Raw genomic sequence first — 57,671 nt, forward strand, 5'->3', positions numbered from 1 at the left:
AGAAAACAAGTATTCGGTATTAGCTACCGTTTCCGGTAGTTGTCCCAAGCTTGAGGGCAGGTTGCCTACGTGTTACTCACCCGTCCGCCGCTAACCATCAGAGAAGCAAGCTTCTCTTCAAGTCCGCTCGACTTGCATGTATTAGGCATGCCGCCAGCGTTCGTCCTGAGCCAGGATCAAACTCTCCAATAAAGTTATTGAAAAGAGCGATAAGCTCATTTTGAATCTGACGAGATTAAAAATCTCATTGTGCTTTCAAAATCATACAGTCCGAAGACGTGTACCAATTTTTCCAGCGTCGATCTTGCAAAGCAAGATCGTTACTCACTCGTTGTTCAGTTTTCAAAGATCAAACTTTTCTCGCTACCGAAACCGGTTCGTTTCAGCAACTCTTATATCATATCATGTCCGAACCAACTTTGCAAGCTCTTTTTTTAAGTTTCTTTCGAAGCTTATTTTCAATTGCTTGCCGCACCGTGTAAACCGTGTTTTCTTGGCCGGAATTAGAATATACCATGTATCACTACCACTTGTAAAGCATTATTTATTAAATTGAATGATTCACTCTTACCCAATGAATTATTCCCACAAAGAGTAGTACAGTCTATCAGCGCCCTCACTCTACAACCTCTGTAATTGTTCCTATTTATCATTAGATAATAAAGACAATTATTAATAGAAAGAAGCCCTCTCAGACCAAACGTCTGAAAGGGCCCATTTACATTCCTTTTATAGAAACAACTAAGGGTTATTATAAGAGTAAACCATTAGATACCTTACCTATACTCAGCTTACTTGCGCTCTACCTTATATCCCTTATCCTCAAGCAACTTCACGATCCCGTGATCCCCTAGATAGTGTGCTGCTCCAACCACGATAAAGTATTCTTCGCCTTTGCCGTTTTTCAGATAACCGTCGATCTTGTCGGCCATACCAATATTGCGGTCCACCAACATCGCTTTGTTGTACTCTTCATCATCGGAGAAGGTGTTTGTCAACTCCAGTAGTTGCTCGTCATTACCTGTTTTCCACATCTCAGCCATCTGATTCACCGAGTTGTCCAGTACATCGAAGTTATCGATTGTGGAACGCAGTGTTTTTTCCTGTAATTCTTTTGAAAAGTTATCGAACATCCCTAGCTGAGACTGATAGGATTCAAGTTCAATGACGGGGATTTTACGCTCAATCGCTTTTTGTATAAAATACAAATCTACACCGGAGGCCGCTTCCAGTCCAGCTGATGACATCTTCAGACTTCCCAGTGTACTTTCCACCACCCAAGGCTTAAACGCGTCCAGCGCGTTAGGCTCTAACCCCTTTTTCTTCAAAATATCCCCAAGCTTGCTGTACGTCTCGCTCGAAATATGATCCTTCAGGGTTGTGCCGTCTTGGTATGAACCCAAGCTCAACACGAGCTTTTGTTGTTCTTCGTCTGCCGCTTTGCTGAGATCTATTTCAACACCAAGATAGTCCGCTTCAGCAAACGCTTCTTCAAACTCTGGACGCAGCGGATAAAAACTTTTGTCTGCCACATGCATCGACCCTACCAGATACACGGTATTCCCGTTGTTCTGTACTTCCCACATAAAGCCGCGTCCACCGTTTTGAGCGGTTTCAACCGTGCCGTCGCCTTTGGATACCAGCAACACGGTTCTTGTAGCCTTATCCCAGCGAACCTCATATCCTGCAGCATCGCCAACAATACGAATCGGCGCGTAAGTGACACCGTTGATGCGAACAAGTTTGCTTTTCAGCGTTATGGTCTTGCCATTGACGATGGCTGTGATACTGTCATCGGTTGCACTCGCCAGTTTAGCATCAAGTGCATCCAGCGTTGTACGGAGTGGAACAAAAGTCGTTCCTTTTTCAACAATCGGTGCACCCGCAGTGTATGTAACAGCTTTATTGTCAACCTTAACAGCTGTGCCTTGCGGAGCAGCCATTGCCGGCACTGCCGATGCAAGCAAACCTGCGGAGATGGTAAGAGATAAGAGGACGCGTTTCCATTGCTTCATATTAATATGTATTCTCCTTCGCCGTATAAATTTTAAACCATGAGCTTGCGGATTAGAAAATCCAGCAACTTCCTATAATACGTCCAAAGATAAGCCTAGTTCCGGAAAATTTTCCAGATACTCATAGAATACAAAGAAGTATAAAAAGAACCCTGGCTAAAGCCAGGGCTACTGTAGGATTTTTTATGTACCTTTTCATGACGGATTCGCTTTTTGATAAGCATGCATTGCCGTTTGAAATTGATCTAGCGCCTCCTGATATTTAAGACGATCTTTGTCATTCGCTGCAAGTTGTTTTCGCATGATTAAATCATCCTGCAATCGTTGTACCAGGTCTTTAATCTGATCATTTGGATTCGATTTGGCTGGTTTGGGCAAAGCCACCGTTCCGGTCTGCACGGTCAGTTCTCCTTTGCTATCCACCTGACCGATTGAAACTTGGCTTAATGTCAGGTCTAGTTTACGCAGTTCTTTTTTGACCCAATCCTCACTCACTCCAGCAGACTTTAAAGTATCAGGCAAAATGTGGCCATCCATAATGATCGTTCGCGGTTCCTTTTCGGATGAAAGACGATACCCAAGCATATCTGCGGTGAGCGGTTGATATTCCTTTTTTAATAACACACTAATATCTCCGCTCTGTTCCATTACCGCGAATTCCACATCAGCCACCCGAAATACGTCCTTTTTACGAAGCTGTTCCAGAAATTCATCAATCGTCAGCCGTTCCTTCTTCAGATTTTTCTGAATTACAGCTCCATTTTCAACAAGAATCGTTGATTTTCCGTCTACAATATCCCTGAATTTTTTACTTTTCATCGTTAAATACTCCGCTCCTGCGGAGACAGAAACCCACACCAACACAGCAAGAAAACCCAAGTACCAGCTTGTGTCTGTATCCAAAGAGATGTAACCTACCAGGTTCCCCAAAGTGATACCGGTTATATATTCAAACAAGGAAAGTTCAGAGATCTGCCGCTTACCTAAAATTTTGGTGATAAGAAACAGCATGGTTACCGCAGCAAGCGTTCTAATAATAACCTCTAACCAATCTGGCACGTTGCATGCTCCTTTCCGAATGAAGTCATATTCCTCAGATGACATAACTTCATTATTAAAGGTTATAATTAACATGCGCGTCAGATTGTATGCATTGGAATGTTCAGTTTCTTGGCAAGCTAATAGACCATCTGCTTTTTTATCTAACTTGTCCAAGATGATATGAAATTTCTTTGGATGTCTCTAAAATTTTTGTCACTCATAACGCTCTTTTCTTCCTCTTTATAGAGTGCATTGGCTGTTCAGTTAGCACATGATTTGATTCCTATTTCACAAGTAGGCTGTATGATTGCTCGCTTTACTACTTATCCTTCTACGTCGAAACCAGAAGATGTTATGAAAATGGTTCATGATGACCAATACCGAAATTTCTTTTTCAGGATGTTCAGGCACGTGGTTACTATCCAAGCTACATGGAGCGCTACTTTGCCGAACGTAACATTGAAGTAATTTTTGAAAAAGAGGCTAAGGCAACCCTAAAAAATGGTGCAGTCGATTTTATAATTTTCAGCTACTACATGTCACTCATCTCCAGCTCAGACCCTGAACATCTGGAACAGACTTCTAGGAATCTGGTTTGGGGTTTGAAAAATCCACACCTCAAAGCGTCAGACTGGGGCTGGAAAATTGATGAACAGATGAAGGAGTCCATTAAAGATGGTGTTGATCTACTCGGCTATACAACCTGGAGTGCCATTGATGAGGAACTGGCTATTGTAAAAAAAGCAGTGCACATCTTCAGCTAACCAAAGAACTAAGGTTTCAATTTGTGGAAAACCATCGCTCCCAGTTTTCTTTGGAGAAGATGTGCAGCATCTTGCAAGTGTCACAGAGCGGATATTACAAGTGGCGGATGGATCGAACCAGCAAGCAGCAGCATCGGAGAGCCGAGGTCATGAAGCGTATCCGGTATCATTTCTACGACCACCAGAAGCGGTGTGGGAGCCCTAAAATTACGTATGCGCTCATCTGGAAGGGTATAGAATCTCTTCACGTACGGTCAGTATATACATGCGTCAAATGAATCTTCGTTCCGTGCATAGCCCCCGGTATCGTGTCCAGACGACGGATTCTAAACATAATCATCCCCTTGCACCGAATACGTTGAACCAGCAATTTCAAACGTCCACACCGAACACTGTATGGGTCACTGACATCACCTACATTCCCTGCCGAGGAGGCCGGTTATATCTCGCTAGTGTTTTGGATTTGTGTACGCGTGAAATTGTAGGCTGGCGCTTGTACAACCATATGGAAACGAGCCTGGTGCTGGATGCATTGAAAGATGCGTACCAGGCCATACGCCCTTCTCCGGGATTGCTCCATCACTCGGATCGTGGCTCGCAGTACACGTCAAAAGAATACGTGGAGCAACTAAAAGCATATGGCATGCAATCCAGCATGAGCCGCCGAGGAAATTGTTACGATAACGCTTGTATCGAGTCCTGGCACAGCATTTTAAAGAAAGAACTCATTTACTGTAACCCTCGATTTAAGAATCCAGAAGAGGCTTATACCGCCATCTACCAGTACATTGAGTTCTATTACAACCGCAAGCGAATGCATGGCGCGCTAGGTTACCTTTCCCCTGCTCGTTTTGCGATGAAATTTACGGACAAATCCGTAGCGTAAGTGTCTACTTTCTTGACATAGGTCCAAGAGGTAAATTTAAACTTGGACTCCAAGAGTTACTTTAGATGGTTTTTTCCAAAATATCGCTATTACGAATCCAAAAGCGATTGTAATAGCCGCTAAATAAAATGGATATGCAATCTCAATATCAAATAAAATCCCACAAATAATTGGGGCTATGACATTGGCTAAGGAGGTAAAGAATGAATTCATCCCACCTACAAACCCTTGGTCTGGTCCAGCTATACTTGCTAAATACGTGGTAACAGCTGGTCGAACCAGATCAAAGAAGATGAACGCCAACATGGTTGATATAAGTACGACGACGTAGCTATTTAAAAACGGGAAGGCTGCCGCGTTAATTGCCGACAATAATAGCACATATCGGATAAGTTTAATTTCACCCAACCAACGTGTTAATCGTTCAAACAAAGTAATCTGAATAATTGCACCAACAATGGCACCACCAGTAATCGCAATTGCAATATCTTTTGGTGTAAAATTCAATTTCACATCGACAAATAATCCGTAAAAAGATTCAAAACTCATTAATCCAAAATTTGAGATGAAAATAACAATAAAAGCCATTAAAAACATTGGCATTAAAATTTTTTGTAAATTCCCCTTACTTTTCACCATCTTGGATTCATATGTTTCTTGTCTTTTAGGCTCACGTAAAATAATCCATGAAAAAATTCCTGCTAAAATCCCCAATACTCCTGCGACATAAAATGGAGTCCGAATACCGAAATCTGCCAAAAACCCTCCAGCACCTGGTCCAATGATTAAACCCGTACTGATTGCTGCCGACATATATCCGTATGCTTTGGGCCTTGTTTCGTCTGTAGTGATATCAGCAATAAATGCAGATACCGCTGGCATAATGAATGCCGCACTAATCCCACCTAAGGCTCTTGAAATGTATAGTACAGTGACATTATCTCCGATGGCGAATAGTAGCTCTGATCCACCGAAAATAAATAGACCGATTATAATCATTACTTTTCTACCAAAGTAATCTGTCGCTTTCCCTGTAAGGGGCGAAGCAATTAATTGGGTTAAAGCAAACATGGCTGTTAATAAACCAACCGTCTTTCCACCAACGTTTAATTCGACCATTAATTTCGGGAAAACAGGAATAACTAATCCAATTCCCATAAAAGCAATAAATAAGCTCCCTAATAAAATGGATAATACTAATTTTGAATTCCTATCCAAAACAATTCCTCCTTTAAAGTACCTATCAAACACTTTAAAGGTTATAGTTAATGTAAGGTCAAGGAGATTATTTTAAAATTTTAACTTTTAATTCAATATCAAAACGTGATGCATTATTCATTTTGAAATTTAACGGATAAAAATACTCATAGATATGAGAAGCAACGTTTAATTTATGTTTTTCTACATAGTTTCTCAATTTATTGTACATCTCCATAAACTCATCTGAATGAATTGCGAATGCAATTACCGCATATTCACCGGCTTCTAATGTAATCCGCTCTATATTACTTGGTAAATACTTATCCTCAATCTTAGTTATAACAGGTATAAAAATGCTATCATATTTAATTTCTTCATAGAACTGATAGGATTCAAATGGAAGAATGCCTCCAAATATAGTTTGCTTATTGAATTGCTCATGGGATTGAACAATATTATTCAGCACTTGACTCCATACGCCTATTTCAGAAGATTCTCTAATGGTTATTTTCAGTAAATTTTGCTTCTCAAATGTTTTGATGTATACCTCTTTACTTGCAGACTCTATATATTGTTGTGTGAAATTTTGCCTCATTATTTGCAAGTTCTTTTGAACTTCGTTAATTTGTCTGATTTTATCCTCAAGTACATCTTCTTGTTTGTTTAGAAATCGAAGTAGTTCCTCCGGTGTATAGGTTTGAACTTCTTCTATTTGATTAAGAGGTACGCCTAAAAATTTAAATGCCTTGATTAAATTAGCGTCTAATATTTGACTTACACTATAGTATCGGTAGTTCGTTTTCGGATCGACTTTCACCGGTTTTAACACACCATTCTGATCGTAAAAATGGAGTGTTCGACTAGGAAGATCCGTTAACTTTGAAAACTCTCCGATGGTTAAATATTTTCGTAACATATATTACAAAACCCCTTTATCTTTGAGTATTAGTTCATTTTTATCAAAATAAAAGCCGCTATATCATAGCGACTTTTATTAGTATGGTAGTATAATAGGTGCTTTTGTAACCTACCAGATTAATTAGATGGCTAACATGTTGAGTAAATTAGTGCATGTTACAATCTGTAGGTGCTTGATTTTATATATTAGAACGTACTTATTCCCATGTAATTTTGTATTCATTAATCTTCTTATCCATATTAAACTCCATGTGTTTGTTCAGGAACAAAGCATTTAATTCTTCTGTCCTTTTTCTTCGATCCTTTTCATAATAGTAAAACGCATCCCGGTAATCATGGTCTCTTAAATTTTTTGCTAAGACCATGGCATCTTCAAGGCTGTATGAAGCTCCTTGACCTACAAAAGGATTAGCTGTATGCACAGCATCCCCAACCAGAACAACGCGCCCTTTTGACCACGTAGGTAAATTCTTCACTTCGTGAATACTTCTTGCGAAAATCTGCTCTGTGTTTTCAACAATTTCAAACAGATTGTTCGTGACTTTCCAATCTTTCATCATTTTATTTAATAACTCTCTGATCGTATGTGTAGAGGCTTTTTCAAAGTCTTTTGTTGGTAGTTTCTCGGGAGCTATTGAGAATGCTTGCCATAAGATATTCATCTTGTTTTTAGGGTGCGCTTTGCCAAAGACAAAGGACAGATTCTCGTCGTAGTACAAATAACCACTTGATTCATCCCATTCGAAATCATCAACATACGATATCCCCTGCAGTCCCCACATACCGCTATAATCCAATTTAGCGTCAGATGCTACGGCTTCTCTCGTTTTAGAAAAAGTTCCATCTGCCCCGACAACAATATCACCTTTGACAGAGGTTCCATCTTCAAAAAATGCTTCAACTGATTTTGAACTTTGATGTACTGAAATCAGCTTTTTATCATACATGATTTCGATTCCTTGACGCTGAGCTTCCTCTAAAAGAACCTTAACAATGTTGGATCTCATGACATTGATCATTGGAGATTTATAATATTTCTCATTGTAATTATAGGTTATCGATTCTATTTCATTTTGACTATTTAATTGATAAATACTTTTGATAATTGCTGAATTTGCAATAACTTTGTCTTTACATCCGATCTCAGCTAAGACATTTACACCGTTTGGAGTAAGTAAAAAACCAGCTCCTTTTTCTAATTCACCGGTTCTACCTTCGTAAACTGTGCTTTTTATTCCTGCCTTTCTCAAGAATAAAGCGGTGGCTATCCCGGCTATACCACTTCCGATAATAATGACATTATTATGATTCATGACGTTGCCTCCTTTTTCATACAGACAGACCGTTCGGTCTAATCATAATACAAAAAAAATTGAATATCAAATTTTTTTCAAAATTTTAAAAATTGTGTTATTTCACCCCCTTTAAGAAAATATCTATGGCTTTTTTGTTATAATTATTCTCTTTTGCTTCAACTTCATCACTATAATGTTTATAGTCGTTACTGATAAATAACAAGGACATAAGAAAATATCCTAACATTTTTGGGTCTTCTTTTGGATTGATTCGTTTCTCAGCTTGACACTTTTTAATAATATTAACAAAAAAATCAAGGTACAACTTGTCTATTTCCTTGATCTTCTCCGTGATCTCGTCTGATTTAAATGCACTACTGTAGAACTCTGCGGTTGTTTTATGATAATAAAGATTCCCTCTGGACTTGGCTATAAACTCTGCAAGAATATATAAAATATCGTCGGAATCAGCTTTAGTTTTTTCAACTTCCTGTTCCCATTCCTTTAACCACTGAGTAGCATCATCCTCCAGGATGTAAACAAAGAGATGTTCTTTATTTTTAAAATGATGATATAAGTTTCCCTTGCTAGATTCTGCAGCTTCAATAATTTGGTTCATTGAGGTTTCAGAAAACCCCTTGGTATGAAATAGCTTCCTGGCAGCTGATATAATACTTTTCTTTTGTTCACTCATTGAAATACTCCTTATCTATATTAAAGAATCTGTGAAAGTACACCGTATATGCTTAGCACATATCCATATGAAGAAGTTGTTTATGTTTCATTAATCTTAACAAAAGACATAGCAAATAGGCAAAACCAAACCAGGTATCTACGTTTACCTGTCTTGAGTTTTGCCAGAATTCTAAATTATTGAACCTATCTTGCTATATAATTCAATTGTGCCTATTCATTGAAGCCCTTTAGGCTCGCACCATTGGTACGAATGACTTCTTTATACCAGTGGAAGGATTTTTTCCTGTAACGCTCCAATGTCCCCGAGCCATCATCGTTACGATCTACATAGATGAAGCCATAACGTTTCTTCATCTCTGCTGTAGACGCACTTACGAGATCAATACAGCCCCAAGATGTATATCCCATTACTTCTACACCATCCTCGAGAGCTTCTCCAACCTGTACCAAGTGGTCATTCATGTATTGAATACGGTAATCATCTTTGACAGTCTTATTACCGTCTTCATCCGTAATCAGCTGATCGAACGCACCTAGACCATTCTCGACAATAAACAATGGTTTTTGATAACGATCCCAATATTTGTTGAGAGTTAAGCGCAAGCCTTGAGGGTCGATCTGCCAACCCCATTCACTCGCTTTCAAATATGGGTTCTCGATACCTGCAAACAGATTCCCTTGAGTCTCCTTACCCTTCTCTGGATCGCCGCTCTTACAAATACTTGAATAATAACTGAATGAGATAAAATCTACGGTATGTTTGAGAATTTCCTCATCCCCATCCTCAAACTTAATATTGATGTTTTTGGCTTTGAAATAACGATTCATGTATTTCGGATAATAGCCACGTGCATGAATATCCGCAAAAAGATCATTTTGCTGCTCTGCTTGCATCGCTGCAACAACATCGTCTGGATTTGGCGTGAGCGGATATGTTGGCATGCTCAGCACCATGCAGCCAATCTTCGCATCTGGCATAATCTCATGGCCCAGTTTAACCGCAAGGGCACTTGCAACAAGTTCATGATGGACAGCTTGATATAAGTCTTGGTCGGAAAGTTCTTCTTTTGGTGTATATATACCACCACTCATGAATGGTTCTTCCACAATAGAGTTGATCTCATTAAACGTCAGCCAGTACTTGACTTTACCTTTATAACGATGAAATAGTACCGTAACATAACGTTCGTAGAACTCAATCATTTTACGATTTACCCATCCATCATACGTTTTGGACAGATGCAACGGCGTCTCGTAGTGCGAAATCGTCACGAGCGGTTCAATACCGTATTTATGGCATTCGTCAAACAGATCATCATAAAATTGCAGACCTTTCTCGTTTGGCTCCAGTTCGTCTCCTTTGGGAAAAATACGAGACCAGGCAATGGATGTGCGGAACACTTTAAAGCCCATTTCAGCAAACAGTTTAACATCCTCTTTATATCGGTTATAAAAGTCGATACCAATCAATTTCAGATTATCCTCGGTGGGACCTTCTGTTCTTGGTGTTGTAACCCCATTTGGCGTTACATCCTGTACTGACAAACCTTTGCCATCGACATTATAAGCTCCCTCAAGCTGGTTAGCTGCTACTGCACCGCCCCACAGGAAGTCCTTCGGAAATGGTGACGCCATATTCATCTATCCTCTCATCATTAAATTAGTGTCACATACTTAAATCTTTACCATTTGACTTAATCACTTTTTTGTACCATTCAAAAGATTTTTTCTTCGAACGCTTCAGTGTTCCTTTACCTTGATTATCTCGATCTACATAGATGAATCCGTATCTTTTTTTCATTTCACCTGTACTTGCACTTACAATATCAATTGGTCCCCAAACGGTGTAGCCAAGCAAGTCTACGCCATCGTACTCTACAGCATCTCGCATTGCACGAATATGCTCACTTAGATATGAAATTCTGTAATCGTCTTCTACATAACCACTCTCATCAGGAACATCTACAGCCCCTAGGCCGTTTTCAACAATGAATAAAGGTTTCTGATAACGGTCATAGATATTATTCATTGTAATTCGTAATCCTAACGGATCAATTTGCCAACCCCAATCACTAGATTGTAAATACGGGTTCGGCAAACTTGGAAATAGGTTTCCTCCTATTGTATCCGTGAGTGTCGGATCAGCACTGACTACGCTGGAGGAATAATACGAGAATCCTATGAAATCAACGGTGTGTTGTTTCAATAACTCTCGATCACCTTCTTTGAATGGTAGAACAATATTTTTTCGTTCCAGTTCTTTAAGGGTGTATGCCGGGTATTCACCCCTAACCTGAACATCAATGAAAAAATAGCTCTGGTTTTCAACCTGTTTTGCTTTCCATACATCTTTTGGATCACATGTTCTGGGATATGGGGCAATGCTAGCTAGCATACATCCCACCATATTTTCAGAGTCTACTTCATGGGCAATTTTTGTAGCTAACGCGCTGGCCACCAACTCATGATGACTGGCTGTAAATTTCACTAATTCCGCATCTTCGTGTTCTTCTATGAACAATCCGGATGATAAAAATGGAGCTTCCAAAACCATATTAATTTCATTAAACGTAATCCAATATTTCACTAAGCCCTTATAACGTTTAAAGATCACCCTACATAATCTTTCATAGAAATCAATCATTTTTCGGTTACGCCAAGAACCATATTCCTTAACAAGGTGCATAGGAACGTCAAAATGGGAAATGGTCACCAGAGGATTAATATTATACTTTTGACACTCTTTAAATACGTCTTCGTAAAACTGGAGTCCAGCTTCATTTGGCTCCAGTTCATCCCCATTAGGGAATATACGGCTCCAAGCAATTGACAACCGATATACGTTAAATCCCATTTCTGCAAACAATGCGATGTCTTCTTTGTAATAGTGATACATGTCGATTGCTGCTTTGCCAGGGTAAAAATAGTTCTCGTCAAAATCAAACATCTTCGTTTTACCCATAAGAACACTGTCACGGATATCACCTGTTGGACATAAATCAACATTTGCTATGCCTCTTCCGTCCACATTGTAAGCTCCTTCAGATTGGTTAGCCGAGATTGCTCCACCCCACAAAAATCCGTCTTTAAAAGCCATTTCTCTCATCTCCTGCTAAGATAAAATTGTTAAATCAAACCTGTAAGCAAAACATCCCCTGCATTTACTTGTTTTCCTTTAGTCTCAATAATCTCAAGATAACTATCTGTATTTGTAACGATCATTGGCGTTTCAACCGAATATCCTTCTCTCTCAATTTCCGCAATATTAAATTCAGCCAATTTCTGTCCTTGTTTAACAACGTCTCCTTCTTGTACGAAGGTCTCGAAATATTTACCTTTCAGACGAACCGTATTAAATCCGATATGAATAAGGACTTCCATTCCTTCATCTGACACTAATCCAAAAGCATGTTTTGTAGGAAACAATGTAACAATCTTCCCATCAAAAGGTGCAAATAGTTCCCCGGTTACAGGCTTAATCGCGATTCCTCTGCCCAGAAGTTCTTGCGAAAACGCCTCGTCCTGAACCTCTTTAATAGGAATGACTTCTCCGTTCATAGGACTTTGCATCGTATGTTTTTTCTCAGATTTCAACTCTGGTTTGGATTCTGCTATAGATGACACTTCTATCGTTTTGTCAGAGCTTGGCTTAGATTTATCATCTTTGAACAAGAAAAGTGTTAGTACAAACGAAGCTACCATAGCAAAAACAACACCAATAATACCAATCATGAGGTTCGTGATTCCTGGGTTATCGGGATCAAACATGGTCATAAATTCAAATATGCCCAGTCCTCCAAATGTAAACTCTCTAAAGTTATAGAAGCCGTAAAAACCGCCAGCAATACCTGAAACAATACAGCTCATGATAAACAATTTTTTTCGCGGTAAGGTAATACCATAAACAATAGGCTCTGTTATACCAAATAAAGCGGATACAGCTGCCGGTATGCCGAGTGCCTTTAAATTTTTATCCTTTGTTTTAAGGATGATGGCAAGAGTAATAGCCATTTGAGAAAACGTGGTGGCAAAAGCCATAGTTAATATGTTGTCAAAACCCAAGCTTGTGATGTTGTTAATATAGACGGGGATAATTCCCCAATGCAGGCCAAATACCATAAGAATCTGCCATAGGGATGCCAGTAGAAATCCAGCTACTAATGGGCTCGCATCTCGAACAGCAAATATTCCCTGTGCTATAAGCTCTGATCCGTAGTTTGCCAAAGGACCTATCAGTAAAAAACCTAAGGTTAAAGAAATAAAGACCGTGAGCATCGGTACAATAAAGAATTTGATTACACTTGGAATAATCTTGTCCAACACACGCTGCACTTTTGATGCAAAATATACGACGATGATGACTGGAAGTACAGTTGATGTATAGTTCATACCAATCAACGGAATACCAAACACATCCAAATAGACAGGAGAGCTTATAATTGAACCGCTAAATAATGTATACAGTGGTTCTTTTGTTGCTGCTAAGGTATTCAACTGAATAGCAGGGTAACACATGGCAAGTCCAATGAGAATTCCAGTAAAAGGCTGTACTTTAAATTTATTAGCAGATGTGTATCCTAAAAACACAGGAAGAAACATAAACAATGCATCTCCCATAGCATTGATGATCATGTATGCTCCGCTATCAGCTGTATAAAGCCCCATCGCGTTAAACAAAATATTAAATCCTTTTAACATACCTGCAGCACACAGAATTCCCAAAATCGGCTGAAATAAGTTGGACACGACATCAATAAAGGCATCAAAGGGTTTCTTCTTTTTGATCTCCTTATCTATTATTGGAGCAGTTGGTTTTTCGCCCACTTTAGTCAGTTGGGTAACTTCCGAATACACCTCGGAAACATGATTGCCGATTACAACCTGATACTGCCCACCAGAACGCATGACGGATACGATGCCATCCATTTGCTTCAATACTTCATCGTTGGGTAAGGAATCGTCCCTTAGTTGAAATCTCAACCGGGTCATGCAATGAGTGAGATCAAGAACATTTTCAGCCCCCCCCACTGTCTTTACAATCTCCTCGGCCAACTGTTGATATTTTCTCATTTTATTTTCCTCCAAATTTAGCTAAAAAGCTTAGTGAAGGGTTTGGCCAACTTAATGTCACCATCCTGCGTTGCAAGAATCCTCACCTCCTTTAATGAAAACTGCTATGAATTTGTTTTGTGCACAACACGTTGGATGTGAACCGTTAGATACAATTTCTCTTCGTTTGTTAAGTTATACTGGTAGTTATTCTTAATATAAGTTTCGATTTTTCCCACACACTGGTAAGAATTCGGGTGTTTCTCTTTGATCACATCTAATAGATCTGTATCACTCTCACTCTCATGCAAGTTTCCACTGATTAATCGCTGAGCAAAAAACTTCAAATGAGTGACAAATCTAAAAAATGCTACGGATTGTTCATCAAACTCCATTTGAAAAAAATATCTAACTATATCACTGATCTCTTGAATGATTTTGGTCACTCTGTAGATGTCTTGAGTTTCTTTGGGAGTCTCAGCGTTGACAATATGCAATGCAAGAAAACCCGCTTCATCTTCAGGAAATTGAATATCGAAAGATTCCTTGATAAATTGAAGCGCCTTCAAACCAATCTGAAATTCGTCTGCATAAAATCGTTTAATATCCCAAAGCAAAGCATTTCTAAGCGATATTCCTTCTTTATATCGACTTATCGTCGAAAAAATATGGTCACTGAGCGATATATATATACTCTCATTGAGTTTTTTACCTAACGTTAACTTGGCATAGTTTATAATTTGGTCCGCCACTTCAAAATAATCGATAGGAATTTCGGACAGAAGTTCCTGGAATTTCACGAAGGCATCTTTATTAGAAAGTGAATAGATTTTATCTATACTTTGCTGATCCAGACTATCGCCAACCTTCTTCTGGTAAGCGATCCCTTTGCCCATTACAATAATTTCTTGACCCATTTTGTCGTGAGTAACTGCCACATTATTGTTCAAAATTTTGAGGATATTCATCTCATTCCCCCCTATTTTCCAAATAAAAAAGACCTGTCTGCACATCAAAAATAAACGCAACTATGGCGTAAATTAATTTTGATGTGCAAGCAGGTCTAGCTTGTAATTAAACAATCACTATCCTTAACTTACACTTCCATTGTAATCGTGACCTTTTGTTTTAGCAAGAGTGTTTTTTATACTATTTTTTTCATTTTATCTACGTTTTATACGTCACTACCTTGTTCAGAATAATACGTCATTTACATATTGCATATATCATAAATCTGTATTAGGATTAAAAATCTAACTAACGTTAGTTAGATTTTTAAAATTTTATAAATAGAAGGAGAGTTACTATGGCTTGGCTTTATCTTATTATTGGAGGACTTTTAGAGGTCGGTTGGGCGTTAGGTCTGTCGTATTCGGATGGATTCACTAAAATAGGCTTGGTTATACCAACCTTAATACTGATGGCACTTAGTTTTTTTTGCTTCTCCAAAGCCTTAAGTGTTTTGCCTGTATCCACAGCTTATACAGTTTTCACAGGGTTCGGAGCATTTGGAACCGCAGCAGTTGGAATGCTGTTCCTTGGAGATGAAGTGAGTGTACTCAAAATTTTCTTTGTCATTACATTGATCACTTGCATTATGGGTTTAAAATTTATATCTAATAAGCCTGAAAGAGAGGAAGTTAATTAATATGAGTTGGTTTTTTTTGGTGATTGCAGGCTTGATGGAAGTGGGAGGAGTAATAAGCTTAAAATTCACAGAGGGCTTCTCAAAACTGAAGCCAACCATCCTCTTTATTATTTTTATGCTTTCCAGTTTCATCTTTCTATCCGTGTCTTTAAAAGAAGTGCCTCTTAGTATCGGTTACGGCATATAGACTGGTATTGGTGCTTCAGGAAGTGTGCTCTTAGGAATGTTTGTTTTCAAAGAGCCTAGAAACATGAGCAAGCTAATCATGGTTGGTGGTATAATTGTAAGTATTGTGGGCTTAAAACTAGTCTGAGGTGGAGAATTTTTTGAATAAAGGTAAAGTAACGAGAAATAAAATAATAACAAGTGCTCTTCATTTATTCGCAACAAAGGGTTATGAACAAACCTCTATGAGGGAAATTGCCATTGAAGTGGACATCAAAGCTCCTTCACTATACGCCTATTGTTCCAGTAAAGAAGAATTGTTTGGAATTGTATGTGACTATGTTACTAATGATTATTTGAATTTTGTACGTGATCAATCAGATGAAATTTCGAGTTTTTCCGTAGACAAGAAGTTATACACGCTAATGAGATCATTGAATGAATATGTCTACGAGAATGATCTTGGACACTTTATCAATAGATATTTTCTTTTCCCTCCAGATCCATTTAGGGGCACATTTGTTCAACTCTACAAACAGACTGAAGAGGAAATAAAAAAAATTATCGGAAAAGCTATAGACAGTGAACCAGAGAGATTTATATCTGCTAACACAGTTATAGCTTCATTTATGTGTGTCATAGATGGAATGATCTTTCAGATGTTAAACTTTTCTCGTGATGAGTATGAAAACAAATTAGAAGAAACTTGGAAAGTATTTTGGAGAGGAATCCAGAAATAATCTTCAATTAATCCATATGAACTAAGTATAATTTTGTGTAAAACATAAAAAGCATAACTGATACCATCAGTTACGCTTTTTATACTTTTAATGCTAACTTTCCTTTTCTAACTAAGGCTATACTCATCATTTTTAAGATCCACTGAACTCTTTAACAGGGTTTCTACTCTTTCTAGGAATATGATAACATCTCCTACAAAGATTGAACCTGATTTGATTCTACGCAAAAACATTAATGTAAGCTCTTTTACTTCTTTTAAGGCAAGATCCTTTTTATTTCTCTTGGAAAACTTAATTATATAATGCAAATCAATATTTAATTTACTTATCTTCACAAAACGATCATTGCCGTTTGCTGTTTTCAAATCCCTCATCATACTTAAGATAATACCTATTGAACAATAAATCTCTGTGAGTTTCTTTGATCTTCTCCTATTCCACTCCTCTCTATAATTCTGTCCTATAGTATCGAATATAATAAAAGTTAAAAATGCTTCTTTAATTTTGGGCAAAAATCCTATGTACATATTATATTGATTTAATGTGTAATCCTGACCCATCATCTTACTTGCTAATCGCATAGGTTTATAAAAAATACTTGAGAAGATACCCGATGTGAAAACATCTAAGATTGAAAAAACATACAATATGCCTGCTAACCAATATAATTCTATTCTAAATCTAAAAAAGATGTACAAAATCAAAAATATTATTACCGCTGAAAAATAAAAACTACCATTTAATATCTCATTGCTTAAATTAGATATCGACCCCATGTACGCTATTAACTCTTCTACGGTTAAGTTATTGTCAGCTAGATACTCCATATACGCTTTGTTTTCATTAAGCTGCGATAGAAATATAGTCTTTTCTTTTAGAAGCTCGTGGAATATTGCTTGAGTGTTATCTGGCAGTTCATTTCCTATCATCTTAAAAGTCTTTGTGATAGTATTACCTATACTTGTTTTAGCATCAATCTCAGGTGAAAAAAAGACGTCTTCACTAAATTTATTCTCAGTAGCATACCTATAAAAAGCACTCGAATCTACTTGATTAATGGCTTGGAACAATAGCCACGTTATTCCTATACACAGTGGAAAGTACAGTACCAGCATACATAACATAATCCCGCTCTTTTTTAAAAACTGATCCCCTAGTTTCGAATTATTCATTAAATTCCCTCACTTTAAAGTTTGAAATGTTTCTGAAAGAACACAGATGGTGAGCTAGATCTCACTCATAAATGTTTACTTCTCTCACAGTCCAGTCTTTACAACAAAAACTTCAACCCCAGATGGACGAATATTCCTATTCTCACAAACACAAAAAACCCTCCTATATCCAGTGCTTGATTCCATTGTAACATGGACTCTTTTTCCACTGTCTACCATAAGGAGGGAATATTGAGTTAAAACAAATTAAAGGTCGAGAATTTAATGAATTATGCTAATCAACAAAAACGACATAATACTATAAAGCTAATTTCGCTCTGCATTTACGGAGGTTCTGTTGAAAAACCTTGATCTATCAAGGGAAAACGACATTTTAAATTAAAGTTACCGACAAAACACCATCAAGTTACCGACATTTTATTTTAAAGTTAACAGTTGTCGTTTGAATTATTAAATCTTGTACGCCTTCATCGCTTTGAACAGCTCTTTAAAGGTTGGACGTTTGCCGTACATCAGTACACCTGTGCGATAGATTTTAGCTGCAAGCCAGCCGAAGACCAGAATGGATACAGCCAGAATAGCTAGAGACGTTAGAATCTCCCAGGTTGGCGCAACGCCTGCCCCAATCCGTACCAGAATCGCCGTTGGTGACGTGAACGGAATGAAGCTTGCAACTTTGAGCAATAAAATATTCGGTGCAGAGATGCTGAAGATTGCAATATAGAATGATACCAGGGACAGCATCGTGATCGGCAGAACTGCCTGCCCCAGCTCTTCCGTACGGCTGACCATAGATCCTACAGCTGCGAACAGCACTGCATATAAGAAGTAGCCCAGAATATAGAAGATTAATCCATATACAATCACTGCAATATTAATGTCGTTCACACTCAAATTGAAATCACTTAGTACCGCGCGGTTGTGTGGCAGTAGAATATTACCCGCAATAACTGCCCCGAAGATTCCGATCTGTAACATACCTACCATGAAGATACCGATAATTTTACCAAACATTTGACTGAGCGGGGATACACTCGTGATCAGAATCTCCATGATGCGCGAGCTTTTCTCTGCTGTGATCTCGGAAGCGATCATATTACCTGTCATCATCGTAGATGTGAACAGCAAGATGATTAACAAGTACACCACGATATAATTAATCGGGCTCATTGATTTTTCCGAAGCAGCTCCAGACTCTCCATCATCCGTGCTTAGATTTTCTGCAGTCAGTTTCACAGGTGTTGTAATTAATGCCTTTTGTTCAGGCGTCAATACGTCCTTGACTACAACATCCAGCTTCACACTTTGCAGAGCAGATTCAATAGCCGTAATAATCTGAGGCGAGATGTCATCTGTGGAGTATAAAACAGGCGTTGGAAACTCCTGTCCTGTTACGGATTCAAGTTTCAAATAACCATCGATCAGACCTGCCTTCGCATCTTCTTTCAGTGCATTTTCATTCTTATCTCCACTCATGATGAAACGATATGCCTGATTGCCCTGAGCCGAGGAGAAGTCTTCCAGTTTCTGTGCCACATCCTGCTGTTCTGTTGTCAGAAGTCCGATGTTTACAGGATTCTTGCCAGAAGCTCCGCCGCCAATTGGTCCGCCATTAAATAAAGTAATGAAATATGGAACATTGAGTCCAATCGTAATTAAAAGTGCAAGTACAATGGTCGTGACCATAAACGACTTCGTTTTCACTTTGTTTTTGAACGTGAAACCTGTAATTGTGCCCATTTTATTCATTCGACTCACCTACCTCACGAATAAAGATTTGGTTAAGCGTTGGTTCCTTAATCTCAAAATGCTCCACGGTGGTCTGTGCCATCGCCGTTTTCAAAATCTCCTGAGCCGCCGTAACCTCGCTGACCTGGATCTGATATCCACGCTCGTTTTGTTCCACTCGTTTCACACCCGGCAGTTGCTCAAGTCCTTCTACCTGTCCAAGAGTACTGAGGTAAACCTGTTCACGCGGATAACGGCTCTTGATCTCTTTGATCTCACCTTGCACTACCGTATTAGAACGATGAAGTATCGTGATCTGACGACACAACTCCTCGACATGTTCCATCCGGTGTGTAGAGAACAGAATGGCTGTACCTTCGTCACGCAATTCTTTAACCGTTGATTTGAGCAGCTCTACGTTAACTGGATCCAATCCACTAAACGCTTCATCCAGAATGAGAATTTGCGGTCTATGTACCACCGCGGCTATAAAGCCCATTTTCTGCTGGTTTCCTTTGGATAATTCCTCAATCTTTTTATCATAATACTCTGGCACTTCGAACCGCTTCAGCCAGTACTTCAGACTCTCATCCGCATCTTTGGCGTTCATTCCACGAAGGCGTGCCAGATAATTAATCTGTTCGCTCACTTTTACCTTCGGATACAATCCGCGTTCTTCGGGCAAATATCCCATAATCTGTTGCAGCTCTGTATTATAAGGCTTGCCGTTGTACAGAATGTTACCGCCATCCGGGTGGATCAGACCCAGCACCATGCGCATCGTTGTGGTTTTACCGGCGCCGTTGGCTCCGAGCAATCCGTAAATCTCGCCCTCTTTTACATTAAGCGTAACTCCGTTGACAGCTGTTTTGTCTGCGTACTGTTTGACGACTTGCTTTAGTTCCAATCGGTTCATTCAGAATCGTCTCCCTTCGGTTATCTCCACTGTACGGGTGCATACCCGGCAATCCAATATTCCAGCACTTCTCCCAGTTCCAAATTGCGAATTTTGAGCACCCGGTGATCGGACAGCTCCAACCTCTCCTGCGCTTCACTCACCCGGGTTGTAATCACACGGATCAGACCATTCTCTTCCTGAAAAGATTCAACTACACCAGGAATATTCTCGGGCCGCAAATCTCCTTCATACCAGATCTCCTTCCACTGCTCAAGCACAAGGTCTTTCTCTGCCATACCCAGGACCTGCCCGCGGTGCATGAGTACGATGTAATCCGCCAGCCGCTTCACTTCATCTGCAATATGCGTGGCAATCAGAATGGTCGTGTCTCCACCTTCCATATAATCGCGGAACTGTTCGACCATTACCTTCCAGGCAAAAGGATCAAGACCGGACGAGGGTTCATCCAGAAGAAGGAGTTTAGGACGAGCAGCAAGTGCTGCGGCAATCTCGAACTTTCTTCGTTCTCCCTTGGACATCTTGGTCAGCTTCACATCACTCGGCACATCCATGTCTGTTATAAGCTGTTTGAACAGCTTCATATCCCACCTTGGGTACCAATGTGATCGAAAATCCGCTGCCTCCTGCGGCGTCATCCGATTCTCTTCAATGCCGCTATTATCTGCCACAAAGCCAATCTGTTGTCTCAGCTCAATCGGAAGTGTCCCCGAATGCTTCTCCTGTCCAAACCATATGATCTCACCACTATCCGGTAGTACAATTTGTTGGAGCATGTTAAGCAATGTGCTTTTGCCAGAGCCGTTATGCCCCAGAATGGCAACAACATATCCTTCCGGAATCGTGAGATCAATCGGCCCAATAACCCTGCGTTTACGCATCTTGGATACGCCATTTAATTGAACGGCTATGGGTTCCACCATACCTCCCCCTCCTTACTTTGAATAATTTGCTCTCAGGGCTTCCCGGAACAAAACTTCCATTTCTTCTTCTGTACACCCCACAGCTTTACCCGACTGCACCGCAGCTTGCATTGCTTCCTCCGCAGCCTTCAGCCTATAGTTCTCTCGTTCTCCTGCCTCAACCTGGGCCACAAATGTTCCTGTCCCCTGCTTCGTGCGAAGCAGACCTTCATTCTCCAGATCCTGATAGACCCGCCTAACCGTAATCACACTGCAATTCAGTGCGCCGGCAAATTCACGAATGGACGGCAAATGTGTCCCCTCCCCCAGTTGACCCGTTATAATTAACGACCTTAATTGATTTTCAATCTGGTGATACAAAGGTTCAGCGCTATTCTCGTTTATTTGAATGGGTATCCTCACATCTTGCACCTCGCCCTCCGGTACACTTCACTCACTTACCTGAACGTGCCGGTTTCATCCTTTATTCTTTTATCATTTTACTTTAGTTGCCTTCTAACTCAGATCTCTCAAAGCAAGCTTCTTCAGCGTCAATCGACTGAACACCCATAACGTTGCCAAACCTGAAATCACCGCTATCCACATGATCGGGGATACCAACCCCCACAATTTACTGTATTGAATAACGTACCAGAATCCATAATTGCCCGAGAGACGGATCAGCACAGATATCACAACGGCGATCGGTAAGAACATAAAGCTGAGCAGCAAATATTTTTTACCACTGAAGAGAAACTCTCCGTAAATATATAATCCCGTAATCAGAAGTCCATATCCTGTGCAGCTCAGCGCAAAGGCTAAATACTGATCCCATGTGAAACCTGCAGTGTGCAGTCTGACAGCATATAATGCTCCGTAGAAAAAGAGTCCATTGTAAGCGAAAGCGATCAAGGATTGCTGCAATCTCGCCCACATCACCGACTCATTCGAAATTGGAAGCCTTCGATAATAGGCGAGCATCTGTGTATAGGAATCTTCCTGTATGTAGCGGAAGGAACGTCTGGAAAAAAGAAATCCCTGAAACGGCAGCATAATTAAAAAGAACGCATCCACTACCGGGTTAATAAAATTACTTTGTTGCTGTCCTATCAACAGCACACCGCTCATACTACCTGTGTAGATCATAAATATGGCAGACCATAACCACTGCAACTTATCCTTTCTATATTCGTTACGGGTTAGCCACCACGCTTGCTTCCATGCATCCATATCTATGCCTGCCTTTCAACTGTCTTGCTTCATCTGGTTTACTGTGCTCTTGTTTTATTCACTGTATCTACTGTGTATATCAATATACACAGTATACAGACCTATCGCTTGTCCCGTCAACCCCTTTTTTTCCTGTTTCAGGAAAGCAGGATAGGAAAAGAATCCATTCTGCGATAAAATAAACACAGCGATTTTAGTGGAGAGGAATGATCACCCTATGGGATGGCTTATAGAGCCCATACTTGTTTTTGGATTTATCCTTGCGATGATCTGGCTCATCATTCGAAGTGAGCCAGATCGGGTTAAGAGCAAAAGTGATAGCAAAAGGCATTCCAGAAAGTCCAAACAGCATCATCATTCATCTGGCTCGGCTACGTCTTCTTCTATGATGACCTCTGACATTTCGACGGACTCGCATACCAGGCACACTCACGACCACCGACTCCATCATGATCACAAACATCACGATTCAGATTCTTCTTCGGGGGCTCATCATCATTCGAGCAGCGATTACGGAAGCAGTGACAGCGGTGGGGATAGTGGCGGAGGTGGAGATAGCGGTGGAGGCGGAGACTAATAGCCTCTGCCCTATCTCAAAAAGAGCTGTACCCCACACTGTGAATCAATCACAGAAGGGCACAGCTCTTTTTCTTTCTCTTTTTCTTTTCCGGTCACCTGATAGCAGAAGAGGCTCTTGTCTTACACGAGGTTGTAGCCTGTTGGCAAGCTGCGATTTCTACGGATGGCGCGAATCTCAGCCAAAGTGAGACGCTGATTGGTGGAGATCAACGACTCTACATCTTCGCCGCGGATCAAGTCATCCAAATCTCTCAGATTGGTGTTCCCGCGATAGACACGGAAGCCTCCCTGGAAGTTTGGCCGTGTAAACACCACAAGTGTTGCATTCGAACTCGTTGAAAAGAAGCGCAGGCTCTCAACCCCGTCCAAAATATTGTCCAGGTTGCGAAGTCCTGTGTTGCCACGATAAATGCGGCTTCTTCCTCTGTAGTTCTCTTCGGAATACACGGTAAGACGTGGATACGTTTGGCTGATGCTGACTGTTTTTTTCATTGTGTTTCCCCCCTCTCAAACTCATTCTATGAATGAATAAGAGAGATGGCATGGACTAATCATCTGCGAGATTCATCCATTTAAACGCCGAGGATAACTTCCCATACCGGACTTGTGTGCCCCCCCGGATAGAGCAGATATAACAACACATATACCACCGTACCTGTCAGTGCGGAGCCAAACCAGATGATAGAGGTGAATTTCCCCCAACGGCGATGTTTTCCAAAATTCTTTTTGAAGCCAAGCACTAGTGTCGAGATACCAAATACGGCGGCAACGGTAGCCAGAATAATATGAAAGATCAAAAAGATGCGGTAAAAGATCTCCATATCCGGGTCTCCGCCCCAAGCCGTATTACCTACAAATACAGTGCGGGACATGTAGATTACAAAAAAGATTAGAGCTGCGATCGCTCCCGCTACCATAGCAGACTGGTGTGCCTCACGTTTGCCACGAATAATTAAAGCCCAGCCAATCGCCACAAGTACCGCACTAAGCACAATGAAAGAAGTACTGATTGTAGGTAGCCAAAAATACATATCCATCGTGTGTTCCCCCTTTTGTCGTCACATTAAACTCACGATTTGGCGGCCGGATTGAGCGGCCCCTGCTCGTTACCACCGCCAGCAGGCGAGAGATCATCATCCTCTTCCTGTCTCTCTTTCCGATACCACTGAGCAAACACATAAGCCAGCATGGAGACAAATATACCCTCCTGGATAAACTTCATGAGAATCCCACCGACCTGCTGATCCTCCTTCGTAGAAGACAGGATATTAAAGAACGCCGGCCCTCCGAATGAACGAAGAATCGCCGAAGAGTCGCCAGATACGCAATACCTCATCGCTTCAGCCCATATAGCGGGGTTGCTATACGTCTGATACAGCGGTTCGGAAGCAAAAATAATTAATCCACATGCAGGCGTTAACAGCACCATGTTCAAAAAGATAAATCCAACCTTTGACAAGCCTGATGCTTGTCTACCCTCTGGCAGAGGGTTAAGTAACGTCCACCACATCAGCATGGATGTGATAAAAAGTACGATATAATACAACCGGTGAACGGTAAAATTCAACATGACATAATCATGCACAACGGGCAGATGATACAAGGAAAACAGTCCGTTGAACAGCACCGCCGCTACAATGGGATGCGCAAGGAAGGAAAGCTGGCGGGTAGGCAGCCAGCGCACAACACCGCGCCATACCCAAGTCGGCAAACCTTTCATCATCAATGGCGGAGCAACAAGGTAGGATAATGCCATGCTCACCATATGGAAGCTGAACATCACATGACCCAGTAGATTGAAAGGACCCGCTTGTGCCAGATATAGAGCGAATAGACCTGCGAGAAACAAGACCTTCTGTCCGGCTGTTGCTGGCTCTGCGCCCTGTACTCTCTCGCTGAACGGACCCACTAATACAAGATAGGCTGCCGCAATAATCAAAAATAAAGCAAGAATAAGCGGACTCCATAAGTCGTCAAAACTGAAATATTGCAACCCGAGCATACGGGAAACCTCCCCGTGACCTGTTTTGGTGAACATTTATTTCACTTACCACGATGTTACACTTTCTTCATGACCGCATCCTGAAACGATCCAGAGATGTGAACCTCCATCATTCACTCGCATAAAAGGGGAAAAGACGGCAGCAATACGCTGCCGCCATCTCTCTTACCACCAGACCCAGAAAAGGGCCATAATAATACATGTAAAGGCTACGAAAAATCCAAAGGCCATAAATAGTATCGGCATCAAGTGGCCTTTGTCCTTCAAGTGCATCCAGTAACCAAGCTGCACAAATACCTGCAAAATGGCCATGACAACCATAATAATAATGGTGAAGGTTGTGTTAACCCCTCCGGCTGCGGCAGCCGCAAAGGCAATCAACGTGAGTATAATGGAGAAAATAAACACGACGACATGCTTCGAAGGCCCTTCCGCACGGTGACGGTGCTTCACCGGCTGTTGATCACTTTGATCCTGAGCGGACATGTGTTACCCCACCTTTCCGAGCAGGTACACGACCGTAAAGATGAACACCCACACAACGTCGATGAAGTGCCAGTACATGGCGGAAACATAGACTTTCGGTGCGGTTACGACCGTTAATCCTTTTTTGAACAGTTGCCCGATAATGATTCCGATCCATACAATACCGAACGCTACGTGGGCTCCGTGGAACCCGACCAGCGTGTAGAATGCCGAACTGAAGGCACTCGTGGTCATGCCAAATTCTTTATGTTTCACGTACTCGTAGAACTCGTAAATCTCCAGACCAAGGAATCCCAGACCTAGAACAACCGTGATCCCCAGCCACAGAGCCAGTGCATTTCGTTTCCCCTTGTGCATCGCCTGGATGGCGAATACACTCGTCAAGCTGCTGACCAAGAGGATGAACGTTGCTGCTGCCACAAGCGGCAGATGGAACAGTTCATTCGCTGTAGGTCCATCATTGGTCTGCCCGCGGAGTGCGAGGAAGGTCGCGAAGAGTGTACCGAACAGTACCGTCTCACCGCCAAGGAACAACCAGAAGCCAATAAGCTTGTTGCGTCCTTCCAGCGTTGCCTTCTCTGGTTCATGCGGCAGTTTGCCGTTTACCGGCTCGGCATGTGAGGTTGTCATGTTCTCGCCCCCTTCTCGTCCTGATCCTCGGGTTCAATGTGCCAGCCGTGATCGTCATATAATGAGCGCAATGCCATCGCGCCAAATGTAATAAGAAGACCGATAATAAGCACAATATAATTATTGAAAATGAGATTCATGAATTCCAATTCGAATTTGTCTTTGCTGAACATCAGTCCAAGTCCGGCGATAAAAATACCTACCGACATAACAAACGGCAACGGTGTAGCGGATGGCATATGAATGGAACCTACCGGCTCCGCAGGAGTCATCTCCTTGTTGCCTGCCATCTTCTCTTTCCAATATGCATCAATACCACGTACCAGCGGCGTTTGTTTGAAGTTGTACTCTGGCGGCGGCGATGGAATCGTCCACTCCAGTGTACGACCGTCTTCCCACGGATCGTTTGGTGCATCAATTGGTTTCTTCGTGGTGATGACGATGTTCACCAGGAAGATAATGACCCCAACGCCCATCAGGAACGCGCCGATGGAGCTGACCAGGTTAAGCAGGTCAAAATCCTGATTCGGCAAGTATGTAACAATCCGGCGCTGCATCCCCATCAGACCGAGGAAATGCTGTACGAAGAAGGTTAGCTGGAATCCGATCATGAATGTCCAGAATGTCCATTTTCCAAGTGATTCACTCAGAATACGGCCAAACATCTTCGGCCACCAATAATGAAGTCCCGCAAATAATCCAAGTACCAGTCCGCCCACGATAACATAGTGGAAGTGAGCTACGACAAAGTAAGTGTCATGGAACTGGAAGTCCGCCGGGGCAGAAGCGAGCATGACACCGGTAACCCCACCCATAACGAAGGTTGGTACAAATCCGACAGCAAAGAGATTTGCCGCCGTAAAGCGAATCTGTCCGCCCCACATCGTAAAGAGCCAGTTGAAGATTTTGATTCCGGTTGGTACGGCAATCAGCATCGTTGAGATCGAGAATAACGCGTTTGCTACGTTACCAAGACCCGTCGTAAACATGTGATGCGCCCATACCATGAAGCCCAGGAAGGCAATCAGAATGGTTGCAAATACCATGGAGCTATATCCAAACAACCGCTTACGCGAGAAGGTCGGAATAACCTCCGAGATAATGCCGAATGCCGGCAAGATCAGGATGTAAACTTCCGGGTGTCCGAAAATCCAGAAGATATGCTGCCAGAGCACGGGGTTACCGCCGCCTGCAACATTGAAGAAATTCGCATCGAGAATGCGGTCAAACGTCAATAACACAAGGCCTACCGTGATGGCAGGAAAAGCAAACAAAATAATTGCTGATGTAATAAACGTGGTCCAGGTAAACATCGGCATCCGCATATAAGACATCCCTGGCGCACGCATGGTGATAATGGTAGCCAGGAAGTTAATGCCCCCGATGAGTGTACCCAGACCGGCGATCTGAAGACCGATCGTATAGAAGTCCACACCGTGTGTTTCGCTATACTGCGAACCGGAGAGAGGTGTATACGCTGTCCAGCCTGCATCCGGCGCGCCTCCCATAATCCAGCTCAGATTGAGCAATAAACCACCGAACAAAAATGTCCAGAATCCCAGGGCGTTAACAAACGGGAATGCTACGTCACGTGCCCCGATCTGCAAAGGGACCACCGCATTCATAATGGCAAAAATAATCGGCATGACGCCAAGGAAAATCATCGTAGTTCCATGCATCGTAATCAATTCATTAAACACTTGCGCCGATACAAAATCGTTCATCGGCTTCATCAGTTGAATCCGGATCAAAATGGCTTCGATACCGCCAATGCCGAAGAAAAGTCCGCCTGCAATCAAGTAAAGAACGGCGATTTTTTTGTGATCGACGGTGGTGATCCAGTCCATCAAGCCCTTGTACCGCTTGACGCTATGCGCATGAGCCAAGGTTGTGTACCCCCTTCTTCATCCTTGCTGTTCTATTCGTAGTCCAATTTGTAATTGGCCAAATATTCGGCAATTCCGTCGATTTCTTCATCCGTCAGTCCCAGACTCTTCGGACTCGGCATCGTATTGCCCGGCTTCACAGCTTGTGGATCATGAAGCCACTCTTTCATGTTATCCAGTACCGGTTTACCTTCTTCCTGACCTTCACGTTGATTCAGCAAAATGCCTGCAACGGATTCCTTGCCGCCAATACCTGTAAGGTTCGGTGCAACAGGTCCGCCCTGATCGCCAACAGCGTGACAAGACAGGCAGTTCGTTTTGAATTTCTCAGCAAGCTGTGTGTCTTCAGGAAGAACAGCTGGCGCTTTCATCGCGTTAACCCAGCGGTCAAAGGACTCCTGGCTAACAGCCTTAACTTTGAATTCCATAAAAGCATGAGATCTACCGCATAACTCGGCACATTTACCACGGTAAACGCCTTCATTTGGAGCAGAAAAGCTGAATTTGTTCAATGTTCCATCCGGGTTTGTGTCCATTTTGCCCGCAAGTGACGGCACCCAGAAGGAATGAAGCACGTCCGCGGTTTTCAATTCGAATGCAATTTTCTTTCCGGTCGGGATGATGAGGTCTTGAGCGGTGGTTATGTCATACTGAGGATAAGTGAATTCCCACCAATACTGATGTGAGGTTACCTGGACCTTAACTGCGTTTTTGTCGTTCGTCAGATCTTCACCATGGGCAAAAATCGTCTGCACTGTTGGTACAGCCAAAATAATGACCAGCAGAAGTGGAATGGCTGTCCATATTACTTCCAGTTTGAAGTTTCCTTCAACCTGCTCAGGCATTTCGGTCTGCCCTGCTCGTCTGCGAAACTTGATCAGGACATAGGCAGCAATCGCAAATACAATGATGAGCACCACGATCATAATCGCAATAGACAGCTTCATCAGATCTAATTGGTCTTGCGCCACAGGACCCTGAGGTTTCATTGCCGACAAGTCTTCCCGCCCGCATGCGGATAGCAGCAAAGAGAACACTGCCAGCAAGGGAAGGATTCGCTTTGCAACCTGCCACTGTTTCATCATTGATCTACCCCACTTTTTTACGTTTTCGTAGATTACGGTTGTCGTTCGGTACAAAGGCAGCACATGTACATTTCAGCACGATAAACATAATCCTCTTCATCATATAGAATGCTTACAAAAATAACGCTTCCAGTACTCCCGTCATTTCCTGCCCAGGGCATGTCTGCGCATTCTTCCAATTCATTCTATATGCTTCAATCACTTATTAAATATAAGTTGAGGGTATGATTTTGTCAATCTTTGGACACATGTTCACAAATTGTTCACTTTATGTATAAAACCGCATCACAACTTGATTTGCAAACGATTTCAATTATAAGTATTACGATTCGTCTCTGAAAAATTTTGCCAAATTTCGGTGATAAACTCAATTTTCTTAGCGATTTTTATCACAATCAAAACATGCGTTATTATGCAAAAGAACCCCCTCTAATATTAGGGAATCATTACCATATGTACTGGAAATGAACGAATCTGCCCTCTACATTGGATAACCTCATTGGCTTGGAGCAGATTCGCCATTTATTCATATCATTCCAGAAGTTAATTCCCGGATTAAAAATTCACGCTTCCTTCTTTTTAATTCTGATTACACTCGCTGTTTTCAAGTTCCATCCGTTAGAATCAACGGCCCATCCTTGGTAATGGCTACAGTATGTTCATACTGCACTCCCCAGCTTTCATCCAGCGTTCGAACTGTCCAGCCATCCTCATCCCACACCACAGCCCCAGAGCTACCCTTCGTGAATATGGGTTCAATGGTTATGACCATGCCTTCGGTAAGCATCATTCCTGTTTTTCGTTTTCCATAAGGCAGTACATTCGGTGGCTCGTGGATATATTGCCCTATGCCATGGCCGATAAGCGGTTTGACGATCCCGTATCGGTACAATCGTGCCGTTCGTTCAATGGCGCTCCCAATGTCTCCAAGGGTATTCCCAGGAACGGCCTGCGCGATCGCTTTATAAAGTGCTTTTTCCGTGCGTTTCATAAGCCGGCGAATGGATCTGCTTGGTTCATCTATAGCATATGTCCAGGCCGAGTCAGCAAGCCAGCCTTCTTTGTTCACTACCATATCAATCGTCACGACATCTCCACTTGCAAGTGCCTGGCTTCCAGGAAACCCGTGACACACCACTTCGTTGACGGAAGCACATATAGCGTAAGGATAGCCTTTATACCCTTTCTGCTCGGGTGTGGCTCCATGATCCGCAAGAAAGGCCTCCACGCGCTCGTTAATCTCCGCTGTTGTGGTGCCTGGAACCATGTACTGCTCAATATGTTGATGGCATTCTTTTAATATCCGTCCCGCTTCCCGCATGTAGCCAATCTCTTCTCTGGTTTTCAATATAGGGTCCACATGCCTTCATCCTTCCTGCTGTAGGTATATTTCCATATATATGCGAGAAATTCAGAACAAAGCCCCTAAAGTACACCAAAATCCAGGATAATATAGATACATGCTAATTGACTCCACAAACGCAAAAAAAACCGTCTGCCGGAGCCAAGGCCCGAGAGACGGTTCTATTCATATTGGAACAGTATAATCAGAAGTTGGTGTTGTTTCAGGATACGGAAGAATCCATCTTGACAAGCTCATGCTCAACGACAGAAGTCAATTCTTCCTCATATCCACCCGTAATCCGGTATTTTCTCACATACTCCTTCACGAATTTTTTTGGATCTTTAGGACGGAAAATCCGAGTCATTTCCCTCAAACTTTCTTTGACCTCATTGTGACCTTTCGTTGCCATTGTAATTCCCTCCCAAAACGTTGAAAGTGAATGCTCCGTTTAGAGAACGCCGAATAAGTCTTAAATGCCATTCATGAAGTTGTGTGCGCGGCTTAAAGCAAGCTTTAGGTCGGGAACCTCGCCGAATAGCAAGTACCTGACACTATAAATACCCGATATGATTCAGGTTGAATCATAATCTTATTGTATCATATTCGGAACCTCGTTACGACTTGACGATTTTTCCTAATATATATAACGGTTTTACTGCCCAAAAAGTTTAATTCCGAATCATATTTTATAAAATGTTTATTCTATACGGATTAATCTATCCAGCATAACCATCAACTATTCGGGGGATATTATCTTGGATCACCAAATTAGTTAACTATATGGAACTAAAAGGAGGACCTGTTATGGAACGCAAAGAACAGGACATGTTACCCCTTTCGCATGAAAAGGTTGAGGTCGACGGCGTTTATATCAATGAAGCCGGGCAGGAAGAGCATCTTCACCGGGGGCAAGAGTTCCCCGCCGATCTCGTACTCGGCAAGACCGAATGGAAGCTGACAGAGTATGCCTTTGATAATCACCACGATGGAAAAACAGATGAACGTCTGGTGCCCAAGGAAGATGATCAAAATAAAAAAGGGAAAATAAACAGTCCTCGAAGACAGATTCAAACTTAATCCATTCATCGGTTCAGTTCTGTCCACCTCCTACATAGCCTATATAAAAAGGACAAAGGAGGCTGGGCCGAATGTCTCCCATGAAATCGTCCAGCGGTCTGGATGAAAATATAGCCGGCATGCTGTGTTATTTATTCACGTTTGTAGGCGGCATCATCTTTCTAGCTGTGGAGAAGCGCAGTCGATTTGTGTTGTTCCACGCTCTTCAATCCGTGACGGTTTTCGGACTGATCATGGTTGGTCATGTGTTGTCGACCTTTCTTCCACTGTTTGGCCCACTTGTAGCTTCACTGTTATCTCTGCTTGGTGTAATCGTATGGCTCCTGACCGTCGTTACAAGTCTGCAAGGAAAATGGCTTAAGCTGCCTTGGGTTGGTGATTTTGCCGAGAAGCAGATGCGGCATCTTTAATATCGTATCGTGCAATACCAAGAAAACACCGAAACAATGTGTGCTGAACCCATTGTTTCGGTGTTTCCTGTGCGTAAATTATGTTAACTGTCCAAAATAAAGGTTAACTTGCACTTCATCGCATTGATATTTTATAACATGAATAATACAAGAAATAAATCATTCATATCCTGAGTCAACATGCTTTATGCCGTAAATCATTCATGTAGTACAGTTTACATAATATAGCATTTGAACCCATATGCACGCACTCCCATAAACGACAAAAACGCTCCTCCGTGCTCACACTAAAGCAACCTGCCTTAGCTTTATTGATCTACTACTTTCGCAACTAGTCTTACATTACTCCTTACCTCATCTTACGCGGTCTTGCTGTTCTCCTGAGCCATCTCATCTGTATGCTGCGCAGCCAACTGGGCAGCAGTTTCTTTACTCCCGAGGCCATTAAACAACAAATTCATAAAGATTGCCGTAAAGCTGCCTGCAATAATGCCATTGCCCAGCATAATCTGAGCCCAGTCCGGCGCACCTGCGAACAACTGCGGTACCACCGTTACCCCCAGCCCCATACCAATAGAACACGCAATGATGAATAGGTTCTCATGACGGTTAAGGTCCACCTGAGTGCCAATGATGCGAATACCTGATGAAATTACCATACCGAACAGGGCCACCATGGCACCGCCAAGCACGGATCCAGGCACAAGCTGAGCCAGTGCGGCAATTTTCGGTACAAAGCCAATAACAATCAGCAAACCGCCTGCAACAACGATGACATCCCGCGTCTTCACACGTGTCATCTGTACAAGTCCTACATTTTGCGAATACGTTGTATATGGGAAGGAATTAAAAATCCCCCCAAGCACAATAGCCAGCCCCTCTGCACGATATCCACGCGCCAAATCTTTGGAAGTCAGATCCTTGTCCAACATTTTGCCCAGAGCCATAAACACGCCCGTAGATTCAGCCACACTGACAATCGCGACGAGAATCATCGTCAGAATAGGAACAATCTCAAAGGTAGGCCTTCCGAAATAAAATGGTTGAACCATATGGAACCAGCTTGCATCAAGAACAGGAGCAAACTTCACCTCTCCCATCAATCCAGCAACCACCGTACCAACGAATAGACCAATCAATACTGAAATGGAGCGTACAAAACCTGTAGTGAAGCGTGTCATTAATATGATGAACATGAATACACCGAAACCTAGCAACAAATGTACACCGCTGCCAAAGTCCTCTGCATTCTGGCCGCCACCCAAATCGGTGAATGCCACCGGAATTAGTGTCAGACCAATAATAGTAACGACCGAACCTGTCACGACGGGTGGAAAGAGCCGAATCAGCTTGCCGAACAAGCCTGAGAAAATGAGCACGAACAAACCGGAAGCAATAATAGCACCATATATAGCAGATACTCCACTGCTCTGTCCGATCATGATCATAGGGGATACCGCTTGGAATGCACAGCCCAGCATAACCGGCAGTCCAACGCCAAAGTATTTATTACCCCAGACTTGAAGCAGTGTGGCTACACCGCAAGCAAGCAGGTCAATTGCAATCAAATAGGTAAGTTGTTCTTGGGTAAATCCAAGTGCGCTACTAACAATAAGCGGTACAATGACAGCTCCAGCGTACATCGCAAGTACGTGCTGCAAGCCGAGTGAGAAGGTTTTGGCCGGATGCCGGTGACGTTGAAAGATACGTTCGCGTGCCATACTAGTTCGTGCCCTCCTCATCTGCAAAGGTTACTTGTCCATTGGACAGTGCTCCAATACGAACTAAAGATTCCACGCGGTATCCTGCCTCTTTCAAAAGGCTTCCTCCCGGCTGGAATGCTTTTTCAATCACGATCCCGATTCCAACGACTTCCGCGCCAACCTGTTCTACAATGCGAGCCAGGCCAAATGCCGCTTCACCATTCGCCAGAAAATCATCAATGATTAACACACGGTCACCGGGGTTCATAAATTTTTTGGCAACAGTAATTTCATTCGTCTCCTGCTTGGTAAAGGAATACACTTTCTCCACCAAAATATCTTCGGTGAGGGTAAGTGACTTCTGCTTACGGGCGAAGATCAGCGGAACATTAAGTTCCAGTGCTGTCATAATGCCCGGCGCAATACCGGATGATTCGATCGTCAGCACACGTGTAATATTCTCCCCTTCAAACCGGCGGATGAACTCTTTGCCAACTTCCTTCATCAACACCGGGTCCATCTGGTGGTTCAGGAATGAGTCTACTTTCAGTACTTGTTCGGACAGGACAATGCCTTCCTGTATTACTTTGTCTTTTAACAATTGCATCGTTTTTCTTCCTCCCAAATGCCCTTTACCGCCTTGCTCAGTCTGCTCCACAATATCTCTATCCCCATGTAAAAAAACAAAAAGCCCGCCTGTTCACACCTGCGGCATTAACCGGAGACGGGAAAGACGGACTTGTTCCTGTATGGACAAGCCGCTTGAACACTACGTACGCCAAGGGGCGAGGCTCAGGAAGCATACCTATATATTTAGGCAGACCTGACCATAACCCCCAACAGGGCGCAAAAGCATCCTTCCCGTAGTCCAATCATTCCGGTGATCGGGTAGAGACATGCAGGCCTATTCCTGCACATATACGAGTAACGGCATATTCAATTTATTTTGGCTTCACGATTCGTATCCCTGTATAATTGCGAACCTGAATGTACAAAGTGTAATCTTACTGACAATGTTAGAAGTATACCGAATTGGCGGCTTGAAATAAAGAGGTATTTTCATGGAATTTGCGGAAACGATGTTTCTTTTGCATAATGGGGGATGATTGATTTTCATTTTTTATGTACAATATGAGAACAAAAGCGTGTCCTGACGGGACTCACCTTGGAGGAAACGCTGTAAATCTAGTCGTTAAAGGAGATTGTTACATGAAAGGCATACTGAAAGAATTTAAGGAGTTTGCTGTTCGCGGCAACGTCATTGATCTGGCGGTCGGTGTAATTATCGGGGCTGCTTTTGGGAAAATCGTTACGTCCCTTGTGAATGATATCATCATGCCCCCGGTTGGAAAACTGCTCGGCGGAATTGACTTCAGCCAAAAAATCATCAACCTTGACCCTGACGTAAAGACAGCTGGCGGACAAGACATCACGACACTGGCTCAGGCCAACGAAGCTGGCGCCACTGTCATTGCTTACGGTCAATTTATCAATGTGTTGATTGATTTTATTATCGTGGCATTCTGTATCTTTATGCTGGTTAAAGGCATTAACTATCTGAAACGCAAAGAGCACACCAAGCCTGAGCCGAAAAAAACAACCAAAGCTTGCAAGTACTGTCTGTCCGAAATTCCGGCTGCAGCTACCCGTTGTTCCCACTGCACATCCCAGCTCGAGGCAGAAGGTAGCAACGCTCCGGCATAAGGGTCTGATCTATTATTGTGTAGAGCAAATTAAATAAAGCAAAAACGCAGGTTTGATTCTTGATACAGCGATGTACATCTAAGCCAATGTACGCTTATGTAATCATTATTTGTCTGCATGTAAAGCATACTCATCGTTGCCGGATGAAACTGATTATAACTTTGCATTGCATACGCATATAAAATACATCAAACCTGCATATGTCCTGGTTCCACCTATTGGTGGGACCTTTTTTTCTTCATCGTGAGTGCAGAATTGCTGGTCATGCGTTCCTTATTTAGAAACGTTTTGGCAGCAGGTGTTCCAGAATCGATTTGAGATCTTTGTCTTCTTTGTAGACCTCTTCTCCGGTATCCAGTTCAGTGACCCGAATGTATTCATAATTGGCGCTGGCATCCGTCGGTTTAAATAACAACTGCGCTTCGTCCTCCAGACGCACATGAAATCCCATGTCTTTAAACATCGTCGTAAGCTGACTCGTGGCCGGCTCCTGACCTTGCCCTACAAAGATAAGTCCCCTAAGGGCTTTACGCTCCTGAGGTTGCGGATAAATCACCTGAAAGTGTACAATGCATTCCATACAATCGTTCCCCTTTCGTTAAAAAGAACCTTTGTGAAATTTTGAACTTTAAATTTTGCTATATAAGGAGATACGTTTCATGACCCCAGAACGTTTCGATATTTATGACGACCAGCAACAATGGATCGGTACAGCACCTCGAAATGAGGTTCATGCCAAAGGATACTGGCATCGTTCCTTCCATTGCTGGATCGTGCGTGACGAAGACAACAAGCGCATGGTTCTGTTTCAGCGGCGGCGGGATATCAAAGATACTTTCCCCGGATATTACGACATCACAGCTGCTGGTCACCTTACAGCCGGTGAACAGCTACAGGATGCGCATCGTGAACTTGAAGAAGAGCTCGGTGTGCATACGTCATTCGATACGCTGACTTATTTGTTTACGGCTACGCAGCAGCTACAGGGTGAAGTGCGCGGTATTCCGTTTCTGGATCGGGAATTCAGCGCTGTCTATGGTCTGTGCCTGAACCAACCTCTGGAGTCCTATGTTCTCCAGGCTAGTGAAGTGGACAGTCTCTATGAGGCACCGCTGGATGACTTGCTTGCCCTGTTCCGCCAAGAGAAGGATGCCGTTCAGGCATCCGGTGTGCGTGCGCAACAACAGACATTTATGCAAGACGGTAAAGCGATATCTACACCGTCAGAGGATGACACGCCTTTATCCACATCCCCACGAACTGGTAAATCACTGTCTGAGTTCGTCCAAGAAATCACAACGACAGCAGCTGATCTTCCGTCCAATCACGGCGATTATAAGCATTCAGCAAATACCTCACGCCTTGTGAGGGAAATACATCTGGCGGATTTTGTGCCGCATGGCACCACCTATTATATCGACGCACTCGAAGCACTGAAACGAGTACACGGGGTCTAACTTCATTTTCTCAAAAATAGCATCACTTCATACCTTTAACGAATATCTGAACCAATACCATAGGTATTCCAGTCACATTACCCTTTAGGTATTCCAGTAACATTCCTTTACTATTAACCGGATGGCAAACCAATGCTGTAACAAGCGTCACTGCATTTTGCTTCTGAATTGTATCGTGGTACCCATGAGCCACCTAAACGTTACGCGATACGTTGAAGATGTTGCTACGGCATATCAGGGAATTATCCAAATACGCATGCTCTAACAGGCAACAAATCAGTAGACAACAAAAGTTAGCCTACTCTATGTAAATTTCATGATGGATACTGAGTAACCTAAAGTGAATGTGCGCGAGCTTGGGCTCAGAAAATTCTAACGATCACAGGGAACGTTATTTGCTCCATTTCGGGGTCTCCTGAAATCTAACGATCACCAGAGACGTTATTTAGACGAAAATGGCTTCATTTGCGCTAAAAAGATGGTTTGGGGACGAAATAGCGTTCCTGAGGATCGTTAGAATCGGAAAGAGGTAGATATCGCCAAAATAAGGCTTGTGGTGATCGTTAGCACTCAAACTATCCCGTTTCACTGACTTCCAAATATTTCCTTTTCAAAAGATGGAGAATAACCATACTAAGATGGTCAATGCTTTTATTAACCACAAAAGGACGAGACGTGAATTCATCATTCACATCTCGCCCTTTATCATTTTGTTTTTGTGGTCACTACTTTAGTTTTCATGGTTACTTTTTAATTTCATATTCCACCTGTTACTACTCCTGATCTGGTGTAGGAGTAGACCAGTACGTCGCTGCAATGTCCGCGTACCGACGTCCGTAGCGACCTTCCAACTCCTCACCCATATCCTGTTCCAGTTCATACAGCACCAGTTCTTGTGCAAAATGATTCAGTAGCAACCCGGTCATCACCGGATGCGCTGTGACCACGGCCTGCGTCGGGCATGACTCCCCACGCATGCCCAGCATACACCAGCGGCGATCTACAACGAGCGAGAACTTACGCCCGGTATCCATGCCATGTGACGCCAACCCTGGCAAAGGAAGCGGCTGATCTACCATGCCTTCCCCACCTTCACAGGACCACAATAAGCGCACACCCCGAGCCTCAGCCTGCTGCAAATCCTCTCGAAGCAGTTCGGCTTCCTCTCGCCACACATCCACCACAATCTCATGCTGTGCTGTGGCAAGTTCACGACTCAGATTCTCCAGAACATTTTTGTCGCCTTCCACATTGTAAAATACAGGCTTCTCCGGTTCGCTCTTCGGCATACTTCGCTCGACGTAATCCAGAGAGGTGTGCATCTGATCCGAGATCATGCGTGTCATCTCTTCCGGTTTCAGCATGCTATACTTCGCGGGTTCTCCCGGACTGCACCGGAGAAATCCTCTTGATTCCAGTCGTTGCAAGGTTGCATATACATTGGAACGGGACACGCCCAGCCGTTTGGCCACCTCATATCCAGAGGCTGATCCCTGACGGGCTAATTCCACCATAATTTTAGATTCCATCTCGGTGAACCCGAGATGACGTAAATGATGCAGCAGTTGGTCCATATTTCTGTCCCCCCATGCTGTCAGCAACCAGCACTGCCTGACGGCAGCACGTCTACTGCATCAAATCTGCTCGGCTCCGCAACGTGGGCACCACTTCGAGCCTTTTGGCAATTCGGATGCACAAATCTGACACTTCACCATTTCACGTGGCACTTCCGTCTGCACATCTACGGTGCTCACAATCGGATTGTTTTCTTTCCAATAACGAATGCGCTCATCCAGCTCCTGCTGACGCTCGCGTTCCCGCAGCATCTCCTCTTCTCTGCGGCGTTCCCACTCTGCATCGAACGCTTCCTTCTCTTCCAGCGTAAACTCGGTGCTGTTATATCCCGGTTCTGTATCCAGATCCGCAATCGATGGGATAACCGTATGATACGGCTCGGTCTCTTCATGTTCTTCCACAACCGGTGTATCAAAAATCGATTGCTCCGCAACCGGGTTTTGTGCAGCTGCCGTCTCATGTTTCGCTGTTTTGGCAAGTCCTGCGGTTCCGGCCGCTCCCGATGCAGCTGCACCCGGTTTGGATTCGCCCAATTTGCGTCCACACTTCGGACAGAAGTTGGCATCCAGTGATGCGACGTGTCCACACTCACACAGGCGTTCGTTTTTCAACTCGGCAATCTTGCTGCGCAGAGCATCGATCTCATCCTGCAGCTCGTCACACAGATTAGACAGATCCACCATTTCTTTTTCAGCAAGCGTCATATCCTGTGCACGATAACCTTCATAGAAGATGCGGCCCATATCGGTAAAATGGACTTCTTGTTCCTGTTGCAAGCCCACAATCTGATTGTTCAATTTGCCAATCTCAACGGCATGCTGGGCACGCTCTGTTGCTTTGTTTGCTCCGTTTTTAATGCGCTGAAGCAGTTTCATCACAATTCCTCCTCTGTCCCGTCAAAACAATATCATGATCATTCTTCATTAGTTAGCAGGTCAGCAATTCGCAACAAGCGAGATGCCCTAGATATATAACTTATACGATATGAAGCCAAAAAGTTGCGAAAAATCGCGCTGCCACCCCATTTTATGCGGATATTGGATAGAAACAGGGGCTTTCGTCAAGACCATACGTTCGGTATAATGGAACTTTGACTCCATATGAATGGAATTCTCACTTTATGCCAATGAAACCATAGTCCCATATCTCATAGAACCATAACATATGGAACACGCAGCATTCGCAACTCACTCTATCTTACCAATTTACAATGCGATTGTGAAAAGGGCAAATTCTTTACTCTTGAACGGGATTATTCAATCCCTGAATGTATACAGAGGTGGATGAAATATGTTAAGTCCGAACTCAACGTTTTACCCCCGTCCGCTCGGGGTGACCCCCGCGTCCTCCTTGCCTCAATCCCCCTCGGCACCGCTGGAAACCAGCCGGCAGCTTGTGGGAGATGATCAGCAGGACGCCTATTATTTCCGTTCGCTTGAAGAAGCCGGCATCAAACTTAACGGCCCGCAAATCTCGGCTGTCCGTCATGGTAAAGGGCCTATTCTCACCCTCGCCGGTGCCGGCTGTGGCAAAACAACTGTACTGGCTGCAAGAGCAGGCTACCTGATGGAAGTCAGCGGTGTACATGCAGGCAGCATTCTGCTCGTGACGTTTACCAACAAGGCCGCTGCCGAGATGAAAGACCGGATTGCTGCCCTGCCTGGCATCAGACCTGCTGCAGCAAAAGCCGTGCAAGCCCGCACCTTTCACTCGTTTGCGCTGACTTTGCTGCGTCATTACGGAGTGCAGGAAGACATTTTTGGTGAACCGCGTGCCCAGCATACGGTGCTAAAAATGCTGCTGCGCCAAAATGGCATGAGCGAGGCGTTTCAGCCGGAGAGTCTGCTGGCGATGCTGTCCGCGTGGAAAATGCAAGGTTTAGACACGGCAGACTTGCCGGAGAAAACGCAGGATGAGCGCGATGCCAAGCGGGTATTGCTCGGATACGAAAGCTGGAAACAGGATCGCGGCAAAATGGACTTTGATGATATCCTGCTGCGCGCGGCTGCGCTGCTTCGGGATCCGGCGGTGTTAAAGCCGCTGCAGCGGCGTTTTCAATACATTATGGTCGACGAATTTCAGGATACAAACCGGCTGCAATACGAGATTGTACAGATGCTCGCTGCGGCTCACCGCAATCTGATGGTTGTTGGAGACGATGACCAGACGATCTATACGTTTAACGGCGCACGCCAGGAATCGATTTTGGAATTCGATAAAGTATACCCGGGTGCACGCATCGTGACGCTGGACATTAATTATCGCAGTGATGCACGTATTCTGGGACTCGGCAGTGAGCTGGTCGCCCGTAATAAACGCAGACGTGACAAACGGCTGCGTGCGGCAGGGCAACGCGGGGATGCCCCCCGGTTCGCTACCCCATCTAACGCCGAGGAGGAAGCTGCCTGGGTCGTGAATCAGATCTGCCAGCAGGTGGAGGAAGGGCAGTATCCTTATCGGGATATCGCTATCCTGCACCGGACAGCCAGTAGCAGCCGGGCGGTATTTGAGCAATTGGTACTGAAGGATGTGCCCTTTGTACAGCACGGGGCCGCTCCGGTGTTCTATGATCAATCCCTGATCAAACCGTTGATGGACCATATGCGGCTGTCTCTGAACCCGCGAACAATGGAGGCTCTGCCAAGTGCACTCGGTCCGCTGTATGTGTCCCGTGATGCAGGACTGGAGTATATCCAGCGCTGTGAGCAGGAACAGGCCAAGAAATATCCGCTGATTCATCTGAGCAAATGGGACAAGCTGAAGCCTTTTCAACAGGAGCAGGTCAAGGAACGCATCAAGCTGATCAAATCTTTGCACAAGCTGAAGCCGATTATCGCGATTCAGGAGATGCGCCGCCAGTTCTACGATAAGTATATGGAGAGCGGCGACCCGACTATTTTTACCCATTATAAGGAAACGATGCTGGAAACACTGGATGAATTCGAAGCAGCTGTCAAAAAGTTCGAAACCGTGGAGGAATTCGTGCAATTCGCAGACGAGTTGTCCCGCAGACACCGCGAGATGGAATCACTGCGCCGGGCGCAGGATAGTGATGCGGTACAGCTCATGACCATTCACCGGGCCAAAGGGCTGGAGTTCCCATGTGTGTACTGGATCGGAGCCAGTGAAGGCATTGTGCCGCATAGCACCGCTCTGCGTCAGGATATTCCGGAAGATCAAAAAGCAGCACTCACCGTGCAACAGACGGATGCTGAATTGGATATGGCTTTGGAGGAAGAACGCAGACTTGCTTATGTGGCCATTACACGTGCCAAACAGCATCTATATGTGACATCACCCGCGAGCCATCACGGCAAACCTGCGGACGTGTCACGCTTCCTGCTGGAAGCCTTCGGCATGGAGGTTCCGGACAAACGTAAAGCACGGGAAGAGAGCCGTACTGGTGGCACATCGTCTTATGGAAATGTTGGACACGCAAGCTACAACAGGAACAACAACGGAAATAGTCAGATCAATGCGAAAGGTAATGTTAACGGTAATGGGCAACATCGAAGCAACAACGGAAACCGGAAAATTTCCGGAAATTCTGGAGACAACCGTAAACATGAAGATGGTAAGAGTGGCACAGATCAACGGACTTCGTCTTATGTTAAGCATGATCGGCAACGAAGTGCGATAAACCACAAGGATCATCGGGAAATGGAGATGCTGGATGAACGGGATGAGGATCGCCTTAGCGAACGACGGGGCAGTGGAATTATTCGAGATCATACAGCTTTTAGTACACCAGGTCTTCATCCAAAAGTTGGCGCTACAACCGCCACTTCGAGTACTTCCCGACATGCTGATTCTGCTCGATCAGGTGCAAGTAAAGCCGAACGGACAGAAACGGTGGCCATCTGGAAATGTAGTTCGGTTACATGCAAAGCATGGTTAAGGCAGAAACCGGCTGTACCTTCCGGCAAAGCCTCGAAAAAGTCCTCCTCGGGAGCTCCCGCCTGTCCACTATGTTCAGGAATGATGGTTGCGGGCACCCGGCAGGTTCCATTGACGAATCGATTTGGAAAATAGAGAGGTCTCTTCTTCGTTTCAGGGCGCTTGCTGCTGTTTATTAACAGTAGAAGCGTCTTTTTTCCAATTCAACTGTAAAATGGTCTTTTTTTCAATATTGAAATGGGGGTTGGATTATGCAGGACGGTAAACAACATCTGTATGTGTCGGTAACTCATAACCTTATTGAACGAACGAGAAACGAATCTACTCCGTTCGAAGTCCTTGTGGATGACGGGCAATTGGCAACATTGCAAGATCTGATGAAAGTGCTTGAGGATGGGGACGACTACTCGTTGCAGCGGGCCCCCGTACCTTACAAATCAGCAGACCACGACGATGGAAATGAACGATTTACGGACGGAGTGACGATGCTGTACACCTTCCTCTACGATCATGGTACAACGGAGACCAGACAGGCTATAGAGGACATGAATGTGCTTCCCAAGTTGCAGAATACGGACTACGATGACCCGGGATATGAAAACTCACCAATGAATAAATGATGGTGGATTAGCTTAATTTGTGTACGGCCCTTGGCATGAGCCATCTAAGATGAAATGCAACCATTCTACAACCAAAGCAATAACCCTCCTTCTGCTCCATTTAGAAGGAGGGTTATTCTGTCAGCGGAATTTTCAGCGAGATTAGTCATGGTTTAACTTTCAGTAATTATTACTTAGTTCGTTATATTCTATTTCTCAACGTCAAAGTCTAGTCCAATCGGACTTCCTGCCCTTTTTCGGCAGACTCGTAGATGGCGCACAGCATACGCGTAGAGGTCACCCCATCCGCAATCGGGCTGATGGGCGGCGTACCGTTCAGGCAGCATTCTACAAAGTGATCGATCTGATTCTGGAATGCACCGTGAATGTCCAGACCGGAATGATCTGTCTGGGGTTCGATGTTCATGATGGTGTCATGTTTCTCGGAGACAATCAGCGTTTTGGGCTCCAGTTCAAATCCGCCGCGCTCACCGTACAGTTTAACAAAGGATTCATCTTCGCGAGCATGGAGGGTAAAACTCACATCTACTGCCAGGGAAGCACCATTTTCAAAACGAATCAGGGCATTTGCCATATCTTCGACATTATTGATCGCAGCACTGTAGTCTGCCGCTTTGTAAAATGAGAGATGTTCCACATTCGCACGATTGCCGAGTTTACGATACGTATTCCCGCTGACGGATACAGGCTTCGGTCTGCCCATCAGATACCAGCACTGATCGATGATATGTACACCCAGGTCAATCAACGGACCGCCTCCGGAACGAGCCTTGTCTGCAAACCAGCCACCCGGATTACCCAGACGCCGCAAAATCGACGCTTTCGCATAATACAGTTCACCAAATTCACCTGCATCTATAAATCTGCGCAACATCTGCATGTTGTTATCGTACCGCCGTACAAAACCCACAACAAAGGTACGTCCGCTCTTTTTCACAGCTTCCTCAATTCGTAGTGCATCTTCCACGTTGGTAGCCACCGGTTTTTCCAACAGTACATGTTTGCCTGCCTCCAGTGCAGCAATCGCAAATTCCGCATGGGTGTTATTCCATGTACAGATACTCACCGCATCCACATGCGGGTCTTCCAGCATCTTACGATAGTTGGTGTACACGGACTGAGCTTCATACTTCTGTGCAGCTGCTTTGGCCCGTTCCTCGTTCAGATCACAGATCGCATAGATGACAGCATCCTCATTTTTGGCGTAACACCTCATATGAAGATCCGAGATCGAACCTGTGCCGATCATACCGATATGCAGCATTTGCTTGGTGCTCATCTTCGTCCTCCCTCCCTTTTCCAAAACTTTGTTAACGTCTAGTCTGCCCTCAGCATGCCTTCATAAATACCCGGTGTTGAATTTTCAATCTCTACTGCGCCCAGCGTTCGTTTGTAGAAGTCCACCGGCCCCGCCGATCCGATAATCGCGTAACCGTACCCATCTGCTCTCATCGCATGCATACAAGCAAGCAACAAGGCAGTCCCAACACCCTTTCCACGGGCATCCGGGCTTACTCCAGTAGGACCAAAAAAATTACGGCAGGTCGCTTCATAGCAGCCAAAACCAATCATCCTCCCCTGCTCCAACGCAATATAACAGGTCACAGGTTGACGCGCAAAAGCGACATCACATTCGTCTACCCAATGCTGGTTAAAATGGGTTCTCACCCAGTTCAGCACCTGCTGCTTCTCCGGAGCAATGGCTCTGCGAATCACAATGGATGCCGCCTTCAGTTTCTCCAACCCGCCGTGTTGCTCCGGCAGACGATACAGCGCGACCAACATATCACTCATCCGTTCGTTTCCTCCTCATCTGGCACGGAATGATCCGTGCATACTTTGAAATTAACCTAATCCTACTGCTGATAACCTGCTTTTTACGCGATAACTCAAATTAGAACTAATCGCACTGCTTACAGCGTTTATATCTCAACTGCAACACTGAGACAGGTTATTCCGTCAGTAAAGATGAGATGCGGTGATCTGTATAAAAGTTTACCGCGACACAACGCAGATGAGAAGGGATGATTACTAATGAAAAACAACATGAAAAAAGTAAGCACAATTATGGCTCTTTCTATGGCACTAAGCGGTGGAGCAGCTTATGCTGCGTCACTAGATAACACCGTTCAGCCTATGCAGGAAACCGTTACTTCTGCCCCGAGCAGTACTACAGGAGTTGTACATGTATCCGTCAATGGTGCAGCGGTTGCTAACGGATATTGGACTCAAGACGATAAGACAGCCATGATCCCGCTTCGAGCGCTAACCGAAGCTCTGGGAATCGAATTGAAATGGCATAAGGAAGACAAGTCCGCAGAGCTGACTCGCGGTGCCTTGTGGACTCAGGTTTTTGCGGATAAAGATCGTTACTCCGTCAACAAAATGCTGCTCACCCTCGGTACAGCTCCTCAAATTAAGGATGGAACACTTTATGTGCCTGCTGTTTTTGCGGAAAAAGTCCTACATGCCCAAGTAAGCACAACTGGAAATCAAGTAGAGATTAAAAGTGAGGAGGATGTCAAAACGGTTACAGAACGTGGCGTGATTACTCGCATTTCAAATCAGGATCAATATCAGTCCATTCAGATTGGCGGTGCAGGGCTGGATGGCATCGTATTGAACCTGAGCAAGGATACGCATCTCATTTCTGCAGAGGGAAAAGAGATTAAACTGGCTGATTTATCGATCGGCATGGTTGTCGAAGCTGAACATTCCTTAATGATGACCAAAAGTCTCCCTCCACAAACACCAACGTATAAAGTAACCGTGCTGGATACGGCGGCTGAAACAGCAGCGCAACCAGAGGAAACTTTGGGAACAGCAGGCACGATCGAAAATGTAAACATGAAGGACGGCACGGTATCCCAGATTGAGGTTAAAGGTATACGCCTGGCTGAGACTGCACCAGATCATGTCGTTTTAAATATCGATAAAGCTACTTCACTCGTAAACCAGGAAGGCGAAGCCGTGAAAGCAGAACAACTCACCAAAGGCGCAAAAGTAATCGGGTTCTATAGCCCAATGATGACTCGCAGCCTGCCTCCGATCGGTACAGCCTGGAAGGTAGTTGTCGAGCTTCCGACAGTTCAGCCCAAAGCTGAGTAAAGGCGGTAGGAAGTTAGATTTAGCCTATAGGTGTAATTAAAGTTAGAGTAAATGGGGAATTACGCAAGAAGGCAGAAACGCTAAAAACCTTTCCCTCCTGTCTTCTGACAGGGCGTGGAAAGGTTTTTGCACAAATGAGTAAGTATCAAAACTTCTAAGGTAAGTATTCTAAGCTAAGTATCTGTTTTCTTTTTTACTGGGTAGAAGAAGTGTGATCAAGCCTCATCCGAAGATTCTATAATTGCTTCAGCCTCAATCTCAACCATTAGCAAAGGATCAATAAGCGCACTGACTTCGACCATCGTAGCTACAGGTTGAATCTGTCCGAAAAATTCACCATGTGCTTTGCCAACCTCTTCCCACTTCGAAATATCCGTGACAAACATACGTGTTCTAACCACATCGGTCAAATCCGCACCAAGCTCTTTCAGTGCTTTTTCGATCGTCTCCAAAATGAATTTGGTCTGCACATACGGGTCACCCGCACCGACAACGACGCCATCCTGCATAGCTGTTGTCCCAGCAACCTCTACCCGGTTACCCACACGAATTGCACGGCAATACCCCACCAGCGGTTCCCAAGGGGAGCCCGTAAATACCTGCTGTCTGCTCATTTTCCTAACCTCGCTTTATGTCGTTTGGTAATTGGATTAAAGATGAATTATATCAGTCCGTCTTCATCTCAATCAACGGTATAAAGCTTAATTTCAATTTAATTATTCAATGCAAAGACCCCTGAACAAATCACTTTCACCTTGAGTAAGGTTGAGTGTTCAGGGGACTTAAAAAAAGTACCAGTTACAGTTTAATATTAGACTCGTCAAAGTAATCTTCCAGCGTCAAACCACTCTTCACAACATCGGGTGCAATATCTGCGCCAACATAGCGGATGTGCCAAGGCTCATACACGTAACCCGTCTTGCCTTCTTGACCTTTCGGATAACGAATAATAAAGCCATATTCTGCAGCATGTTCATCCAGCCATTTGCCTTCTTTGGACGAACCGAATACCTCCTCCAGCACATTGCCCACGCTTGGACTGGATACGTCTATGGCAAGCCCGGTCTGGTGTTCACTCCGGCCTGGAACGGCACTTACACGGGAAGCATACTCTTCCCCTTTGGTTTTCACATTATTGTTGTAGATAGATACCTGACGCTTGTAAGACCGGTATCCAGACACGGCACGAAGCTCAATCCCGTCTGTTTTGGCACCAGCAAACAGTTTCTCCAGCGCTTCCGCAGCTTCTTTGCGCATATGCCGCTTCTCATGTGGCCCCTCGAAGGAGAACGGCACGTCAGGCTCGACCAGATCACTCGGCTCATAGCCTTCCGGCAGACTGCGCTGTTTGTTGACAATGACTGTCATTGCCTCCGCATTAGTCACGACCGATTGGGGATCAATCGTTGTCTGCAGAGCGCTGATGCTGCGTTTCTCCATGAGCGGATCTTCCGTTGTGGCACCACCACTTCCATTGTCTGCAGAACCCTGTCCTTCTCCTGTAGATGCAGTGTCTGAGCCGTTATCTGTTCCTTCATCGCTACCCGAATTCGTTGTGTTATCTCCTTCAGCATTACCCTTGCCATCTGAGCCTGATTCATCGGTCAAATGCACGGTTGTGCCATCGGCTCCCTGCTCCGTATTCGGTGTTCCGTTTGCGTTCTGATTATCGTTCGAGCCGGAACCGTTCTGGCATGCAGCCAGCAAGGCTCCACATATCATAAGTGAGGACAGCAGAACTACGATTCGGCGCTGTCTTCCTGTTCCTGATTTCATCATAAAACTCCTATCACCTTAGTAGAATGAATATCTTTTTTTACGTTTTCTCATGGTTACGCTAGGGCGTGTCTGAAAACGCTGAAGTAAGCAGATTTTGCCGAATTTTCGTTCCAAGCTAGGAAGTTTCCCGCAGGCGTGCCGGGGCACGTCAAGGGGAAGTGACGTAGCAGGGGCAAAAAAGGTTTAAAAGATGCACTTCAGTAGGTTTCAAGACACGCCCTAATGTTCCCTGCGACAGTATACCTTAAATGCACGATAAGCTCCACCTGTAAAGAGTTCCTTCTCCAAGTCTCTACGCAGAAATATACCCTATATACAGCTTGTAGCCTTGATTTCTGTACATTTAATACAACATCCCAAACTTAGATAGCTTCAGATGGAAACTGGAAAAGAAAGCTAAACCCCACAAAAAAAGCAGGGGCGATCTGGTGATCTCCCCCCGCTGTGTTATGCATCATTTGGTTGCCGGGCTGTCCTTGTGCTTCTGGACAGCCTGCCACATCCGCGCCGCCACGCGCTCGCGGATCAGATCCAGACCGGCTGCTGCAGGCACTCCCGGCAGCAGCGCGGTCAGCTCGGGCAGCGCAGGCGGTTTGCCCGGCTGCGCGAGCCGCACCTCCACGGCGCCGAAGCCAGGCCCCGGCTGGTGCATGGCGCCGTCCGCGGCGGCCTCGGCGATCCATTCGCCGACGGCCGCGCCGCCTTCGCCAGCCCGCGCCTGCGGGCGGCCCGCCGTTTCCGCTGCGCGGCCCGGGCCGCTGGGATCATGGGCAAGTTCCTCTGCCCATGATCCCAGCACGCCGGCGAGCAGCGCTTCGCGCGGCAGGCCGGCGTGCGCCAGCTGCAGCAGCGGCTCGGCCGCGAGGCGCGCAGCAACGGCGTGCTCCGCCGCCGCGGCATGCGCGCAGCTTGCGCGGCCGCAGGTGCACGCCGCTGCAGGCGCTGCGCCGAGCACGGCCTCGCCTGGCGTGCCAGCAGGCGCCGCCGCGGGCAACAGCCCGGCGAGCTCCTCTGGCGCCGGGCCGCCGCGCAGCAGGGCGTACAGCGCCAGCGGGCGCTTGCGCAGCTGCGCCAGCACGGCCTCGCGCTGCGCCTCGCTTAGCTGCGGCAGCGTGCCTGTGACCGTGAACACGCCGGATGCGGCTGTTCCCCTCTGATCTTCATCAGCGGACCCGGGCACAGTCTCTCCCGAATCCGCCACTGTATTCACCTCTGCCGTCCACACCCCGGGGGACATATGCAGCTCGATGTTCCATTTTTCGCTCATCATCATCCCCCTCTCTCATTAATCGCGCAAACCAGCTTTACCAACATCAAGCCGATTCTTCATTGCCAAGCATTCAAATGTAGTGTGAATCACCTTATCCACTACCGACCTCAGCGTTAACCTTACAACCAAGTCTCTCCTTGAAGCGAGATCAGACTACTCAATTCCTCGTCTGACATCTCGGTCAGCCAGTTTTCCCCTGAACCTACAACCTGCTCGGAGAGGGCTTTCTTGCTCTCAATCAGCTCATCGATTCGTTCTTCCAATGTACCCTGGCAGATCAACTTGTGTACCTGAACGTTGCGATTCTGGCCGATCCGAAATACCCGGTCTGTCGCCTGGTTCTCCACCGCCGGATTCCACCAGCGGTCATAGTGAATGACATGGCTTGCCCGTGTCAGGTTCAGACCTACGCCGCCCGCACGAAGAGACAGAACAAACATAGACGGGCCTTCCCCTTTTTGGAATGTCTCCACCATTTCGTCCCGCTGCGACTTCGAAACCCCACCATGCAGGAAGTAAGGTTCTTCCTCATAACGCCGGTTCAGTCTCGAAACCAACAGATTCCCCATTGCAACATACTGGGTAAAGATCAACGCCGATTCTCCGTTGTCCCGAATAGCATCCAGCAGTTCCAGCAGCCTTTCCATCTTGCCCGATGCTTCAGCCTTGCCGTGCTCCTTCCGGCTGTTGTCCGCCAGAACAGGGTGATCACAGATCTGCTTCAATTTGGTTAGAGAGGATAACACGATACCTTTACGTGCAATACCGTTCCGTCCGTCCAGACCGCCCATGAGATCATCCACAACCCGTTGATATAGAATGGCCTGCTCCGGTGTCAATGAACAATAGGATTTCAGTTCCAGTTTTTCGGGCAAATCTTTGCGAATATCCGGATCACTCTTCAGCCTGCGAAGCATAAACGGCGACACCAGCCTGTGCAGTTCGCGGAGCGAAGCCGCGTTCTCTTCCGAAGGCGCCAAGCCTGTATACCGCTGGCGGAACGAAGAAGATGTACCGAGATATCCCGGATTCAGGAATTGGAAAATAGACCATAGTTCACTCAAACGGTTTTCCACCGGTGTTCCTGTCATGGCAATCCGATGAGAAGTGGACAGCCGCATGACACTCTGCGCCTGCTTCGTCCGATAATTTTTAATATACTGTGCCTCATCCAGCACCACGGTTGACCAGTGCAACGAAGCCAAATCAGGGCCATCACGACCTGCCAAATGATAGGTTGTGAGCACGATGTCATGCTTCTGTGCTTCCTCTTCGAAAGCATCTCCATGTAACCTCTGTCCACCATGATGAATGTACAGTGACAAGTTTGGCGCAAAACGCTTCAGCTCACGTTGCCAGTTGCCCAGTAGAGAGGTTGGGCAGACAATAAGTGTAGGCCACTGACCCTTCGGCATATCTGTATCGAGGTCATCAACGGACTCCTGTGCTTCTTGTGCCTCTTTCAGTGCGGCCTGGCGTTCCTCCTCTTTGCGATCGAGCAGACACGTGATGACCTGAACCGTTTTTCCAAGTCCCATATCATCGGCAAGACACACCCCGAAACCCAGTTCACCCATGGCAGATAACCACTGAAATCCACGTTCCTGATACGGCCTCAGTTCACCATGCAGCTCCGCTGGCACTGGGCGAGGTTCAATGTTACGCAGCACCTGTCCCTCAAGCAGGAAAGCGAGCATGCCTTCGGATTCGGCACCGAAAACAGACATCCCTTTCCAAATGGAATCTTCCCCTTCATCTGCGGCAAGATGCAGCCATTCGGAAAGCAGCATGTATTGTTCTTCTTCTTTTTTCATATATCGAAGCACTTGGCGAATCTCTTTGGTATCTACTTCGATCCATTCCCCGCGAAACATAACATAGGGAACGGCAGATTCAGCCAGTGCGGCAAGTTCTTCTGCCGTAATCGGCTTACCATCCAGCATCGGCTCTGCTGTAAAGGAAACGAGTTGCTCCATGCCGAGTGTAGATACAGCTCCAGGCTGACGCTCCGGCGCTCCGTTCATCATCTGCAAACGCAGACCTGCGCGTCGTTTCCCGGCGCGGCTCCATCTTGACGGCATAAGAACCGTTACCCCAGCCTTCTGCAGCTTGGGAACCGCATGGGTAAGAAATTCAAAAAAGCTCTGTTGCTGCAGCTGTATCCCCTCGGGACGAGCATGCAGCAAAGCAGTTTCCAGTTCCGGTGCCAGCTCAGACGCCTGACCAATGGCCATCAGTAACTGCTCTGCCACAGAGGCATAGTAAACTTTTCCCCGATCCAGATCACGCCCCGGGTGTGCCCAAATGCTTCGTGCAGGCAACCTAAGGCCTGCTTCTTGATCACTGTCCACCCAGAAACTGATCCCCCAAGTGGTCTCCTGCTCTCCCAGCGGCGGTTCCAATCGCAGGACCAGTCTGAACTTGCCTTCCGCAGGCGGCATTTCTTCGACACCAAATGCAGGCATCGTTGTACCCCCGGCTTCATGAATCGCATCGACGAAATCCGCCATATCCTCCGTCGGTCCTTGCACAGTGACTGGGCGGAATATAGAGATCAGGCTGTTCCACCATAGCTCAGACACCGGTGAAGAGCCACGTCTGAACGATGTCCGGTAACGGGAAAGTTCACTATCCATGCCTTCCAATTCATTGGTTACCACCGCATGAATGATGCCGCTCATAAATGAAAACAATACCGTGCCTGCCGCTTCCTCACGTGTCTCCGGCTCCGTGGAGGCATAGGCCCCCGGCGCTGACAGAGCAATGGGAGGCATCGATTCGGCAAGGCTTTTGAAACGCTCCTGATCTTCTTCAAGCTGCAAACGCGGACGCCACACTCCTGAGAGGGTCTCTTGACCCGTTCGCCGTCTTGCACCTGTTTTAGCGGCAAATGCTGCCGCCGGAGCAATCGCCCCTCGCAGCAACAATTCCTGTGTGAACTGTGCTGCCTTGACCCAGTAACGCATCTCTTCTCCAGCCTGAATCCCAGCTGCATGTAACATCTGATCGTCCCACTGCAATAACAGTCTGAACGCATCCTTCGGTGAAACCGCCAATCCTTCCAACGTTCGTCCAAGCAACTGCCTCCGCTTTACGTTTTTGGCTTCTGCCGCATTTCGAAGCGGATTCGGCCAGCGCAGTTCCGCAAGACGCAACGCGGCAGGCTGAAACAGACGACCCCCGTCGCCAAATTGCAGCCTTCGTACCACGTGACTCCAAGCATCTACGCGCGGTTCCGATGTTTCACCGGAAAAACAAAAAAACACGTCTCCAAGCCATACTCCATACAGCGATTGCATCATTACAGTCTCCCGTCATCCCTTCGCATTGTTACTCTCCATCATATACGAAAATGAACGGATTTAAAAACCTTTACGTATAAAAAGTGCTGATCACGCTCTTTTTCTGTACAAAAAAATGCCCCTTCTCCAGAATTCGGATGAGGAACATTTTGTTTAATCATTTAATGATGTGGGCCGTCAGACTGTCACCCATTTGATCTAATCAAGATCTGACCAGACTGCCTAGCAGTACATCCAGGTTCAAAATACCCGCACGGTGATCCGCACAGAATCCGATTTTATCAAAAACACCAAGCATAAAGCGGCGGTGTTCTTCTGCGGGTTCTTCGAAACGATCATACGTCACAACCGAATCTACCATGTCTACAATCAGAGGCACAAACCCGTTCTTGTAAGGGACCACAATAATTCGTGTAGATGAGGTATCTTCCTTCTCGGGCATGCCGAGCAACACACGCAGACTCACGACAGAAACTACCTTTCCGTACAATGAAGCGAATCCTCTGATCTCAGGACTTCCGAAAGGAACCGTTGTAACCTCTACCATTCTAATAATTTCATGAACCTGATCAATGCGAAGTGCAAAAATTTGTTCTCCCACCGAGAAATTAATATATTGCATTACTTCATCCATAATGTCCCCATACCCTCTCATTCCGTAAAATCAGATCTTCAACACGCTTTTGGCTGTCGAACTTTAGACGATGAGTCGTTACATGTTGTATCGGCAATTTTAGCGCAATTGTTTAGGCTTTCAACAAGAAGAATCGCAGTTACATCTCTTTCCCTGTTTTCTTTGAAAAATAAACGATTTAACCCTCATTCCTGTGGATAACTCATTAAATAACCGTTAAAATTTGCTTATCGTGAATAAAAACATAACGTTATACCCCTTCTGTGGATAAGTTGTGCACATATTGCTCACAGTCTGTGGATATATACCTTTATTTATGTGGATATTCATTATTTTAATGTGGACATGTTGTGTATTTGTTTGTAAATCTAACGTAAACTTTGTCGTTTTCCGGGCTGCTTATCCTCTACTGTGGACATATTGTGGAAAGCCTTTCAATAACAATACTGGATTTCAAACTTTCTACCTTTTGTTATTCACATCGCTTTCACCAGCCCAACCAAGAAGGATTTCCACTGTCTGTTCAACCTGAAAGGCTGGGAAATAGTGACCATAAGGGAGTTCCACTTTTTTATAACCCGCATGTAAACTAGCAGGAAAATGATACTCTCGATCCTTTTCAGCCCAAACTACCAGTCGATCTGCGTCAACCTCTGTCTGCCGAGGGCTTCCGAATTCATCCCAAAAGCCTATCGTCTGCTTATGTCCCAAGTGAATCCACCGCAACAAATCTACATGCGCACCCGCTATACGAGGTGAACGGAGATAGGCTTGTATCCTCTTAGCCAGCCTCGTAACCCTGCTCTCATCCAATGATGTACTGCCACTCGCACGGAAAACATTGGCCCAACTCCGTTGTGACCTGGCACGAAGCAAAGTTCTGACCACAAGGCGCGGTAGCCGAAGTATCTTTGTTAAACGCGCATCCCTTCCATTGTCCGCAACAGGCTGGAGCAGCGCCAAACGAATATCGGTACGCCCGCTTCGCTTTAACGCTGCCGCCGCGATCGCTGCACCTACAGAGTGACCAACGAGTTTGATTGGACCCTGCATTTCAGACAAAGCTTCCACCAGTGCGTTAACCTGACCTGTAAATGCATCTTCTTCTTGGTGAACAGGTGAGCGACCAAATCCTGCGAGATCAACCATCCAGACGGGATTGCGTGTAAGTCTGTGCAACTGTGATCCCAGAGGAAGCAAGTCATCCGCACATTGGAGCAAACCATGCACGATCACCCATGGCTCCCCCTCCCCTTCCCAGCCTAAACTCGCCAGATTTCCCAAACGCACACGGATATAATCGGTTAGAACATGTTCATGTTCAACTTCAGCCTTGGACAGAAGCCGATAGTCCAGATCAGCAATAATGAAGGGAAGCTGCTCCCGAATATCAGGCCAGCTTCTCCCCATTCGTTGCATCAGTCCCTCGGTCTCCTCTACCGGAAATGTTCTGTCTGTGATAAAAGCAAGTGACTGTGAAGGTATACCGCTGACACGACTTCCGCCAAGGCTCATAAGGCGTTGAATCCAGGATAATGGCAATGATCCTGTCGGTCTGGGAACATCCAGTTGCTTCGTGATCACATGCAGCAACTCCTTCATGTTTGGACTCTCATCCTTACGGGCGAGCAGTGGATAAGTCCCTCCCAACGGTGCCTCATCCCGAATTAGAAAGACCAGTGTTTCTGCCACCACATCATTCTCCACGAGTGGCAGCCAGTAAGACGATCCACCAGGAACAACAGGCATAAAACCTTTCTGAACGGCTCCAATAAGCAACCCGATACCGCCAGTCTGCTCGGTTTCACCTGTTGGGCGTGGCCCGACCACCGTACTGGGATTTACCACGGACAAAGGGTAACCATACTGTTTGGCATGCGCCCTTATATAAGCATCGGCTTTGAACTTCATCTCTTCATAAGCACTCTCTTGGCTACCAGCATGATTCATTTCAACCGGTTCCTGTTCCTGTTCCTGTTCCTGTTTCTCTTGCTCATTCCCTTGTCCATAAGGGCTCATAAAACCAACCACATGAATGAAGTGACGCAAACTTCCGCTAAATTTCATATCCTGAGCCAGCTGAGCAATCTCTCTCGCTCCATGCATAAAGATTTTTTCTGCTGTCTCTCGTCCCAGCGTAATATCCATCGTTCCCCCTGAATGAAGAATGACATGTGCCTTGGCGATGCGTTCACGATCCGCTTGAACAAGCCCCAGACCTGTCAAAGATAAATCACCTACGATAAACGTAATCCGTTCAAAACTTCTCACACCGTAACTCTCCAGTACTGATCTGGCGCGCCGCTCGGAGCGAACCAGCAGCAACATATGTATATCTGTTTTCTCTACCAGTTGTTTCACTGTTTCCTTTCCAATAAAACCTGTACTACCTGTCATAAAAAGAACGGTTTGCTCCAACCTTGCCTGGTTCATCGATATGCCTCCATAATATTTCTTTATTTTTTTCTTTATTTATTTTTAGTTTTAGTCCGTCAAAAATTTCTCTTGATCTCGTTTATTACCAAGATATAAACTAGTACTAATCAGTACTATTAACTTCCAAAAAAAGAGCTTCGTTTAACGAAGCATCTGACAAAACGTTCGTGCGGACTGCTCGATAATACCCAGATCACGTGAAGTTCCGGCCAAGATCAGCGAACCTTCAAGTGCTGCAACAAATAGGGAAGCTACAGCCCCCGGCTCAATCCCTTTGCGGAATTCTCCGCGTTCTACCCCTTGCTGGAACAGCTTCTCCACCATAGGTACAAGCTCCCGGAAAAAGATCGAGATACTCTCCTTCGCCAGGGAAGCACTTTCCGGTGCCTGCATATAAAGAGTGACAAACGGGCATGTGCCTTTAAAGTTTCTATGTTCTATACCTGCCGAGAGCAATTCCAGGAAAGAGTTCATCCGTTCCTCCACTCCCCGCTCACGCTGACTTAGAAGCAGATACAGCTCGGATTCATATTGGGCAATCCAGAACTGCACAACCGCCTGAAGCAGTTCCTCCTTGTTTTTAAAATGATAATAGATATTGGATTTGGATACGCCGCTAACACGCACCACCTCATCCATGCTGACATAAGCATAACCCTGCTGGAGAAATAGCTGCGCAGCAACTTCCACCGCTTTGGTGCGGTTAACTGGACTAGAGCTTCTGGGACTGGAGCTTCTAGGTTTGGATGGTTTAGAAGATTTAGGAGTCCCTTGATGTGATATATTGTCATTGTTCATAACTAGAACTATATAGTACTATTTTAACAAAAGCAAGCATGTCTGTTGATAAAATCAGATCATCAGATTATTTTCTGAAAAGTTGTCCACATTTAGAACATATACACACAGGATATCCACATATAGTATTAAGCCGATGTAAAAGTTATTTTTTTGATTTGTAAAGGTGAGCAGTTATCCACATTTTTAAGCTGAACACCGTGCTGTAGCAGGAAATGCAAAGAAGCCAGTTGCAAAAGATGCAACTGACTTCAAGTGCACGTGATTTACTTATTTTTTCAGACTATCCCAGTTCTGCTGTAATGCATCAAGCAATGCTTTTTTATCTGATTTACCTGCCACATACGCCTGAATGGTGCTGCCAAACTCTTGTGGAACGCCCTCAGGGAAACGGTTGAAGTTCCAGCTTAACGTTTTATTTTCCTGACTGTATTTCATGATATCTGTTGCAAGGTCACCCAGCTCTTCCTCCGATGCCTGAATTGAACTGAACGCCGGAATGAACTTGAATTCTTTAGTTAAATAGTTTTTACCAATGTCGGAAGTGACGAGCCATTCCAGGAACTCTTTTGCCTCTGGCTTCACTTGGGAGTTTTTATTCACAACCCAGTAGTTAGGCACGCCTACGAACAGCTTATCATTCGGTTCATTTGTAATCGGCATAGGCAGAATACCCAGATTCAGATCCGGATTAATGCCGTCAATCTGTACTTGTGTCCAGTTCCCTTGTTGCATCATCGCCGCTTCTCCACTAGCAAACAGAGTTACCTGTGTGTTGTAGTCTGTGGTGAGCGGATTTTTGTTGCTGTATTTGAGCGTCAGATCAAGCAGGTTGATCCATTCCTCGAAGACTGGGTTACCCGGAATTTTCTCCGTCCCCTCATTCAGACCTTGAATGAATTTTACCGGATCGGCTTGATTCGCAAATGCTACATTGACATTATGATTGCCAAGCACCCACCACTCCTGATACCCGTTGGAGAACGGTGTAATGCCTGCGTCCTGAAGTTTCTTTGCTGCTTGATCCAGTTGTTCCAGTGTTGTTGGGATTTCAGTGATGCCAGCTTTGGCAAACAAATCTTTGTTATAGATAAAACCGTACCCTTCCAACGCGAGTGGCTGTCCATAGAGCTTGCCATCCTTAGTCATCGGCTCTTTGGCCACTTCCAGTACATCCTTAGCCCACGGTTCACTGGATAGGTCTTCGAGATATTCAAGCCAGGTATCGAGTTCACGGTATCCACCTACGTTAAAGATGTCCGGTTGTTCACCTGCGGCAAACTTCGCTTTTAGTGCAGCTCCGTAATCACTGCCACCGCCGACCGTCTGAATGTCCAGCTTCACGCCTGGGTGGGAAGACTCATACTCTGCTTTGAGACGATTAAGCGCTTCGGCAATTTCAACTTTGTATTGAAAAATTTTAATCGTTTTGGTGCCAGCCGCCGCTTCACCACCACCCGTTTGAGCATCTGTATTCACGGGACTACCGCTTTTGTCCCCGTTTCCACAACCTGCAAGCATGA

The 57,671-nt window shown here is 44.9% G+C and carries 54 protein-coding genes, 1 rRNA gene and 1 riboswitch (1 of these 56 running past the window's edge); of the genes, 14 read left to right on the top strand and 41 right to left on the bottom strand.

Features of this window, described 5'->3' with window-relative positions; all coding sequences use genetic code 11:
• The 3 genes from ABIE27_RS26110 to ABIE27_RS26120 all read right to left on the bottom strand — a co-directional run.
• Positions 1-192: ribosomal RNA gene (locus ABIE27_RS26110) — 16S ribosomal RNA — on the bottom strand; the annotation flags it as partial.
• Between the two features lie 599 nt (positions 193-791).
• Positions 792-2,015 carry a TraB/GumN family protein gene (locus ABIE27_RS26115; protein ID WP_429351892.1) on the bottom strand — a complete coding sequence of 408 codons (1,224 nt, stop codon included), beginning with the start codon at positions 2,013-2,015 and terminating at the stop codon, positions 792-794.
• A gap of 195 nt (positions 2,016-2,210) precedes the next feature.
• Positions 2,211-3,074, bottom strand: coding sequence for a DUF421 domain-containing protein (locus ABIE27_RS26120; RefSeq protein ID WP_123067307.1), 864 nt, complete (start codon positions 3,072-3,074; stop codon positions 2,211-2,213).
• A gap of 359 nt (positions 3,075-3,433) precedes the next feature.
• Between ABIE27_RS26120 and ABIE27_RS26125 the strand changes: the two genes are divergently transcribed.
• The 3 genes from ABIE27_RS26125 (at position 3,434) to ABIE27_RS26135 (ending at position 4,706) form a co-directional block, all read left to right on the top strand.
• Positions 3,434-3,820: a family 1 glycosylhydrolase gene (locus tag ABIE27_RS26125; protein ID WP_429351936.1), complete on the top strand. Its 387-nt coding sequence runs from the start codon at positions 3,434-3,436 to the stop codon at positions 3,818-3,820.
• A 61-nt stretch (positions 3,821-3,881) separates the two neighbouring features.
• Positions 3,882-4,025: a hypothetical protein gene (locus ABIE27_RS26130; protein ID WP_429351893.1), complete on the top strand. Its 144-nt coding sequence runs from the start codon at positions 3,882-3,884 to the stop codon at positions 4,023-4,025.
• 18 nt (positions 4,026-4,043) lie between these two features.
• Positions 4,044-4,706 carry an IS3 family transposase gene (locus tag ABIE27_RS26135; protein ID WP_429351937.1) on the top strand — a complete coding sequence of 221 codons (663 nt, stop codon included), beginning with the start codon at positions 4,044-4,046 and terminating at the stop codon, positions 4,704-4,706.
• Positions 4,707-4,742: 36 nt separating this feature from the next.
• On the opposite strand, the gene ABIE27_RS26140 is transcribed toward ABIE27_RS26135, so the two are convergent.
• The 8 genes from ABIE27_RS26140 to licT form a co-directional block, all read right to left on the bottom strand.
• A complete protein-coding gene (locus ABIE27_RS26140; RefSeq protein WP_429351894.1) occupies positions 4,743-5,924 on the bottom strand; it encodes an MFS transporter in 1,182 nt (393 codons plus the stop codon).
• A gap of 67 nt (positions 5,925-5,991) precedes the next feature.
• Positions 5,992-6,822 (bottom strand): MerR family transcriptional regulator, encoded by an 831-nt coding sequence (locus ABIE27_RS26145; RefSeq protein WP_429351895.1) that lies wholly within the window; start codon positions 6,820-6,822, stop codon positions 5,992-5,994.
• 199 nt (positions 6,823-7,021) lie between these two features.
• Positions 7,022-8,137: an FAD-dependent oxidoreductase gene (locus tag ABIE27_RS26150; protein WP_429351896.1), complete on the bottom strand. Its 1,116-nt coding sequence runs from the start codon at positions 8,135-8,137 to the stop codon at positions 7,022-7,024.
• A gap of 97 nt (positions 8,138-8,234) precedes the next feature.
• Positions 8,235-8,813, bottom strand: coding sequence for a TetR/AcrR family transcriptional regulator (locus ABIE27_RS26155; protein ID WP_429351897.1), 579 nt, complete (start codon positions 8,811-8,813; stop codon positions 8,235-8,237).
• Between the two features lie 212 nt (positions 8,814-9,025).
• The gene (locus ABIE27_RS26160) at positions 9,026-10,450 is read right to left on the bottom strand and encodes a glycoside hydrolase family 1 protein (RefSeq protein ID WP_429351898.1); all 1,425 of its coding nucleotides are present in this window, start codon (positions 10,448-10,450) and stop codon (positions 9,026-9,028) included.
• Positions 10,451-10,481: 31 nt separating this feature from the next.
• A complete protein-coding gene (locus ABIE27_RS26165; RefSeq protein WP_429351899.1) occupies positions 10,482-11,912 on the bottom strand; it encodes a 6-phospho-beta-glucosidase in 1,431 nt (476 codons plus the stop codon).
• Positions 11,913-11,941: 29 nt separating this feature from the next.
• Positions 11,942-13,885 (bottom strand): beta-glucoside-specific PTS transporter subunit IIABC, encoded by a 1,944-nt coding sequence (locus tag ABIE27_RS26170; protein ID WP_123067278.1) that lies wholly within the window; start codon positions 13,883-13,885, stop codon positions 11,942-11,944.
• A 104-nt stretch (positions 13,886-13,989) separates the two neighbouring features.
• Positions 13,990-14,832 (bottom strand): BglG family transcription antiterminator LicT, encoded by an 843-nt coding sequence (licT, locus tag ABIE27_RS26175; protein ID WP_210090494.1) that lies wholly within the window; start codon positions 14,830-14,832, stop codon positions 13,990-13,992.
• Positions 14,833-15,170: 338 nt separating this feature from the next.
• Here licT and ABIE27_RS26180 point away from each other — a divergent pair, with 338 nt between their 5' ends.
• The 3 genes from ABIE27_RS26180 to ABIE27_RS26190 all read left to right on the top strand — a co-directional run bounded on the left by ABIE27_RS26180 (position 15,171) and on the right by ABIE27_RS26190 (position 16,417).
• Entirely contained in the window at positions 15,171-15,512 is a 342-nt protein-coding gene (locus tag ABIE27_RS26180; protein WP_429351900.1) for a DMT family transporter, read from the top strand.
• Position 15,513: 1 nt separating this feature from the next.
• The gene (locus ABIE27_RS26185; protein WP_429351901.1) at positions 15,514-15,699 is read left to right on the top strand and encodes a DMT family transporter; all 186 of its coding nucleotides are present in this window, start codon (positions 15,514-15,516) and stop codon (positions 15,697-15,699) included.
• 139 nt (positions 15,700-15,838) lie between these two features.
• The gene (locus tag ABIE27_RS26190; RefSeq protein WP_161557076.1) at positions 15,839-16,417 is read left to right on the top strand and encodes a TetR/AcrR family transcriptional regulator; all 579 of its coding nucleotides are present in this window, start codon (positions 15,839-15,841) and stop codon (positions 16,415-16,417) included.
• 107 nt (positions 16,418-16,524) lie between these two features.
• Here ABIE27_RS26190 and ABIE27_RS26195 read toward each other — a convergent pair whose 3' ends face one another.
• The 6 genes from ABIE27_RS26195 to ABIE27_RS26220 all read right to left on the bottom strand — a co-directional run bounded on the left by ABIE27_RS26195 (position 16,525) and on the right by ABIE27_RS26220 (position 22,365).
• Positions 16,525-17,589 (bottom strand): hypothetical protein, encoded by a 1,065-nt coding sequence (locus ABIE27_RS26195; protein ID WP_429351902.1) that lies wholly within the window; start codon positions 17,587-17,589, stop codon positions 16,525-16,527.
• A 450-nt stretch (positions 17,590-18,039) separates the two neighbouring features.
• A complete protein-coding gene (locus ABIE27_RS26200) occupies positions 18,040-19,338 on the bottom strand; it encodes an ABC transporter permease (protein ID WP_123067284.1) in 1,299 nt (432 codons plus the stop codon).
• Positions 19,331-20,233 carry an ABC transporter ATP-binding protein gene (locus ABIE27_RS26205; protein ID WP_123067285.1) on the bottom strand — a complete coding sequence of 301 codons (903 nt, stop codon included), beginning with the start codon at positions 20,231-20,233 and terminating at the stop codon, positions 19,331-19,333. The genes ABIE27_RS26200 and ABIE27_RS26205 overlap by 8 nt, the downstream gene beginning before the upstream one ends.
• A gap of 20 nt (positions 20,234-20,253) precedes the next feature.
• Entirely contained in the window at positions 20,254-21,156 is a 903-nt protein-coding gene (locus ABIE27_RS26210) for an ATP-binding cassette domain-containing protein (protein ID WP_192895172.1), read from the bottom strand.
• A gap of 12 nt (positions 21,157-21,168) precedes the next feature.
• A complete protein-coding gene (locus ABIE27_RS26215; RefSeq protein ID WP_123067309.1) occupies positions 21,169-21,558 on the bottom strand; it encodes a GntR family transcriptional regulator in 390 nt (129 codons plus the stop codon).
• Positions 21,559-21,651: 93 nt separating this feature from the next.
• Complete coding sequence (locus ABIE27_RS26220; protein ID WP_123067286.1) at positions 21,652-22,365, bottom strand: hypothetical protein; 714 nt, start codon at positions 22,363-22,365, stop codon at positions 21,652-21,654.
• Positions 22,366-22,582: 217 nt separating this feature from the next.
• Between ABIE27_RS26220 and ABIE27_RS26225 the strand changes: the two genes are divergently transcribed.
• On the top strand, positions 22,583-22,942 hold the full coding sequence (locus ABIE27_RS26225) for a hypothetical protein (RefSeq protein ID WP_429351903.1): 360 nt from the start codon (positions 22,583-22,585) through the stop codon (positions 22,940-22,942).
• A gap of 122 nt (positions 22,943-23,064) precedes the next feature.
• Here ABIE27_RS26225 and ABIE27_RS26230 read toward each other — a convergent pair whose 3' ends face one another.
• From ABIE27_RS26230 to ABIE27_RS26270, 9 genes are all read right to left on the bottom strand, one after another.
• The gene (locus ABIE27_RS26230) at positions 23,065-23,436 is read right to left on the bottom strand and encodes a hypothetical protein (protein ID WP_154960588.1); all 372 of its coding nucleotides are present in this window, start codon (positions 23,434-23,436) and stop codon (positions 23,065-23,067) included.
• Positions 23,437-23,516: 80 nt separating this feature from the next.
• Positions 23,517-23,981 (bottom strand): DUF420 domain-containing protein, encoded by a 465-nt coding sequence (locus tag ABIE27_RS26235; protein WP_123067288.1) that lies wholly within the window; start codon positions 23,979-23,981, stop codon positions 23,517-23,519.
• A 32-nt stretch (positions 23,982-24,013) separates the two neighbouring features.
• The gene (gene ctaG, locus ABIE27_RS26240) at positions 24,014-24,946 is read right to left on the bottom strand and encodes a cytochrome c oxidase assembly factor CtaG (protein WP_429351938.1); all 933 of its coding nucleotides are present in this window, start codon (positions 24,944-24,946) and stop codon (positions 24,014-24,016) included.
• A gap of 165 nt (positions 24,947-25,111) precedes the next feature.
• Complete coding sequence (locus ABIE27_RS26245) at positions 25,112-25,432, bottom strand: cytochrome C oxidase subunit IV family protein (RefSeq protein ID WP_090918552.1); 321 nt, start codon at positions 25,430-25,432, stop codon at positions 25,112-25,114.
• 3 nt (positions 25,433-25,435) lie between these two features.
• The gene (locus tag ABIE27_RS26250; RefSeq protein WP_123067290.1) at positions 25,436-26,062 is read right to left on the bottom strand and encodes a cytochrome (ubi)quinol oxidase subunit III; all 627 of its coding nucleotides are present in this window, start codon (positions 26,060-26,062) and stop codon (positions 25,436-25,438) included.
• Positions 26,059-27,909: a cytochrome c oxidase subunit I gene (gene ctaD / locus ABIE27_RS26255; protein WP_429351939.1), complete on the bottom strand. Its 1,851-nt coding sequence runs from the start codon at positions 27,907-27,909 to the stop codon at positions 26,059-26,061. Before ctaD ends, ABIE27_RS26250 begins: the two co-directional genes overlap by 4 nt.
• A gap of 71 nt (positions 27,910-27,980) precedes the next feature.
• A complete protein-coding gene (gene coxB, locus ABIE27_RS26260) occupies positions 27,981-29,033 on the bottom strand; it encodes a cytochrome c oxidase subunit II (RefSeq protein WP_123067292.1) in 1,053 nt (350 codons plus the stop codon).
• A gap of 604 nt (positions 29,034-29,637) precedes the next feature.
• Positions 29,638-30,393: a type I methionyl aminopeptidase gene (map, locus tag ABIE27_RS26265; RefSeq protein ID WP_123067293.1), complete on the bottom strand. Its 756-nt coding sequence runs from the start codon at positions 30,391-30,393 to the stop codon at positions 29,638-29,640.
• A gap of 205 nt (positions 30,394-30,598) precedes the next feature.
• Positions 30,599-30,787, bottom strand: a complete 189-nt coding sequence (locus ABIE27_RS26270; RefSeq protein WP_017690840.1) for a hypothetical protein — start codon at positions 30,785-30,787, stop codon at positions 30,599-30,601.
• A 395-nt stretch (positions 30,788-31,182) separates the two neighbouring features.
• Between ABIE27_RS26270 and ABIE27_RS26275 the strand changes: the two genes are divergently transcribed.
• Positions 31,183-31,455 carry a transposase gene (locus tag ABIE27_RS26275; RefSeq protein ID WP_123067294.1) on the top strand — a complete coding sequence of 91 codons (273 nt, stop codon included), beginning with the start codon at positions 31,183-31,185 and terminating at the stop codon, positions 31,453-31,455.
• 71 nt (positions 31,456-31,526) lie between these two features.
• Positions 31,527-31,865 carry a DUF4870 domain-containing protein gene (locus tag ABIE27_RS26280; protein WP_123067295.1) on the top strand — a complete coding sequence of 113 codons (339 nt, stop codon included), beginning with the start codon at positions 31,527-31,529 and terminating at the stop codon, positions 31,863-31,865.
• Between the two features lie 359 nt (positions 31,866-32,224).
• Here ABIE27_RS26280 and ABIE27_RS26285 read toward each other — a convergent pair whose 3' ends face one another.
• The gene (locus tag ABIE27_RS26285) at positions 32,225-33,586 is read right to left on the bottom strand and encodes a nucleobase:cation symporter-2 family protein (protein ID WP_123067296.1); all 1,362 of its coding nucleotides are present in this window, start codon (positions 33,584-33,586) and stop codon (positions 32,225-32,227) included.
• 1 nt (position 33,587) lies between these two features.
• Complete coding sequence (locus tag ABIE27_RS26290) at positions 33,588-34,175, bottom strand: xanthine phosphoribosyltransferase (protein WP_123067297.1); 588 nt, start codon at positions 34,173-34,175, stop codon at positions 33,588-33,590.
• 237 nt (positions 34,176-34,412) lie between these two features.
• Positions 34,413-34,512, bottom strand: a riboswitch (purine riboswitch).
• A 265-nt stretch (positions 34,513-34,777) separates the two neighbouring features.
• Between ABIE27_RS26290 and mscL the strand changes: the two genes are divergently transcribed.
• The gene (gene mscL / locus ABIE27_RS26295; RefSeq protein WP_123067298.1) at positions 34,778-35,272 is read left to right on the top strand and encodes a large conductance mechanosensitive channel protein MscL; all 495 of its coding nucleotides are present in this window, start codon (positions 34,778-34,780) and stop codon (positions 35,270-35,272) included.
• Between the two features lie 277 nt (positions 35,273-35,549).
• Here mscL and ABIE27_RS26300 read toward each other — a convergent pair whose 3' ends face one another.
• Positions 35,550-35,852, bottom strand: a complete 303-nt coding sequence (locus tag ABIE27_RS26300) for a hypothetical protein (protein ID WP_429351904.1) — start codon at positions 35,850-35,852, stop codon at positions 35,550-35,552.
• Positions 35,853-35,931: 79 nt separating this feature from the next.
• Between ABIE27_RS26300 and ABIE27_RS26305 the strand changes: the two genes are divergently transcribed.
• Positions 35,932-36,729 carry an NUDIX hydrolase gene (locus ABIE27_RS26305; protein ID WP_429351905.1) on the top strand — a complete coding sequence of 266 codons (798 nt, stop codon included), beginning with the start codon at positions 35,932-35,934 and terminating at the stop codon, positions 36,727-36,729.
• A gap of 773 nt (positions 36,730-37,502) precedes the next feature.
• Here the strand turns inward: ABIE27_RS26305 and ABIE27_RS26310 are convergent.
• Both ABIE27_RS26310 and ABIE27_RS26315 read right to left on the bottom strand, forming a co-directional pair.
• Entirely contained in the window at positions 37,503-38,303 is an 801-nt protein-coding gene (locus tag ABIE27_RS26310) for a TrmB family transcriptional regulator (RefSeq protein ID WP_123067300.1), read from the bottom strand.
• A gap of 60 nt (positions 38,304-38,363) precedes the next feature.
• Entirely contained in the window at positions 38,364-39,179 is an 816-nt protein-coding gene (locus ABIE27_RS26315; RefSeq protein WP_123067301.1) for a zinc ribbon domain-containing protein, read from the bottom strand.
• 415 nt (positions 39,180-39,594) lie between these two features.
• Between ABIE27_RS26315 and ABIE27_RS26320 the strand changes: the two genes are divergently transcribed.
• Positions 39,595-42,336 (top strand): UvrD-helicase domain-containing protein, encoded by a 2,742-nt coding sequence (locus tag ABIE27_RS26320; protein WP_429351906.1) that lies wholly within the window; start codon positions 39,595-39,597, stop codon positions 42,334-42,336.
• 116 nt (positions 42,337-42,452) lie between these two features.
• Positions 42,453-42,821 (top strand): hypothetical protein, encoded by a 369-nt coding sequence (locus ABIE27_RS26325; protein ID WP_429351907.1) that lies wholly within the window; start codon positions 42,453-42,455, stop codon positions 42,819-42,821.
• 208 nt (positions 42,822-43,029) lie between these two features.
• Here ABIE27_RS26325 and ABIE27_RS26330 read toward each other — a convergent pair whose 3' ends face one another.
• Both ABIE27_RS26330 and ABIE27_RS26335 read right to left on the bottom strand, forming a co-directional pair.
• Entirely contained in the window at positions 43,030-44,100 is a 1,071-nt protein-coding gene (locus ABIE27_RS26330) for a Gfo/Idh/MocA family protein (RefSeq protein WP_429351908.1), read from the bottom strand.
• 38 nt (positions 44,101-44,138) lie between these two features.
• Positions 44,139-44,615: a GNAT family N-acetyltransferase gene (locus tag ABIE27_RS26335; RefSeq protein ID WP_429351909.1), complete on the bottom strand. Its 477-nt coding sequence runs from the start codon at positions 44,613-44,615 to the stop codon at positions 44,139-44,141.
• 252 nt (positions 44,616-44,867) lie between these two features.
• On the opposite strand from ABIE27_RS26335, the gene ABIE27_RS26340 reads away from it, so the two are divergent.
• A complete protein-coding gene (locus ABIE27_RS26340) occupies positions 44,868-45,929 on the top strand; it encodes a copper amine oxidase N-terminal domain-containing protein (protein WP_161557078.1) in 1,062 nt (353 codons plus the stop codon).
• Between the two features lie 215 nt (positions 45,930-46,144).
• Here the strand turns inward: ABIE27_RS26340 and ABIE27_RS26345 are convergent, their stop codons facing one another.
• From ABIE27_RS26345 to ABIE27_RS26380, 8 genes are all read right to left on the bottom strand, one after another.
• Positions 46,145-46,543, bottom strand: a complete 399-nt coding sequence (locus tag ABIE27_RS26345; RefSeq protein ID WP_123067305.1) for a RidA family protein — start codon at positions 46,541-46,543, stop codon at positions 46,145-46,147.
• A 184-nt stretch (positions 46,544-46,727) separates the two neighbouring features.
• The gene (locus ABIE27_RS26350; RefSeq protein ID WP_123067306.1) at positions 46,728-47,705 is read right to left on the bottom strand and encodes a M15 family metallopeptidase; all 978 of its coding nucleotides are present in this window, start codon (positions 47,703-47,705) and stop codon (positions 46,728-46,730) included.
• A 457-nt stretch (positions 47,706-48,162) separates the two neighbouring features.
• The gene (locus ABIE27_RS26355; protein ID WP_429351910.1) at positions 48,163-48,975 is read right to left on the bottom strand and encodes a hypothetical protein; all 813 of its coding nucleotides are present in this window, start codon (positions 48,973-48,975) and stop codon (positions 48,163-48,165) included.
• 122 nt (positions 48,976-49,097) lie between these two features.
• Entirely contained in the window at positions 49,098-52,280 is a 3,183-nt protein-coding gene (locus ABIE27_RS26360; RefSeq protein ID WP_429351911.1) for a DEAD/DEAH box helicase, read from the bottom strand.
• A 202-nt stretch (positions 52,281-52,482) separates the two neighbouring features.
• Positions 52,483-52,914 (bottom strand): chemotaxis protein CheW, encoded by a 432-nt coding sequence (locus tag ABIE27_RS26365; RefSeq protein WP_161556982.1) that lies wholly within the window; start codon positions 52,912-52,914, stop codon positions 52,483-52,485.
• 462 nt (positions 52,915-53,376) lie between these two features.
• Positions 53,377-55,347 carry an alpha/beta fold hydrolase gene (locus tag ABIE27_RS26370; protein ID WP_429351912.1) on the bottom strand — a complete coding sequence of 657 codons (1,971 nt, stop codon included), beginning with the start codon at positions 55,345-55,347 and terminating at the stop codon, positions 53,377-53,379.
• A 144-nt stretch (positions 55,348-55,491) separates the two neighbouring features.
• Complete coding sequence (locus tag ABIE27_RS26375; RefSeq protein WP_123065625.1) at positions 55,492-56,148, bottom strand: TetR/AcrR family transcriptional regulator; 657 nt, start codon at positions 56,146-56,148, stop codon at positions 55,492-55,494.
• Positions 56,149-56,418: 270 nt separating this feature from the next.
• Positions 56,419-57,671 carry the 3' portion of an ABC transporter substrate-binding protein gene (locus ABIE27_RS26380; protein WP_123065624.1) on the bottom strand. 49 nt of this gene lie beyond the right edge of the window, so the window shows 1,253 of its 1,302 coding nt (coding positions 50-1,302); its start codon lies off the right edge, out of view; the stop codon is at positions 56,419-56,421.

The sequence above is a fragment of the Paenibacillus sp. 4624 genome, assembly GCF_050435065.1.
Taxonomy (GTDB): Bacteria; Bacillota; Bacilli; order Paenibacillales; family Paenibacillaceae; genus Paenibacillus; species Paenibacillus amylolyticus_D.

Coding starts and splice junctions, on each gene's coding strand:
- ABIE27_RS26230 (WP_154960588.1), bottom strand. CDS start 23,436: ATGAAAAAAACAGTCAGCATCAGCCAAACGTATCCACGTCTTACCGTG.
- ABIE27_RS26350 (WP_123067306.1), bottom strand. CDS start 47,705: ATGAAATCAGGAACAGGAAGACAGCGCCGAATCGTAGTTCTGCTGTCC.
- ABIE27_RS26195 (WP_429351902.1), bottom strand. CDS start 17,589: ATGAATAATTCGAAACTAGGGGATCAGTTTTTAAAAAAGAGCGGGATT.
- ABIE27_RS26165 (WP_429351899.1), bottom strand. CDS start 11,912: ATGGCTTTTAAAGACGGATTTTTGTGGGGTGGAGCAATCTCGGCTAAC.
- ABIE27_RS26375 (WP_123065625.1), bottom strand. CDS start 56,148: ATGAACAATGACAATATATCACATCAAGGGACTCCTAAATCTTCTAAA.
- ABIE27_RS26290 (WP_123067297.1), bottom strand. CDS start 34,175: ATGCAATTGTTAAAAGACAAAGTAATACAGGAAGGCATTGTCCTGTCC.
- ctaD (WP_429351939.1), bottom strand. CDS start 27,909: ATGGACTGGATCACCACCGTCGATCACAAAAAAATCGCCGTTCTTTAC.
- ABIE27_RS26315 (WP_123067301.1), bottom strand. CDS start 39,179: ATGAAACTGCTTCAGCGCATTAAAAACGGAGCAAACAAAGCAACAGAG.
- ABIE27_RS26235 (WP_123067288.1), bottom strand. CDS start 23,981: ATGGATATGTATTTTTGGCTACCTACAATCAGTACTTCTTTCATTGTG.
- ABIE27_RS26285 (WP_123067296.1), bottom strand. CDS start 33,586: ATGGCACGCGAACGTATCTTTCAACGTCACCGGCATCCGGCCAAAACC.
- ABIE27_RS26305 (WP_429351905.1), top strand. CDS start 35,932: ATGACCCCAGAACGTTTCGATATTTATGACGACCAGCAACAATGGATC.
- ABIE27_RS26300 (WP_429351904.1), bottom strand. CDS start 35,852: ATGGAATGCATTGTACACTTTCAGGTGATTTATCCGCAACCTCAGGAG.
- ABIE27_RS26210 (WP_192895172.1), bottom strand. CDS start 21,156: ATGGTGGAACCCATAGCCGTTCAATTAAATGGCGTATCCAAGATGCGT.
- ABIE27_RS26205 (WP_123067285.1), bottom strand. CDS start 20,233: ATGAACCGATTGGAACTAAAGCAAGTCGTCAAACAGTACGCAGACAAA.
- ABIE27_RS26180 (WP_429351900.1), top strand. CDS start 15,171: ATGGCTTGGCTTTATCTTATTATTGGAGGACTTTTAGAGGTCGGTTGG.
- ABIE27_RS26325 (WP_429351907.1), top strand. CDS start 42,453: ATGCAGGACGGTAAACAACATCTGTATGTGTCGGTAACTCATAACCTT.
- ABIE27_RS26340 (WP_161557078.1), top strand. CDS start 44,868: ATGAAAAAAGTAAGCACAATTATGGCTCTTTCTATGGCACTAAGCGGT.
- ctaG (WP_429351938.1), bottom strand. CDS start 24,946: ATGCTCGGGTTGCAATATTTCAGTTTTGACGACTTATGGAGTCCGCTT.
- ABIE27_RS26160 (WP_429351898.1), bottom strand. CDS start 10,450: ATGGCGTCACCATTTCCGAAGGACTTCCTGTGGGGCGGTGCAGTAGCA.
- ABIE27_RS26360 (WP_429351911.1), bottom strand. CDS start 52,280: ATGATGCAATCGCTGTATGGAGTATGGCTTGGAGACGTGTTTTTTTGT.
- ABIE27_RS26370 (WP_429351912.1), bottom strand. CDS start 55,347: ATGAACCAGGCAAGGTTGGAGCAAACCGTTCTTTTTATGACAGGTAGT.
- ABIE27_RS26150 (WP_429351896.1), bottom strand. CDS start 8,137: ATGAATCATAATAATGTCATTATTATCGGAAGTGGTATAGCCGGGATA.
- ABIE27_RS26225 (WP_429351903.1), top strand. CDS start 22,583: ATGGGATGGCTTATAGAGCCCATACTTGTTTTTGGATTTATCCTTGCG.
- ABIE27_RS26145 (WP_429351895.1), bottom strand. CDS start 6,822: ATGTTACGAAAATATTTAACCATCGGAGAGTTTTCAAAGTTAACGGAT.
- ABIE27_RS26335 (WP_429351909.1), bottom strand. CDS start 44,615: ATGAGTGATATGTTGGTCGCGCTGTATCGTCTGCCGGAGCAACACGGC.
- coxB (WP_123067292.1), bottom strand. CDS start 29,033: ATGATGAAACAGTGGCAGGTTGCAAAGCGAATCCTTCCCTTGCTGGCA.
- ABIE27_RS26115 (WP_429351892.1), bottom strand. CDS start 2,015: ATGAAGCAATGGAAACGCGTCCTCTTATCTCTTACCATCTCCGCAGGT.
- ABIE27_RS26270 (WP_017690840.1), bottom strand. CDS start 30,787: ATGGCAACGAAAGGTCACAATGAGGTCAAAGAAAGTTTGAGGGAAATG.
- ABIE27_RS26155 (WP_429351897.1), bottom strand. CDS start 8,813: ATGAGTGAACAAAAGAAAAGTATTATATCAGCTGCCAGGAAGCTATTT.
- ABIE27_RS26355 (WP_429351910.1), bottom strand. CDS start 48,975: ATGAGCGAAAAATGGAACATCGAGCTGCATATGTCCCCCGGGGTGTGG.
- ABIE27_RS26170 (WP_123067278.1), bottom strand. CDS start 13,885: ATGAGAAAATATCAACAGTTGGCCGAGGAGATTGTAAAGACAGTGGGG.
- ABIE27_RS26345 (WP_123067305.1), bottom strand. CDS start 46,543: ATGAGCAGACAGCAGGTATTTACGGGCTCCCCTTGGGAACCGCTGGTG.
- ABIE27_RS26275 (WP_123067294.1), top strand. CDS start 31,183: ATGGAACGCAAAGAACAGGACATGTTACCCCTTTCGCATGAAAAGGTT.
- ABIE27_RS26310 (WP_123067300.1), bottom strand. CDS start 38,303: ATGGACCAACTGCTGCATCATTTACGTCATCTCGGGTTCACCGAGATG.
- licT (WP_210090494.1), bottom strand. CDS start 14,832: ATGAATATCCTCAAAATTTTGAACAATAATGTGGCAGTTACTCACGAC.
- ABIE27_RS26245 (WP_090918552.1), bottom strand. CDS start 25,432: ATGTCCGCTCAGGATCAAAGTGATCAACAGCCGGTGAAGCACCGTCAC.
- ABIE27_RS26280 (WP_123067295.1), top strand. CDS start 31,527: ATGTCTCCCATGAAATCGTCCAGCGGTCTGGATGAAAATATAGCCGGC.
- ABIE27_RS26185 (WP_429351901.1), top strand. CDS start 15,514: ATGAGTTGGTTTTTTTTGGTGATTGCAGGCTTGATGGAAGTGGGAGGA.
- ABIE27_RS26250 (WP_123067290.1), bottom strand. CDS start 26,062: ATGACAACCTCACATGCCGAGCCGGTAAACGGCAAACTGCCGCATGAA.
- ABIE27_RS26220 (WP_123067286.1), bottom strand. CDS start 22,365: ATGGATGCATGGAAGCAAGCGTGGTGGCTAACCCGTAACGAATATAGA.
- ABIE27_RS26365 (WP_161556982.1), bottom strand. CDS start 52,914: ATGGATGAAGTAATGCAATATATTAATTTCTCGGTGGGAGAACAAATT.
- ABIE27_RS26330 (WP_429351908.1), bottom strand. CDS start 44,100: ATGAGCACCAAGCAAATGCTGCATATCGGTATGATCGGCACAGGTTCG.
- ABIE27_RS26200 (WP_123067284.1), bottom strand. CDS start 19,338: ATGAATAAAATGGGCACAATTACAGGTTTCACGTTCAAAAACAAAGTG.
- mscL (WP_123067298.1), top strand. CDS start 34,778: ATGAAAGGCATACTGAAAGAATTTAAGGAGTTTGCTGTTCGCGGCAAC.
- ABIE27_RS26320 (WP_429351906.1), top strand. CDS start 39,595: ATGTTAAGTCCGAACTCAACGTTTTACCCCCGTCCGCTCGGGGTGACC.